The organism is Prevotella sp. P5-50, from assembly GCF_002251295.1.
Classification (GTDB): domain Bacteria; phylum Bacteroidota; class Bacteroidia; order Bacteroidales; family Bacteroidaceae; genus Prevotella.
Window position 1 is genome coordinate 1 of the sequence record NZ_NPJA01000002.1, and the last position, 57,671, is coordinate 57,671.

General features: G+C 47.7%; 52 protein-coding genes, 2 pseudogenes and 1 riboswitch (1 of these 55 running past the window's edge). Of the genes and pseudogenes, 21 read left to right on the forward strand and 33 right to left on the reverse strand.

The window, feature by feature from the left end; translation table 11 throughout:
• Nucleotides 1–277 (forward strand): annotated as a pseudogene (locus CIK88_RS00405) (histidine kinase); the annotation flags it as partial.
• A gap of 1,484 nt (nucleotides 278–1,761) precedes the next feature.
• Here the strand turns inward: CIK88_RS00405 and CIK88_RS00415 are convergent.
• The 6 genes from CIK88_RS00415 to CIK88_RS00440 are packed head-to-tail and all read right to left on the reverse strand — an operon-like array spanning nucleotide 1,762 to nucleotide 5,657.
• Nucleotides 1,762–2,856 (reverse strand): glycosyltransferase, encoded by a 1,095-nt coding sequence (locus CIK88_RS00415; RefSeq protein WP_094433951.1) that lies wholly within the window; start codon nucleotides 2,854–2,856, stop codon nucleotides 1,762–1,764.
• 30 nt (nucleotides 2,857–2,886) lie between these two features.
• Nucleotides 2,887–3,873 (reverse strand): glycosyltransferase, encoded by a 987-nt coding sequence (locus CIK88_RS00420; RefSeq protein ID WP_094433952.1) that lies wholly within the window; start codon nucleotides 3,871–3,873, stop codon nucleotides 2,887–2,889.
• A 16-nt stretch (nucleotides 3,874–3,889) separates the two neighbouring features.
• Nucleotides 3,890–4,768 (reverse strand): UbiA prenyltransferase family protein, encoded by an 879-nt coding sequence (locus CIK88_RS00425; protein ID WP_173815635.1) that lies wholly within the window; start codon nucleotides 4,766–4,768, stop codon nucleotides 3,890–3,892.
• 16 nt (nucleotides 4,769–4,784) lie between these two features.
• Nucleotides 4,785–5,054, reverse strand: coding sequence for a hypothetical protein (locus tag CIK88_RS00430; RefSeq protein WP_094391812.1), 270 nt, complete (start codon nucleotides 5,052–5,054; stop codon nucleotides 4,785–4,787).
• 25 nt (nucleotides 5,055–5,079) lie between these two features.
• Nucleotides 5,080–5,439 carry a hypothetical protein gene (locus CIK88_RS00435; protein ID WP_094391811.1) on the reverse strand — a complete coding sequence of 120 codons (360 nt, stop codon included), beginning with the start codon at nucleotides 5,437–5,439 and terminating at the stop codon, nucleotides 5,080–5,082.
• Nucleotides 5,439–5,657, reverse strand: coding sequence for a YtxH domain-containing protein (locus CIK88_RS00440; protein WP_094391810.1), 219 nt, complete (start codon nucleotides 5,655–5,657; stop codon nucleotides 5,439–5,441). Before CIK88_RS00440 ends, CIK88_RS00435 begins: the two co-directional genes overlap by 1 nt.
• Before the next feature lie 217 nt (nucleotides 5,658–5,874).
• Here CIK88_RS00440 and CIK88_RS00445 point away from each other — a divergent pair, with 217 nt between their 5' ends.
• The 12 genes from CIK88_RS00445 (at nucleotide 5,875) to CIK88_RS00500 (ending at nucleotide 15,743) form a co-directional block, all read left to right on the forward strand.
• Nucleotides 5,875–6,372, forward strand: a complete 498-nt coding sequence (locus tag CIK88_RS00445) for an SPOR domain-containing protein (protein ID WP_094434011.1) — start codon at nucleotides 5,875–5,877, stop codon at nucleotides 6,370–6,372.
• A 33-nt stretch (nucleotides 6,373–6,405) separates the two neighbouring features.
• Nucleotides 6,406–6,819 carry a Holliday junction resolvase RuvX gene (gene ruvX, locus CIK88_RS00450; RefSeq protein WP_094391809.1) on the forward strand — a complete coding sequence of 138 codons (414 nt, stop codon included), beginning with the start codon at nucleotides 6,406–6,408 and terminating at the stop codon, nucleotides 6,817–6,819.
• 21 nt (nucleotides 6,820–6,840) lie between these two features.
• The gene (gene def, locus CIK88_RS00455; RefSeq protein WP_094391808.1) at nucleotides 6,841–7,404 is read left to right on the forward strand and encodes a peptide deformylase; all 564 of its coding nucleotides are present in this window, start codon (nucleotides 6,841–6,843) and stop codon (nucleotides 7,402–7,404) included.
• A 70-nt stretch (nucleotides 7,405–7,474) separates the two neighbouring features.
• Nucleotides 7,475–9,469, forward strand: coding sequence for a tetratricopeptide repeat protein (locus CIK88_RS00460; RefSeq protein ID WP_254046815.1), 1,995 nt, complete (start codon nucleotides 7,475–7,477; stop codon nucleotides 9,467–9,469).
• Between the two features lie 85 nt (nucleotides 9,470–9,554).
• Entirely contained in the window at nucleotides 9,555–10,409 is an 855-nt protein-coding gene (gene map, locus CIK88_RS00465; RefSeq protein WP_094391807.1) for a type I methionyl aminopeptidase, read from the forward strand.
• A gap of 3 nt (nucleotides 10,410–10,412) precedes the next feature.
• The gene (tsaD, locus tag CIK88_RS00470) at nucleotides 10,413–11,444 is read left to right on the forward strand and encodes a tRNA (adenosine(37)-N6)-threonylcarbamoyltransferase complex transferase subunit TsaD (protein WP_094433954.1); all 1,032 of its coding nucleotides are present in this window, start codon (nucleotides 10,413–10,415) and stop codon (nucleotides 11,442–11,444) included.
• 11 nt (nucleotides 11,445–11,455) lie between these two features.
• On the forward strand, nucleotides 11,456–11,956 hold the full coding sequence (locus CIK88_RS00475; RefSeq protein WP_094433955.1) for a CinA family protein: 501 nt from the start codon (nucleotides 11,456–11,458) through the stop codon (nucleotides 11,954–11,956).
• A gap of 128 nt (nucleotides 11,957–12,084) precedes the next feature.
• Nucleotides 12,085–12,348, forward strand: a complete 264-nt coding sequence (rpmB, locus tag CIK88_RS00480; protein WP_072289873.1) for a 50S ribosomal protein L28 — start codon at nucleotides 12,085–12,087, stop codon at nucleotides 12,346–12,348.
• Between the two features lie 3 nt (nucleotides 12,349–12,351).
• Entirely contained in the window at nucleotides 12,352–12,540 is a 189-nt protein-coding gene (rpmG, locus tag CIK88_RS00485; protein WP_094391804.1) for a 50S ribosomal protein L33, read from the forward strand.
• Nucleotides 12,541–12,555: 15 nt separating this feature from the next.
• Nucleotides 12,556–12,714, forward strand: coding sequence for a DUF4295 domain-containing protein (locus CIK88_RS00490; protein ID WP_094391803.1), 159 nt, complete (start codon nucleotides 12,556–12,558; stop codon nucleotides 12,712–12,714).
• Between the two features lie 147 nt (nucleotides 12,715–12,861).
• Complete coding sequence (locus CIK88_RS00495; RefSeq protein WP_094391802.1) at nucleotides 12,862–13,410, forward strand: nitroreductase; 549 nt, start codon at nucleotides 12,862–12,864, stop codon at nucleotides 13,408–13,410.
• On the forward strand, nucleotides 13,398–15,743 hold the full coding sequence (locus tag CIK88_RS00500; protein WP_094433956.1) for a glycoside hydrolase family 3 C-terminal domain-containing protein: 2,346 nt from the start codon (nucleotides 13,398–13,400) through the stop codon (nucleotides 15,741–15,743). Before CIK88_RS00495 ends, CIK88_RS00500 begins: the two co-directional genes overlap by 13 nt.
• A 231-nt stretch (nucleotides 15,744–15,974) precedes the next feature.
• Here the strand turns inward: CIK88_RS00500 and CIK88_RS00505 are convergent, their stop codons facing one another.
• The 5 genes from CIK88_RS00505 to CIK88_RS00525 form a co-directional block, all read right to left on the reverse strand.
• Nucleotides 15,975–17,399, reverse strand: a complete 1,425-nt coding sequence (locus CIK88_RS00505) for a DEAD/DEAH box helicase (protein WP_094433957.1) — start codon at nucleotides 17,397–17,399, stop codon at nucleotides 15,975–15,977.
• A 26-nt stretch (nucleotides 17,400–17,425) separates the two neighbouring features.
• Nucleotides 17,426–18,658, reverse strand: a complete 1,233-nt coding sequence (locus CIK88_RS00510) for an LptF/LptG family permease (RefSeq protein ID WP_094391799.1) — start codon at nucleotides 18,656–18,658, stop codon at nucleotides 17,426–17,428.
• Nucleotides 18,659–18,681: 23 nt separating this feature from the next.
• Nucleotides 18,682–19,809, reverse strand: a complete 1,128-nt coding sequence (tgt, locus tag CIK88_RS00515; RefSeq protein WP_094433958.1) for a tRNA guanosine(34) transglycosylase Tgt — start codon at nucleotides 19,807–19,809, stop codon at nucleotides 18,682–18,684.
• The gene (gene lon, locus CIK88_RS00520; RefSeq protein ID WP_094433959.1) at nucleotides 19,806–22,253 is read right to left on the reverse strand and encodes an endopeptidase La; all 2,448 of its coding nucleotides are present in this window, start codon (nucleotides 22,251–22,253) and stop codon (nucleotides 19,806–19,808) included. Before lon ends, tgt begins: the two co-directional genes overlap by 4 nt.
• 151 nt (nucleotides 22,254–22,404) lie before the next feature.
• The gene (locus tag CIK88_RS00525) at nucleotides 22,405–23,556 is read right to left on the reverse strand and encodes a hypothetical protein (RefSeq protein WP_094433960.1); all 1,152 of its coding nucleotides are present in this window, start codon (nucleotides 23,554–23,556) and stop codon (nucleotides 22,405–22,407) included.
• A gap of 457 nt (nucleotides 23,557–24,013) precedes the next feature.
• On the opposite strand from CIK88_RS00525, the gene CIK88_RS00530 reads away from it, so the two are divergent.
• Genes CIK88_RS00530 through crcB form a run of 3 tightly spaced genes read left to right on the forward strand, consistent with a single transcriptional unit; the run spans nucleotide 24,014 to nucleotide 28,761 of the window.
• On the forward strand, nucleotides 24,014–26,215 hold the full coding sequence (locus tag CIK88_RS00530; protein ID WP_094433961.1) for a S9 family peptidase: 2,202 nt from the start codon (nucleotides 24,014–24,016) through the stop codon (nucleotides 26,213–26,215).
• 21 nt (nucleotides 26,216–26,236) lie between these two features.
• Nucleotides 26,237–28,378 (forward strand): M3 family metallopeptidase, encoded by a 2,142-nt coding sequence (locus tag CIK88_RS00535; protein ID WP_371591463.1) that lies wholly within the window; start codon nucleotides 26,237–26,239, stop codon nucleotides 28,376–28,378.
• An 11-nt stretch (nucleotides 28,379–28,389) separates the two neighbouring features.
• Nucleotides 28,390–28,761, forward strand: a complete 372-nt coding sequence (gene crcB, locus CIK88_RS00540; protein WP_094433963.1) for a fluoride efflux transporter CrcB — start codon at nucleotides 28,390–28,392, stop codon at nucleotides 28,759–28,761.
• A gap of 152 nt (nucleotides 28,762–28,913) precedes the next feature.
• Here the strand turns inward: crcB and CIK88_RS12745 are convergent.
• Nucleotides 28,914–29,049, reverse strand: a pseudogene (locus CIK88_RS12745) (IS1380 family transposase); the annotation flags it as partial.
• Nucleotides 29,050–29,212: 163 nt separating this feature from the next.
• Between CIK88_RS12745 and CIK88_RS00545 the strand changes: the two are divergent.
• The 3 genes from CIK88_RS00545 to CIK88_RS00555 all read left to right on the forward strand — a co-directional run bounded on the left by CIK88_RS00545 (nucleotide 29,213) and on the right by CIK88_RS00555 (nucleotide 34,644).
• Nucleotides 29,213–30,652, forward strand: a complete 1,440-nt coding sequence (locus CIK88_RS00545; RefSeq protein WP_094433964.1) for a DUF1593 domain-containing protein — start codon at nucleotides 29,213–29,215, stop codon at nucleotides 30,650–30,652.
• 173 nt (nucleotides 30,653–30,825) lie between these two features.
• Complete coding sequence (locus tag CIK88_RS00550; RefSeq protein WP_256387682.1) at nucleotides 30,826–32,196, forward strand: glycoside hydrolase family 43 protein; 1,371 nt, start codon at nucleotides 30,826–30,828, stop codon at nucleotides 32,194–32,196.
• A gap of 1,269 nt (nucleotides 32,197–33,465) precedes the next feature.
• Nucleotides 33,466–34,644: an MFS transporter gene (locus CIK88_RS00555; protein ID WP_094433965.1), complete on the forward strand. Its 1,179-nt coding sequence runs from the start codon at nucleotides 33,466–33,468 to the stop codon at nucleotides 34,642–34,644.
• A gap of 311 nt (nucleotides 34,645–34,955) precedes the next feature.
• Here CIK88_RS00555 and CIK88_RS00560 read toward each other — a convergent pair whose 3' ends face one another.
• Nucleotides 34,956–35,864 (reverse strand): cation diffusion facilitator family transporter, encoded by a 909-nt coding sequence (locus tag CIK88_RS00560; protein ID WP_094391084.1) that lies wholly within the window; start codon nucleotides 35,862–35,864, stop codon nucleotides 34,956–34,958.
• Between the two features lie 216 nt (nucleotides 35,865–36,080).
• Here CIK88_RS00560 and CIK88_RS00565 point away from each other — a divergent pair, with 216 nt between their 5' ends.
• Entirely contained in the window at nucleotides 36,081–36,977 is an 897-nt protein-coding gene (locus CIK88_RS00565; protein ID WP_158214618.1) for a DMT family transporter, read from the forward strand.
• Between the two features lie 93 nt (nucleotides 36,978–37,070).
• Here CIK88_RS00565 and CIK88_RS00570 read toward each other — a convergent pair whose 3' ends face one another.
• The 20 genes from CIK88_RS00570 to CIK88_RS00665 form a co-directional block, all read right to left on the reverse strand.
• Nucleotides 37,071–37,658: a thiamine phosphate synthase gene (locus CIK88_RS00570; protein WP_094391072.1), complete on the reverse strand. Its 588-nt coding sequence runs from the start codon at nucleotides 37,656–37,658 to the stop codon at nucleotides 37,071–37,073.
• Between the two features lie 24 nt (nucleotides 37,659–37,682).
• Nucleotides 37,683–38,456, reverse strand: coding sequence for a sulfide-dependent adenosine diphosphate thiazole synthase (locus CIK88_RS00575; protein ID WP_094391071.1), 774 nt, complete (start codon nucleotides 38,454–38,456; stop codon nucleotides 37,683–37,685).
• A 32-nt stretch (nucleotides 38,457–38,488) separates the two neighbouring features.
• Entirely contained in the window at nucleotides 38,489–40,072 is a 1,584-nt protein-coding gene (thiC, locus tag CIK88_RS00580; RefSeq protein WP_094391070.1) for a phosphomethylpyrimidine synthase ThiC, read from the reverse strand.
• Between the two features lie 15 nt (nucleotides 40,073–40,087).
• Nucleotides 40,088–40,717, reverse strand: coding sequence for a thiamine phosphate synthase (locus CIK88_RS00585; protein WP_094433967.1), 630 nt, complete (start codon nucleotides 40,715–40,717; stop codon nucleotides 40,088–40,090).
• Nucleotides 40,714–41,529, reverse strand: a complete 816-nt coding sequence (thiD, locus tag CIK88_RS00590; RefSeq protein WP_094434013.1) for a bifunctional hydroxymethylpyrimidine kinase/phosphomethylpyrimidine kinase — start codon at nucleotides 41,527–41,529, stop codon at nucleotides 40,714–40,716. Before thiD ends, CIK88_RS00585 begins: the two co-directional genes overlap by 4 nt.
• 94 nt (nucleotides 41,530–41,623) lie before the next feature.
• Nucleotides 41,624–41,722, reverse strand: a riboswitch (TPP riboswitch).
• Between the two features lie 129 nt (nucleotides 41,723–41,851).
• Nucleotides 41,852–43,081 carry a M64 family metallopeptidase gene (locus CIK88_RS00595; RefSeq protein ID WP_094433968.1) on the reverse strand — a complete coding sequence of 410 codons (1,230 nt, stop codon included), beginning with the start codon at nucleotides 43,079–43,081 and terminating at the stop codon, nucleotides 41,852–41,854.
• On the reverse strand, nucleotides 43,078–43,428 hold the full coding sequence (locus CIK88_RS00600) for a 2-amino-4-hydroxy-6-hydroxymethyldihydropteridine diphosphokinase (RefSeq protein WP_094433969.1): 351 nt from the start codon (nucleotides 43,426–43,428) through the stop codon (nucleotides 43,078–43,080). The genes CIK88_RS00595 and CIK88_RS00600 overlap by 4 nt, the downstream gene beginning before the upstream one ends.
• Before the next feature lie 11 nt (nucleotides 43,429–43,439).
• The gene (locus tag CIK88_RS00605; RefSeq protein WP_094433970.1) at nucleotides 43,440–45,434 is read right to left on the reverse strand and encodes a fructose-1,6-bisphosphatase; all 1,995 of its coding nucleotides are present in this window, start codon (nucleotides 45,432–45,434) and stop codon (nucleotides 43,440–43,442) included.
• A complete protein-coding gene (locus CIK88_RS00610) occupies nucleotides 45,431–46,534 on the reverse strand; it encodes a hypothetical protein (RefSeq protein WP_094433971.1) in 1,104 nt (367 codons plus the stop codon). The genes CIK88_RS00605 and CIK88_RS00610 overlap by 4 nt, the downstream gene beginning before the upstream one ends.
• Nucleotides 46,535–46,597: 63 nt before the next feature.
• On the reverse strand, nucleotides 46,598–47,827 hold the full coding sequence (locus tag CIK88_RS00615; protein WP_094433972.1) for a glycosyltransferase: 1,230 nt from the start codon (nucleotides 47,825–47,827) through the stop codon (nucleotides 46,598–46,600).
• Nucleotides 47,828–47,857: 30 nt separating this feature from the next.
• Nucleotides 47,858–49,018 (reverse strand): diaminopimelate decarboxylase, encoded by a 1,161-nt coding sequence (gene lysA, locus CIK88_RS00620; RefSeq protein ID WP_094391063.1) that lies wholly within the window; start codon nucleotides 49,016–49,018, stop codon nucleotides 47,858–47,860.
• A gap of 74 nt (nucleotides 49,019–49,092) precedes the next feature.
• On the reverse strand, nucleotides 49,093–50,412 hold the full coding sequence (locus tag CIK88_RS00625) for an aspartate kinase (RefSeq protein ID WP_094433973.1): 1,320 nt from the start codon (nucleotides 50,410–50,412) through the stop codon (nucleotides 49,093–49,095).
• Nucleotides 50,413–50,454: 42 nt separating this feature from the next.
• Nucleotides 50,455–51,219 (reverse strand): cell division ATP-binding protein FtsE, encoded by a 765-nt coding sequence (locus CIK88_RS00630; RefSeq protein ID WP_094391061.1) that lies wholly within the window; start codon nucleotides 51,217–51,219, stop codon nucleotides 50,455–50,457.
• Between the two features lie 21 nt (nucleotides 51,220–51,240).
• Entirely contained in the window at nucleotides 51,241–51,888 is a 648-nt protein-coding gene (hisIE, locus tag CIK88_RS00635; RefSeq protein ID WP_094391060.1) for a bifunctional phosphoribosyl-AMP cyclohydrolase/phosphoribosyl-ATP diphosphatase HisIE, read from the reverse strand.
• The gene (gene hisF, locus CIK88_RS00640) at nucleotides 51,885–52,643 is read right to left on the reverse strand and encodes an imidazole glycerol phosphate synthase subunit HisF (RefSeq protein ID WP_094433974.1); all 759 of its coding nucleotides are present in this window, start codon (nucleotides 52,641–52,643) and stop codon (nucleotides 51,885–51,887) included. Before hisF ends, hisIE begins: the two co-directional genes overlap by 4 nt.
• A 33-nt stretch (nucleotides 52,644–52,676) precedes the next feature.
• Nucleotides 52,677–53,411: a 1-(5-phosphoribosyl)-5-[(5-phosphoribosylamino)methylideneamino]imidazole-4-carboxamide isomerase gene (gene hisA / locus CIK88_RS00645; protein WP_094391058.1), complete on the reverse strand. Its 735-nt coding sequence runs from the start codon at nucleotides 53,409–53,411 to the stop codon at nucleotides 52,677–52,679.
• Nucleotides 53,408–54,043 carry an imidazole glycerol phosphate synthase subunit HisH gene (gene hisH, locus CIK88_RS00650; RefSeq protein ID WP_094433975.1) on the reverse strand — a complete coding sequence of 212 codons (636 nt, stop codon included), beginning with the start codon at nucleotides 54,041–54,043 and terminating at the stop codon, nucleotides 53,408–53,410. Before hisH ends, hisA begins: the two co-directional genes overlap by 4 nt.
• A 1-nt stretch (nucleotide 54,044) precedes the next feature.
• The gene (gene purU / locus CIK88_RS00655; RefSeq protein WP_094391056.1) at nucleotides 54,045–54,911 is read right to left on the reverse strand and encodes a formyltetrahydrofolate deformylase; all 867 of its coding nucleotides are present in this window, start codon (nucleotides 54,909–54,911) and stop codon (nucleotides 54,045–54,047) included.
• Nucleotides 54,912–55,333: 422 nt separating this feature from the next.
• Nucleotides 55,334–55,879: an FHA domain-containing protein gene (locus CIK88_RS00660; RefSeq protein WP_094433976.1), complete on the reverse strand. Its 546-nt coding sequence runs from the start codon at nucleotides 55,877–55,879 to the stop codon at nucleotides 55,334–55,336.
• Nucleotides 55,876–57,045, reverse strand: a complete 1,170-nt coding sequence (locus tag CIK88_RS00665) for an SPOR domain-containing protein (RefSeq protein ID WP_094433977.1) — start codon at nucleotides 57,043–57,045, stop codon at nucleotides 55,876–55,878. Before CIK88_RS00665 ends, CIK88_RS00660 begins: the two co-directional genes overlap by 4 nt.
• A gap of 162 nt (nucleotides 57,046–57,207) precedes the next feature.
• On the opposite strand from CIK88_RS00665, the gene CIK88_RS00670 reads away from it, so the two are divergent.
• On the forward strand, nucleotides 57,208–57,671 hold the 5' end (the start) of the coding sequence (locus tag CIK88_RS00670) for a UDP-glucose/GDP-mannose dehydrogenase family protein (RefSeq protein WP_094391053.1). It continues 853 nt past the right edge of the window; the window shows 464 of its 1,317 coding nt (coding positions 1–464); it begins with the start codon at nucleotides 57,208–57,210; its stop codon lies beyond the right edge, outside the window.

Below are 57,671 nucleotides of genomic sequence, written 5' to 3' on the forward strand. Positions count from 1 at the left end.
GTTCCAGATAGTCCGGTTAATGGATGAACAACAATCTATTAACAAGAAGATAGCCAATCAAATTCCGGTTATTGTGCAGAAAAGTGTGCAGGAACAGTCCAAAAAGCCAAAACGAAAAGGTTTCTTGGGCATCTTTGGCAAAAAAGAGGGAACGAAGCCAACGACAACAACGACTACGCTCCGTTCATCCAATAGAAACATGGTCAACGAACAGAAAGCGCAGAGCCGTCGATTGTCAGAACAAGCCGATAGTCTTGCTGCCCGTAATGCAGAACTTAGATGTCACAGGGATAGGTCATTGACATCATGACTTATAATTCTTACAGTTTTACAGTTTTTGAAAAGGAAAAATAGGTTTCGGATTCTTAAAACACGAGGACAGGTTTCTGTTTCTTGGACCATAACTCTTGGGGTGTGGAGTATGTTTTTATGAACGGAATTTTTGTTGCCATATACCTATAAAAACAAAAACGACCCGCTCATTTGAGCATCGTTGAGAGGCTTGGCGGGTTCTGGTACTGCAAAGGTAAAGCATTTATTTGGATTGTGCAAGGATTTTGGAAGAAAAGTGTGGAAATGGAGGTGATTTTGAACAGTTGTTGGGTGTTGGAAATACAAAATGAGGTATCTACAAACCAAAGTTAGGCATCTACAAACCATATTGGGATGTCACAGTGACAGGTCATTGACATCCTGACTTTCAATCCTTACAGCTTACAGTATTACAGTTTTTGGAAAGGAAAAATAGGTTTCGCGAGGACTGTTCCTGTTTTCTTGGACAACGCTAATTCACACCAAGCGTTACAATATAACAATATAACAGTTTCCAAAAACGATTTTTTGCGTTACAGTTGACAGTTGACAGTTTCCAAAAACGAATTTTTTGCGTTACAAATAACAGATAACAGATAACAGTTTTGGAAAATGAATTTTTTTAGTAGCCTACGGCAAGAAATCTTTGGAGGAAATCTTTTTTAAGATGTTGCTTCGCAAGAAATAATCTGTAATTCAGGGAGGTAGTAAACAAAATCTTCAACTAAGATGAAGTCTGAGGTCTGAGGTCTGAGGTCTGAAGTCTGAGGGAGTGGTCTTTATCATCCTACGAAAATCTTTCTCCGAGATGTCACAGGGACAGGTCATTGACATCATGACTTTCAATTCTTACGGCTTGCAGTATTACAGTTTTCGGAAAGGAAAAATAGGTTTCGCGAGGACTGTTCCTGTTTTCTTGGACAACGCTAATTCACACCAAGCGTTACAATATAACAATATAACAGTTTCCAAAAACGATTTTTTGCGTTACAAATAACAGATAACAGATAACAGTTTTTGGAAACGGTATTTTTTGGGTTGCGCGAGCGCAAGAAATCTTTGGAGGAAATCTTTTATGAAATGTTGCTGACGCAAGAAATAATCTATCATTCAGCCTCCACAAACATAATCTTTAAAGAAAATCCTGACCAGAATGCGCTCGAGTACCTCGCTTTTGGGGAGAATTTTATAATGGATCGCCTTACGGCTCGAAATCTTAATGAAAATCTTGAGAATAATCTTTAATAAAAATCTTTCTCCGTGTTCTCCGTGTGTTCCGTGGATTATTATCATCGGAATTTAGACGGAATTAGACGGAAACAAAATCTTCAACTATAACCTTTAACCTTTAACCTTTAACCTTTAACCTTTAACCTTTAACCTATAACCTAAACACTGTTCCGTGGATTTTTATGGCGCAGCAATCTTAAATATAAAAAGAGAATCTGTTTAAAGGGACTGGTAGAGGGCTTCGTACTGACGGGCAACCTTCAGGTGGTCGTGGTGGCGATCTACATAGGTGATGCTTTCGCGCTTGAGACGTGGCAGACACTCAGGATGGAGCACCAACTGCTCAAGGGCATGGAAGACACTCTGCTCGGTCGGTTCAACGTTGATGATGGGACGCAACTCGTTCTCCTGGATAATCTCGTAGTTTTCGGGTTCGCCACCTCCTACAACGACAATACCTTTGGACATGGCAAGGAGGGAATTCATGGATGGCGTATAGCTGTAGAGCTGGTCGAGGATGACATCGGAATTGTTCATCATCATCTGGTATTCGGCATAAGGCACGGAGTATGCTGTGCGCAGTTCTACACGGTCGGGATAACGCTCAACGATGGCTTGTGCAGCACGCAACATGATGTCAGTTCCCTTGTAGGCACTACGCTTGCGGTCGATGCCGATGAACAGGCGCAGACGTGGATGAGACGGGATAGGGGGTGGCGTCTGGCGCACGATGGGCAGGGGGATGAAATGGGTCTTGGCAGGATAGTGCAGTTGGTAGCACGCCATATACTCGTAGAGACATGCTACGATGGCGTCGCAGTCGTTGGCAATATGCCGGGTGAGTTTTTCGTGAGGGGTATTCACCCAGACGTCAAGGAGGTCTTGAGAGGCAGCATCGGTGCGCACCATATTGCCGAAGTTATGGTCACTATAGCGCAGCGGTTTCTCTTCGATGCAGGTTCTTGCCCATATCGAGTCCTCGCCAAAGGCTCCGAGAATCATCTTGCCGTTGTGGCGTCGCAGGAAGCGGTAGATAGGAAACAGGCGTTCGGGACGCAGGTCGAAGCAGATGGGATTGATGAGCTGCACCACATCATAGCCTGTGAGTCGTGGAAGGATGCGCGTCCAGAGGTTGAGTAGGTAGCGCACTCCGTCGATGTGGGAGGGTGATTTTCTGATGACCGAGATGTCGCGAGGATAGTTGCGCCATCCGTTGCCGTTGGAAACAACGGTCACCTCATGCCCCAGACTGCGCAACCCCTGACTGAGGTTGGCATGGAGTCCACTGTAGTCGTTGACGAGAAGAATGCGCATAGGAGATGGAATATGGGGGGATGAGACGGGTCAGTGACGGGGTAGGAGCGGCAGGGATGCGAGGAGCGCTCGTCGTCCGATGGCATTACCCACGAGGCGTCGGAACCACGTGTATTTCTTGGAATAAGGACGGTCGGGCAACGGGAAAAGTCCCTGTTGCCGGAGGGCGTCGATGGTGGCATCGAGCTTTTTTGCCGAGCGTGTCAGCATGATGGTGTTGTAGAGATAGTCCATGGTGAGCTGTGCGATGCGCCGTTCCATGGCAGGACGGTCGGCAGGCGACAGCTTATCGGTCAGCCGATAGAGTTGGGTGAGTACCGTCAGCGTATCGTCGAGGCGCTTGCTGATGGTGTCTTGGTCGCTGCTCCTGGTGATGGAGTCGTGGCGTGCCCGATAGTAGTAAGCCTTGTAGGGCGTGTTGAAGACGCGCTCTGCACGCAACAGCAGTTGCGGGGTGAATGCCTCGTCTTCGTGGTAGATGTTGGGCTCGAAGCGCAGGCTGCCGAGGATGCGGCGTGCGAAGAGGTATCCACATGCAGCAGCCCTGATATTGCTCTCGCGCATGAAATGACTGCCACTGACAGGAGAGACGGAAACAGGGATGAAGGTCGTCTCTGAGGTGTCGGAACTGCAGAACATCACGAGGTCGGCTTGCTGATAGCGCACGAGGTCAAGACACTGTTCGTAGGGTGGGGCGATGATGGCATCGTCGGCATCGACAAACTGGATGAAATAGCCGTGTGCCATGTCGATGCCCCGGTTGCGCGCCTGACTCAGTCCCATATTGCGTTGTCGCACATAGATGACCTCGTCGATGCAGTCGGTCAGAAGGCTGACGGGACTCACGTCCGATCCGTCGTCGATGATGATAATCTCGCGCTCGCTGTCGCCCAGCGATAATGCCAGGATGCTCTCGATACACGCATGAAGCATGTCGGCCGGTTCGTTGTGGTAAGTGATGATAAAACTGACCAATGGAGACCCTTGGCGGTTGTCGGTGGAAAACGTAGTATTCATGAGGTGAGACGGAGAATCAGAGGTAGATGATGGAGAAGAATGAGAGCACCCAGCCAACGATGCACGTCTGGATGAAATGGTCTTTCACCAGTACTTTGGTGGGACTGCCGCTACGCTGATAGACCAGCATGTTTTGCAGATAGCGCAACAGTCCTGCCAATACCCATACGTTGGTGAGATAGACGTAGGACGAACCGAAATGGCTCACCACGCTGTCGCTCATGGTGTAGATAATATAGCACACCATGGTGATGGTGCCCACGATGGTGACGGAGAGGTCGATAAACTGGGAATTGTAGCCCGCAATACTCTTGCGCGGCATGGTGCCCGTCTGCTCGTAGATGCGGTAATCGTCTTTGCGCTTGGCAAAGGCAAGGAAGAGTGCCAGGAGGAAGGTCATCATGACCAACCATCCCGATACGATGATGTCGGTGGCAAAACCACCTATTAGTACGCGTATGACAAAGCCCACGGCAATGATTGCCACATCGAGGATGGCGTACTGTTTGAGGCGGATGCAGTATGCCACGTTCATCAGCCAGTAGCCCACCAGCATGGCGCAGACCACGGGCAGGTGGTTGCAGTCGGAGAGACAGGCTGTGATCAGACTGGCTGCCAGTGTCAGCATCATGATGACGTAGCCCATAGCCACGCTCACCTTGCCGGCGGCAATGGGGCGGTGGCACTTCTTAGGGTGGAGGCGGTCGTTCTCCACGTCATGGATGTCGTTGAAACAGTAGATGCTGCTCGATACGAAGCAGAATGCAACAAACCCCCACAGTGTCTGTAGGAAATAATGGCTGTTCAGCAGGTTGTTGCTGAAAAACAAAGGGGCGAAGACAAAGAAATTCTTCACCCACTGCAATGGCCGTAACAGAAGGACGGTATCTTTCATGGGCAATGGAAATCGTTTAACGGCGCTTGCGCTGACCGAAAAGGGTGTGGTAGCCGCGCAACAGTTTGCGCACAAGGAGGAAAGCGTCGAATGCCGTAACGGCATTGGAAATCAGCGCAGCAACAAGTTCGCCGCGCGTATTGGTCTTTTGGGGAGTGACAAGTTGGTGCCAATGACCGCTAATCTCGCTGCGCGCCTGAGCAAGTTCTTCAGCGAGTTGTTCGCGTCGTGCGCGAATGTCCTCCAAGGTCTGTGGAATACCCACCTGTTGTTGTTTGGTCTGCATAAGAATAAGTCCTCTCACATGGTTACTATTGTGGATCGTTGCTCATCAGGATGTTGGCAAGAAGCTTCACCAGTGGGCGCTCTATCCATGCCTTTCGGAAGATGAAAACGACCACGAGCAAGAGCAGATGAGCCAAACTGATCAGCATGAATGCCATGGTCATGCCTAACGATGCCGACAGCCAGAATGCCACGGCGAAAGAGAAATAGAGGAGGATGGCAATGACCAGCAGAAAGCCAACGGCAGCCAAAGCGGCTACCGTCAGCAACTGTACCAGTTTGCCGACCACATCAAATTTGATGCTCTCCTTCTGGAGGTTCAAATAGCGGATAACGGCTTGCACCAGTTGTCCGATGGTCTCTACATTCTTGTCGCTCGACAGCATTACTCGTTTACTTCAGGTGCTGCGTCAACAATATCGGCGGCAAGGTCAGACATCTCCTTGCGGCTGAGCTTAATATTATGCTTCTTCATGAAGTCATCTACCGCATCGGTAATCTTATCACGAGTGTCGGCTCCCTTTTCAGGGGCTAACAGCAGTCCAACTACGGCTCCGGCGAGAGCACCACCGAGGAATGCACCGAGAAATCCTAAATTCTTCATAGTCGTTTCGTTTTAAAGGGTTGATAATGTTTGTTGCTGCAAATATAGGCAATCTTTTTGAAAACATCGTGCTGTTTAGCCATATTTTTTCATAAAATAATGCGATTTGATACCATTTAACAAACTTTATGCACCTTTTCTCTTCAAGTTTGGACGATATTTTGTAATTTCGCAGATGATATTCAAAAAGCATTATAAAATTAAAACAAATAAAACAATGAAGAAACAAATTATCCTATGTGCAGGACTGTGTGCCGCAATGGCTTTCACAAGTTGTAAATCAGGCGACAGCGCCTACAAGCAGGCTTACATGAAAGCCAAGCAGCAAGAAGAACAGCAGCAACAGCAACAGCAGCAGCCCGCACAGGAAGAACCCGTTGTAGTGGCACCCGTAGAGACCAAACCTGCCAACGACACACAGGTGGTTGACAATACTGACAACGTGAACGTGCGTCAGGAGAATGTAACCCTCATCAGCGGAAACGAACTCAAGGCTTTCAGCGTAGTAGTAGGTTCGTTCTCACTTCAGGCCAACGCCGAAGGACTGCAGCAGCAGCTCCGCAATGCCGGCTATGATGCACGGATCGTGCGCAACACCCAGGGTGGCACCTTCCGCGTAGTGGCTACCACGTTTGATACGAAGGGTGAGGCAGTTGCAAGCCGCAACGAACTCCAGGGTAAGTATCAAGGCGCTTGGTTGCTCTACAACAAATAAAAAGAATCACGGATAAAAAAGGAAAGTCTTAGCGTGAGAATACTCTCGATAGACTACGGAAAGAAAAGAACCGGACTCGCTGTTACCGATCCTCTGCAAATTATTGCAGGAGGATTGGCAACAGTAGCCACGGCAGAACTCTTCCAATACCTCAACGACTATATTGCACGCGAACCCGTGGAGCGCATTGTCATAGGAGAACCCAGACAGCCCAACGGACAGCCCAGCGAAAACCTGCAGCGCGTACAGCAGTTTGTGAACCGATGGAAAAAGGCACGGCCCGATGTGCCCATCGAATTCTTCGACGAGCGCTTTACCTCCGTACTTGCCCATCAGGCCATGCTTGACGGAGGACTGAAGAAAAAGGCACGGCAAAACAAGGCGCTGGTGGATGAAATCAGTGCCACGATCATACTGCAGGACTATATGCGCGCACGGAAATCGTGACGACGAATAAAGCAACAAGAAATGATACTACCTATTTATATATATGGACAGCCGGTGTTGAGAAAGGTGGCACAGGATATTACTGCCGACTACCCAGAGCTCGATAAACTCATTGCCGACATGTGGGACACACTCGCAGAGAGCGAGGGCATCGGACTGGCTGCACCACAGATTGGAAAAGACATACGACTGGTGGTCATCGACCTTGATGTGATCAGCGATGACCTCCCTGAATACAAAGGATTCAGAAACGTGTTTATCAATGCACATATCGTGGAATACGATGAAAGCAAGACCGACACCTCGGAAGAAGGATGTCTATCGTTGCCCGGCATCCACGAGCGCGTGACCAGACCGACACGCATTCACGTGCAATGGCTCGACGAGAAAATGCAACCACACGACGAATGGGTGGAAGGATACCTTGCACGCGTGATGCAGCACGAATTTGACCACCTCGAAGGCAAGGTTTTCGTGGATCGCATCTCTCCACTCCGCAAACAACTCATCAAGAGTAAGATGAGAGCATTACTCCAAGGACGTGTGCGCTGCGGATACAAAACTAAAATGGCGGTGAGAAAATAATCACCGACCACAAAAGACATACAGGCGAAACAGGCTCCCGTAATAAGGTAAAGCAAAACGGATTGTTAACATGATGACAAGGGTAATTAAGACAACGACAACGGGCAGAGGTTTGAAGAAACTTCTGCTTGTTGCACTTATGATCCTGTCGTCAATGACCGGCAAGGCACAGTTTAATACCGACAGACTGCTCATGGTAGGACAGTCGGCACTCTACTATGAAGACTATGTGCTCTCCATACAGTATTTCAATCAGGTGATCTCGGCAAAACCGTATCTCTACGAACCATGGTTCTACAGAGGTCTGGCGAAATTCTATCTCGACGACTACCAAGGAGCTGAAAACGACTGTACCGAGGCACTTGGCAGAAACCCGTTTGTGGTCAGCGTCTATGAACTCAGAGGACTCTGCCGCATCAGACAAGACAACTTTGCCGGAGCCGTGAAAGACTACGATAAAGCACTGAAATACGACCCGGAGAACCGAAATCTGTGGCACAACAGAGTGCTTTGTCATATTCAGCAGAAAGAGTATGATGTGGCACTGGCACAGATAGACACCATGCTCACCCGATGGAGCAAGAACGCGAAAGTCTATGCCATGCAGGCAGAGGTCTATATGCTCCAGAAAGACACCACAAAAGCTGTTGTCGCACTCGATAAAAGTATTGCTATCGACCCATACGACGGTTCGCTGTGGAGCCAGAAAGCCATCATCAGCATGGCACGGCATCAATGGAAAGAGAGCGACGAGTATCTCAGCAAAGCCATCCACCTCATGCCCAAACGAGTGGATTGCTATGTGAACCGAGCCATTGCCAGATTCAACCTCAATAACCTCAGGGGAACCATGGCAGACTATGATACTGCGCTCGACCTCGATCCCAACAACTTCCTCGCACACTACAACAGAGGACTCTTGAGGGCACAGGTGGGAGATGACAACCAAGCCATCCTCGACTTTGACTTCGTGCTCAACCTGGAGCCCAATAACCTCATGGCACTCTTCAACCGCGCACTCCTGCTGGAGAATACCGGAAATATCAGAGGTGCCATAAGGGACTATACGAAAATCATTGCGGAATTTCCTAACTTCTGGTTTGGACTGCAACACCGTGCCGACTGTTACAGAAAACTCGGTATGAGCAAACAGGCAGAGCTCGACGAATTCAGAATCTTCAAAGCACAGATGAACAAACGCTTGGGCATTCAGCCGAGACTCTCGAAAAAACAGATGAGAAAACGTAGCGACCTCGACATCGAGAAATACAACCAACTGGCTGTGGAAGATGTACAGGAGGTGGAACACGAATATCAAAGCGATTACCGGGGAAGGGTGCAAAACAGAAAGGCTTCGCTCGACTATCTTCCTATGTTTGTGCTCGCCATGCAGAAAGACGTAGAACGGATGAACGCAACAACTGCCTTCGACCAACGGGTGGATGACTTCAACAGAAACGAAGGCGGCACACGACAGCTTTATGTGACACGACAGTTGCGCACACTCGACGAGGCTGCCACAAACCGCTACTTCGCACTGATAGACTCGGTGGCTGACACGATCGACAAATGTCACGACGCAAAACAAAAAGCAGCACTCCTGCTGATAAGAGCCGTAGCCTATTCAGATACCCAGAATAATGAAGCAGCAATAGACGACCTTACGGCTGTTGTACAACTCGACTCCACACAGACACTCGCCTATTGGCAAAGAGCAGTCTGCCAGGCAAGACTCAACGCGTTTAATGCTTCGCAGGGTACAGATATCAGTATGAAGACTGCCAATGTGCTCTCCGACCTGAGTGAGGCTATTGAGAACAATCCCAGTGCAATCCTCTATTACAACCGAGGTAATGTCTATGTGCAGCGGAAAGATTATCTCCATGCCATAGAAGACTATTCGAAAGCCATAGAGATGGATTCACATCTGGCTGAAGCATACTACAACAGAGGAATAGCAAGGCTCGCGCTCAAACAGCAGGCACAGGCTGTGGCAGACCTCAGCAAGGCAGGAGAACTCGGACTCTATGCCGCCTACAGCATCATCAAACAGAATCGGAAGTAACAGATAATACCGTTTTTTTCAACGAATTGTTTGGTTATTCTGACACTTATTAGTAATTTTGCCACGTAAAAACGTTTTTTTTATTATGGTAAAAAGAAGGTGGCATTGTAAGCCAGGCGTACAGCCGACAGAATTTGACAAGAAAATTATGCACTTGGAGAATCAAGGCGTATTGGTACCCACTCGCCAGCTTGTGAAGACTCCAGAACAAATAGAGGGAATCAGACGGTCGGGTGTGGTCAACACAGGAGTGCTCGACCTGATAGAAAAGGAAATACACGAAGGAATGTCAACGCTCGAAATAGATAAACTCTGTAGAGAATACTGCGAAGCACACGGAGCCATTCCTGCCTGTCTCAACTATGAAGGATTTCCCATGAGCGTTTGTACAAGCATCAACGAAGTGGTGTGTCACGGTATTCCGAAGGCAACAGATATCCTTGAAGAGGGAGACATCATCAACGTAGATTTTACCACCATCCTCGACGGATACTATGCCGACGCTTCGAGAATGTTTATCATTGGCGAAACAACTCCTGAAAAGAAACAACTCGTGGAGGTGACCAAAGAGTGTCTCGAAATAGGCATGGAGGCCGCTAAACCATGGGGATTCGTTGGAGAAATAGGAAAAGCCATTGAGAAACATGCCAAAAAATACCACTATGGAGTGGTGAGAGACCTCTGCGGACACGGAGTGGGACTCAAATTCCACGAAGAACCGGAAGTGTGCCATTTCGCACAGAAACATCCCGGAATGCTTCTCGTACCGGGAATGGTGTTCACCATCGAACCTATGATCAATATGGGAACATGGGAGGTCTTTATCGATGCTGACGACCCATACGGATGGGAAGTTATTACAGAAGATGAGAAACCGTCTGCACAGTGGGAACACACTCTGCTGATGACAGAACATGGAGTAGAAATACTGTCACACTAAACAATGGAAAATAAAGATATCTACATATTGGGAATTGAGTCAAGCTGCGACGATACATCTGCAGCTGTACTCAAAAACGGTGTGCTGCTCTCAAATGTAACAGCATCACAAGCCGTACACGAAGCATACGGCGGCGTAGTGCCGGAACTCGCATCAAGAGCACATCAGCAAAACGTGGTGCCTGTAGTGGATCAAGCCATAAAAAAGGCAGGAATCTCCAAGGAACAGCTTACTGCCGTGGCATTTACAAGAGGACCGGGACTCATGGGATCGCTGCTCGTCGGAGTGAGCTTTGCTAAAGGATTTGCAAGATCGCTCGGAATACCCCTTATCGACGTCAACCATCTGCAAGGTCACGTGATGGCTCACTTCATCAAAGAAAGTGATGATGACAATCAGCAACCGCCATTGCCCTTCCTCTGCCTGCTCGTCAGCGGAGGTAATTCGCAAATTGTCAAGGTTAACGCCTATAACGACATGGAGGTGCTCGGACAAACCATCGACGATGCCGCAGGAGAAGCCATCGATAAATGTTCAAAGGTCATGGGACTCGGATACCCCGGAGGACCTATCATAGACCGACTCGCACGACAGGGAAATCCTAAAGCGTACAAGTTTGCCGAACCGCAAATCCCAGGTCTTAACTACAGCTTCTCTGGACTCAAGACTTCATTCCTCTATAATATGAGAAAATGGGTGGAAGAGGATCCCGATTTCATCGAACACCATCAAGAAGATATTGCCGCTTCACTCGAATTTACTATCGTCGATATCCTGATGAAGAAACTGAAGATGGCGGTCAAGCAGACAGGAATCAAACATGTGGCTGTGGCAGGAGGAGTCAGCGCAAACAATGGATTGCGAAACGCATTCCACGATCATGCCAAACGATACGGATGGACTATCTATATACCTAAATTCAGCTATACAACAGACAATGCTGCAATGATTGGTATTGTAGGATACTATAAATATCTGGACGGAGAGACGTGTCCCATCGATGCGCCTGCCTTCAGTAAAGTTACCTTTAAATAAAAAGAAAGAATATGGATTTTGAAAGTAAGATTATCAGTCGTGAAATCAGTCAGATACTCTGGGAATTGGAAAAAACCGTAGGAACTGCAGAAAGCTGTACCGGAGGAAGAATAGCAGAAGCCATGATCGCTACACCGGGAGCATCGAAATACTTCAAAGGTGGAGTGGTGTCGTATGTCGATGAAATCAAAGAAAGACTGCTGCATGTTGACGCACAAGTGCTCGAAGAACAAACTGCTGTCTGTGAAGAAGTTGCCAAACAAATGGTAAAGGGAGCATGTCAGACACTCAATACCAATTATGCCATTGCTGCAACAGGATTCGCTGGACCTACCGGAGGAACTAAAGAGATTCCCGTCGGCACGATCTGGCTCGCTTGTGGAGATATCGACAGACAGGTGACTTTCATGGTGCAGGAAGACCACGGAAGAGATATCAATCTGGCCATTGCAACCAACAAAGCCATGCAAATGTTTCTCGATTTTCTGAAAGATGAACAGACAAGGATATAATAGCGTTAAAAAACGTTAATATTATACCGAAATATAAAGTAGGGTTCTTTGTTGTTTAGAAAATTTTGTAATTTTGCAACCTGTTTGGAGTAAGTTACAATTTAGGAACAAGTTAAAAGTAGATAGAAATGTCGAAGATTTGTCAGATTACAGGAAAGAAGGCACAGATTGGTAATAATGTGTCTCACTCAAAGCACCGCACAAAGCGTAGCTTTGACGTTAACCTGTTCAGCAAGAAATTCTACTATGTAGAGGAGGCTTGCTGGATTCAGTTGAAGATCAGTGCTGCTGGTCTGCGTATGATTAATAAAGTAGGTCTGGATGCTGCCTTGAAGCAAGCTGTTGCCAAAGGTTTCGTGGACTGGAAGGATATTAAAGTGATAGGAGACTAAACTATGGCAAGCAAGAAAAAAGGCGATCGTGTACAGGTAATCCTGGAGTGCACAGAAATGAAAGAGAGTGGACTGCCCGGAACAAGCCGTTACGTAACGACCAAGAACCGTAAGAACACTCCCGAGAGAATGGAACTCAAGAAGTATAACCCCATCCTGAAACGTATGACCGTTCATAAGGAGATTAAATAATTAAGCAATTAGACTATGGCAAAGAAAACCGTCGCTACCCTCCATGAAGGTTCAAAGGATGGTCGCGCTTATTCAAAGGTTATCAAGATGGTGAAGAGCCCTAAGACTGGTGCTTACATCTTCGATGAGCAGATGGTTCCCAACGAGGAAGTAAAAGATTTCTTCAAGAACTAATAGATAAGAAATACATATTGAAAGAAGACTGGTATCATAAAGATATCAGTCTTTTTTTATCTTTTATACCATTCTATCTTGATTCTCTTGCTTTTTTTGTAATTTTGCAAGATAAGAAACAAACCATCTAACAATAAACTACCGATTATGAACAAAACTATTCAAGACATCATCGAAAGGAGAAGCGTAAAGAAGTATATGGCTAAAAGTGTTCCTGATGAACTCATAGAACAAATTGTCAAAGCTGGAACCTATGCTCCTTCGGGAATGAACAAACAAGCGGCTATCATACTGGCTGTGACTAACAAAGAAATGAGAGATAGGTTGAGCAGGATAAACCTCGATATCGTCATGGCAAGAAACATGAATACAACCAGCGGACATGCTGACCCGTTCTATGGAGCTCCTGTCGTTCTGGTGGTGCTTGCTAAAAAGGATGTGGCAACACGAGTATATGACGGTACTCTCGTCATGGAAAATATGATGATTGCAGCACAAAGTCTGGGATTGGGCTCCTGCTGGATTCATCGGGCTAAGGAGACCTTTGAGACGGAAGAGGGAAAACAAATCCTTCAGGAACTCGGAATAAAGGATGAATATGAGGGTATTGGAAATTGTATTGTGGGATATGCTGCGCCTGATGCTTTGAAACCACAGGTTGAACGTAAAAGCGATTATGTGGTATGGGTAAAATGAAAATTATGGCCACTATGGCGTGCACTACGATGTTGGTGGCTTGCAACCAGCAGAAGGGAATAGAACAACAGGTTGATGAACTCTACGGACGAATGTCGCAAGAGGAACGCCTCGCACAGTTGAGAAGTATCTATATGGATGACTTGTTTGATCAGAATGGTCAGCTGGATACGGCACAATGCCGGAAAATCATTCCTAACGGAATCGGACACTTCTCACAATATGCAAGTCAGAATCTTGAATCTGCTGATAACATCAGAAAAAAAGTTGTTGCCTTGCAGCAATGGATTATAAAGAACACACCGAACGGCATTCCTGCTTTGTTTCATGAAGAAGTGCTATCGGGAGTTAATACGCAAGATGCAACAATCTATCCGCAGCAAATCGGACAGGCTTGTTCCTTTAATACTGAATTGGCTGAACTGAAAACCAAACAGACTGCAAACGACTTGCGAAGGATGGGAGGCATTCTGTCACTGTCGCCTATGGTGGATGTGTGTAGAATACCGTCTTTCAACCGGCTTGAAGAATCCTATGGTGAAGATGCGTATCTCTCGGCCATGATGGGTACGGCATTTGCTAAAGGGTTGCAGATGGGTGACCTGAAGAAAGGAGTGGGAGTGTGCTCGAAGCATTATCTTGGATATGGTGGCGGAGGAGATGCTGACGAAAAGGTGATGATGGAAGAAATTCTCTTGCCTCACGAGACGATGATCCGACTGGCGGGAAGTCAAGTCATCATGCCTGGATATCATGCAGTACACGGAACAAAATGTGTGGCTAACAGCGAAATCTTGAATGATATTCTAAGAGGATACCTTGGATTCAAAGGGATGGTGGTGAGCGACTATACCGCCATTGACCAGATTCCCAACCTTGACACTCCACTGGAAAAAGCGGTTGCTGCGATTAATGGGGGAAACGATGTTGATTTTCCAAAAGGCGACAACTATAAATATTTGCAAGAGGCAATTGAGAAAAAACTGGTGAAACCAGAAGTCGTGGAACGGGCTGTCAAGAATGTCATACGTTTCAAAATACAGGCAGGAATGATGGACGAGAATCGTTATCTCTATAGCGATGATGAAGTGGTGCTTGATTCGGAGGAAGAAAGAAAAACGGCATACGATATTGCCACACAGTCTGTTGTGTTGCTTGAAAACAATGGGGTGTTGCCTTTGAAAAATGTCAAAAGGGTTCTGCTGACAGGGCCTAATGCCAATTCTATGTGGGCGATGTGTGGAGACTATTCTTTCCCAAGCATGTTCTACTTCTGGAAAGGATGGCAGAAACAGTGGAGCGACAAGAATCTGCCGAAGATCGTGAAACTGAAGGAGGCTATGGAAACTCGTAAACCAGAAGGGGTTGACGTGGCTTATGCTCGGGGATGCGACTGGACGGAAGAGATAGAGACGAAATATGCAGAGACAGGTGACAAGCGTGCATGGGAATACCAGTTGTTGCACCGTAAGGTGGATTCTGGGGAGAAAGCTGATCAAAAAGTGGCGTTGGACATGGCTTGCGAAAGTGATGTGATTATCGCTGCGGTGGGTGAAAATGTAATGCTTTGCGGAGAAAACAGAGACAGACAAGGTTTACGCTTACCTGGTAAGCAAGAGGAATTTGTGGAAAAACTGCTGGCAACAGGAAAACCTGTTGTGCTCGTTGTCTTTGGAGGACGTGCACAGATTATCTCGAAAATCTCTAAGAGATGCGCTGCTGTCATACAAGCATGGTACCCTGGTGAAGAGGGTGGTCATGCGGTAGCAGACATCCTTTATGGTAGAATTTCGCCGTCTGCAAAATTGTCGGTGAGCTATCCCAACACGGAAATAGACGAACCAATCTGTTATAATGAGAAAATCGAACAGGATGAACGCATAGAATGGCCGTTTGGATACGGACTGTCTTATACGCAGTTCTCGTATGGAAATCTGAACATGGTAAAGGAGTGTCCTACTGATAACGATGCGGTGGAATTGACATTTACCTTGACTAATGCAGGAAAGATGAGAGCCGATGAGGTGGCGCAGATTTATCTCTCTCCAACAGACAAAAAGCAACAAATCCGACCGATACAATTGCAAGGATTTGCACGTGTGACGCTTGAGCCTGGAGAAACAAAAACTGTTGGGATTAAACTTTATACCGAGCAGTTTGGCTATTATTCGAACAATGGAAAGCGTCAATGGAATGTTGATCCTGGTAAATATGAAGTTAAGGTGGCTTCTTCTTCGCAGGACATCAGACTGAAGCAAACGATAGTTCTTAAAGGTAAGAAAATAACCAAACCTTTACGAGAACACTATTTCTCTGTTGCGACGGTGAAGTAACGGCTATGGATTGATATGATTCCCGACTGTCATAACGCGTTTTGGCTCAGCGCATAAGAGAATGTTATAAGTAAAATGGTTGAGCGAAATGCATAGAGGTTGTGGAAACCACATGAAGACAATCATCCCGTTGGAGTGTCTGGAGAGGACAAGTCCAACGGGATGATTTTTATAGTTTATCGTAAGTTCTTATTGTTTGCTGCAAAGCAATTTTTTACCGTAAAGAGGCAATCAAGCTTCAGACTTTGGTGTGGCAGGAGTGGTCTTGCTTTGAGGCGTATTGGATTTCTTATGGTGATTGCCATTGGGTCTCCTACGTTTGCGCTTCTGTTGTCCGTCTTTCGACTGTGTGCTTGTCACAGAGTCTTGGGAAGATTTTACGGAAGGTTGCTCACCTGACGATGGCTTGGTGCTGCGTCGCTTGTTGCGAGTTTTGTTGCCGTTAGGCTTACGGTTGTTGCTGCGACCACCACGACCGCGCGTGTTCTTACGTGGTGCATTGGGCTCGTATTTAGGACCTTCGCCCAATCCTTCAGGGATAGGAATCTTGACAATTTCCTTTTCAAGGAAACGCTCTATGTCGGCAAAGGCACGCATGTCCAATTCAGAGACAAAAGTGATGGCAACACCATCGCGTTGCGCACGTGCTGTGCGTCCGATGCGATGGACGTAGTCTTCTGCATCATGAGGTACATCGTAGTTGATGACCATCAAAATGTCGTCAATATCAATGCCTCGCGACACAATGTCTGTTGCAACGAGCACATCTACCTGACCCGTCTTGAACCGATACATGACATCGTCGCGCTCCTGCTGGCTGAGGTCGCTGTGCATGGGTGCGCAGTTGATGTTCATGCGTTTGAGTTCGCGAGTAATGTCCTTTACCTTGTCTTTCTTGCCGGAGAAGATGATGACTCGTTGAAGTTCTCCTGCCTTGAAGAGGTGGCGGATGATGTTGATCTTCTGCGGTTCGTAGCATACGTATGCTGACTGCTGAATCTTTTCTGCCGGTTTTGATACGGCAATCTTCACCTCGACAGGGTTGGTCAAAAGTGTACGTGCCAATTGCTGAATTTTGTCGGGCATGGTGGCAGAGAACATGATGGTCTGGTGATTGTCGGGCAGCAGTTTTGCAATCTGCAGGATATCGTCAGAGAATCCCATGTCCAACATGCGGTCGGCTTCGTCGAGGATGAAGAATGAAAGACGGGAGAGATCTACATGTCCCATGCGAATATGGGACAGGAGACGTCCTGGGGTGGCAATAATCACATCGGCGCCCATTTTAAGTCCCTTGGTCTCTTGGTCAAAGCGTGAACCATCGTTTCCGCCATAGATGGCAACACTCGACACATCGTCGAGATAATAGCCGAAGCCTTGCATGGCTTGGTCTATCTGTTGGGCAAGTTCGCGAGTCGGAGACATGACGATGCAATTGACAGCATCGTGTGGGAAACCACCATCATCAAGCATGCTGAGTACCGGCAGGAGATAGGCTGCCGTCTTTCCTGTTCCTGTCTGGGCGACACCAATAAGGTCGCGCCCGTCGAGAATTTGCGGAATGCATTGTTCCTGGATGGGAGTCATTTCCTCGAAGCGCATGTCATAGAGCGCGTCGAGGATATTATCGTTGAGGTATGTTTCTTCGAATGTCACTTTTCCTATTTTAAATTAATAATGTATTAGTTAGGGGCGTGTCGGTAGCAATAGTATGCTATAAACACATAGAGAATGTTTGGAATCCATGCGGCTAATGCCGGTGGTGTGTCAGCATTGATAGCGAAGGTGGCACATACCGTTTGTAGAAGAATATAGGCGAACGACAATGCGAGGCCAATGCCTAAGTATAGTCCCATGCCGCCTTTTCGTTTTCTTGAAGATAGTGAAACACCTATAATGGTGAGGATAAAGGAGGCGAATGATGAGGCGATACGCTTGTGGTATTCTACCTCATATTGTACAACATTGCTTGAACCGCGAGACTGTTGTTTCGAGATGTATTGCCTGAGTTCAGGAGAGGTGAACGTTTCCTGCTGACCTTTGGAGAAGATGAGGTCCATCGGTTCCATTTGGATCAGGGTGTCGAGTTCCATGCCACTTTGAATTTCCTCTCTCAAACCTTTCAGTTTACGAATCTTGTAACTGCGAGCTTTCCAATGGTAGCGTGAATCAGAAATCGTGTCGTATTGAATAACGCTGGCAGTCATGTGGCTTACCATCTTCTTGTTTTCAAATTTGTAGAGTGAAAAGCCGAATCCGGTCTTGTGGACATCATCGTATTGTGAAATATAAGCGACGACACCTTTATCCACCATCAACTGAATATTGCTTGCCGATGTATTCTTCTTATTATTCTTATAGAGAGATTCAAAGTCATGGCGGACTACCGTTCCTTTAGGGATGACGTAAGCGCCAAGATAGAAGTTGAGCAAGGCGATGAGTGCTGCAGAGATAATATAGGGGCGGAGCAAGCGCTTGAAACTCATTCCGCACGCCAACATGGCAATAATCTCTGAGTTGCCTGCCAGTTTAGAGGTGAAGAAGATGACCGCTATGAAAACGAATAGTGGCGAGAAAAGATTGGCAAAATAGGGGATGAAGTTGGCATAGTAGTCGAACACAATAGCACGCAATGGTGCGTGATAGTTGGTGAACTTGGTGAGGTTGTCATTGACGTCAAACACGATAGATATCGAGATGATGAGTGCAATGGAGTAGATGTATGTGCCAATGAACTTCTTGATGATGTACCAGTCGATGCGCTTGATGTAATGCAGCGGATTGCATTTCTTCATCCATCGCAATTTGTGCCAGGGGAGTTTCCTGAGCCATTTGATGATGGGATGAAGCAGGATGAGCAGGCGCAACCAGATGCGTCTGATACGTGCAGCTATTTCTTTGAGTTTTCTCTTCATCGGTAAGTGTGTCTGTAGGGTTCTTATCTTCGACGACCAAGGTTGTCAATCACCGAGCGTTTCCATTGCACGAAATCACCCTGTTCGATGTGTTGGCGTGCGTCGGTCACAAGGCGCAGGTAGAATGCCAGATTGTGTATGCTGGCAATCTGCATGGCAAGTAACTCTTGAGCCTTGAACAGGTGGTGGAGGTATGCTTTGGTGTGTATGCGGTCGATGTCGCAGCCGTCGGGATCAATGGGCGAGAAGTCTGCCTCCCATTTCTTGTTGCGCATGTTCATTGTGCCCTCATAGGTGAACAGCATGGCATTACGGCCGTTACGAGTGGGCATGACGCAGTCAAACATGTCAACACCACGTTCGATGGCTTCGAGAATATTCTGTGGCGTTCCTACACCCATCAAGTAGCGAGGCTTGTCTTTAGGCAGTATCTCATTGACCACTTCAATCATCTCGTACATCACTTCTGTGGGTTCGCCGACAGCTAATCCTCCGATAGCATTTCCGTCGGCACCCTTGTCTGCCACAAATTTGGCAGCCTCTCGGCGGAGGTCTTTATAGGTGCAGCCTTGTACGATAGGGAAGAGACTTTGACGATAGCCGTAAAGTGGTTCGGTTTCGTCGAGTCGCTTGATGCATCGGTCGAGCCAGCGTTGGGTCATCATGAGCGATTTCTTGGCATAGTTATAGTCGCTTTGTCCTGGTGGACATTCGTCGAAGGCCATCATGATGTCTGCTCCTATCACGCGTTCGGTATCCATCACATTTTCAGGAGTAAAGAAGTGTTTGGAACCGTCGATGTGTGAACGGAATTCGCAGCCTTCCTCGCGGAGTTTTCGTATGCCAGTCAATGAGAATACCTGGAAACCGCCGGAGTCGGTTAGGATAGGGCGGTCCCATGTGTTGAATTGATGGAGTCCGCCTGCTTGACGGAGCACTTCCAGTCCTGGTCGAAGGTAGAGATGATAAGTGTTTCCAAGTATAATCTGTGCCTTGACTTGTTCGCGGAGTTCTGAGAAATGTACGCCTTTGACGCTTCCAACGGTTCCTACGGGCATGAAGATTGGCGTCTTGATCTGTCCGTGGTCTGTGGTGATAAGGCCTGTTCGTGCATCGCTGGCAGAATCTGTATGTTGCAGTTCAAATGTCATTTGCTGTCTTTGTTGTCGTCTTGGATGGTGAAGTCCAATGGGTTATCTACTATCTCATCTGTTAATGCGAAGTTCCATACGTCTTGTACGTTTTCGACATAATGGAATTCTACGCCTTTGAGATAAACTTCAGGAATCTCTTCAATGTCCTTGCGGTTTTCCTGACACATCAGAATGTCTGTGATTCCGGCACGTTTGGCAGCGAGGATCTTCTCCTTGATGCCGCCAACGGGAAGAACTTTTCCTCGAAGCGTTATTTCACCGGTCATGGCTGTGTTGCGACGCACTTTACGTTGGGTCAGGGCAGAGGCGATGCTGGTTGCAATGGTGATTCCTGCTGATGGTCCGTCCTTGGGCGTCGCACCTTCTGGAACGTGGATGTGTATGTTCCAGTTGTCGAAAATGCGATAATCGATATGAAGTGTATCTGCGTGTGCTTTTATATATTCAAGAGCGAGAATGGCACTTTCTTTCATGACATCACCGAGGTTTCCTGTCAGCGTGAGTTTTGCGCCCTTTCCTTTCGAGAGTGAGGTTTCGATGAAGAGGATTTCGCCGCCAACGCTTGTCCATGCGAGTCCTGTGACCACTCCTGCATAGCTGTTGCCTTGATAGATGTCGCGATAGTAAGGTGGTTTGCCCAACAGTCCTTCGAGTTCAACGGGAGTGATTTTAGAGAAAGGCAGGGTTCCGCTTTCCGCCACTTTAAAGGCTATTTTGCGCAAGGCCTTGTTGATTTGTTTCTCCAGTTGGCGCACACCGCTTTCCCGCGTATATTGCTCGATGATTTTCTCTGTGGCAGCCTTGGTGAAGGTGAGTCGGCTGTCTGCCAGTCCCGTATTCTCTTTTTCGCGTGGGATGAGGTGTCGCTTAGCAATCTCTTGTTTCTCTTCGGTAATATAGCCACTTACTTCGATGATTTCCATGCGGTCGAGTAGGGGTTTGGGAATGGTGCCGAGATTGTTGGCCGTTGCAATAAACATGACTTTCGACAGGTCGTAGTCCAGATCGAGATAGTTGTCGTGGAAGGCATTGTTTTGCTCAGGATCGAGTACTTCGAGAAGTGCTGAGGCAGGATCGCCGTTATGGGTATTCTGCGTCACCTTGTCTATTTCGTCGAGTATGAATACGGGATTACCAGTCCCTGCCTTCTGCATGTTTTTGATGATGCGTCCGGGCATGGCTCCAATGTAGGTTCTACGGTGTCCGCGTATTTCAGCTTCGTCGTGTAGTCCTCCAAGTGAGACGCGCACGTATTTTCTGTTTAGTGCGTCGGCGATGGATTTGCCCAGACTGGTTTTTCCGACTCCTGGAGGGCCGTAGAGGCAAAGGATAGGCGACTTGAGATTGCCTCTGAGCGAGAGCACAGCGATGTATTCGAGTATTCTCTCCTTGACTTTCTCCATGCCGTAGTGGTCGCGGTCAAGGATTCGTTGTGCACGCTTCAGATTGAGGTCATCCTTGGTGTATTCGTTCCATGGCAGCGAAACAAGAGTCTGGAGGTACGTCAGTTGGATGTTGTAGTCCGGACTTTGTGGGTTGAGCTGATCGAGTTTCTCCATCTCGCGCTTGAATACTTTGGCGGTTTCGTTGCTCCATTTCTTTTTGGCAGCTTTTTCCAGCAGGTCTTTCTTTTCAGGCGAAGCCTCATTGCCCATTTCAGCCTGAATGTTCTTGATCTGTTGCTGGAGGAAGTAGTTGCGCTGTTGCTCGTCGAGGTCTTCGTGGGTCTTCTTGCGAATTTCAAGTTTCAAGGTCTGCAATTCTTGCTGCTTGTTCATGTGTTTGATCATCATGAAGAGGCGATCCTTGAGGTTTGAGGTGTTCAGAAGGTCTATGCGTTCGCTTACGTTTTCCACAAAGTTGCTACAGATGTAGTTGAGCGCGATGAGGTTGTTGCCGATGTTTCTCACGGAGAATGATGCTTCATCGGGCATTTCATCGTTCATGTCGATAAACTCTGTTGTAACGTCGCGCAGGGTGCCTATGGCTGTGTTGAACTCAGTATCGTCCTGTTCTGGGATTTTCTCATCGTATGGGAGTACGTGTGAAAGCATGAAGTTGTCGTTGGGTATTTCATCACCCAATACGATGCGTCGTAGTCCCTGCACGATGGCGGTGACCTTGTTGTTAGGCAAACTGATAATCCTTACGAGTTTGGCCATTACTCCAATCTTGTAGATGTCGTTGTGGGATGGAAATTCCGTATTGGCTGAATACTGGCAGCATACGGCAAAGAGCGAGTCTTCTTTCTCTGCTTTCTTGAGTAGTTTAAGACTCTGGTCCCGTCCCACGAGGATGGGGTTGACAACTCCCGGAAACATTACAACGTTGCGTACTGTCAATACTGGCAAGACTTCCGGTACTTCGATGCTTGTTAAATCTTTGTAATCTCCCTCTATATCAGCAATTAGAGGGAATGTTTTATTTTGGTATTTACTCATTCTCTGTTTAAAATAGTGCTTTTAGCTTGCAAAGGTACTGCAATCCTACGGAATATCAAAAGAAAAACGTTGTTTTCCTTATATAAAAGGTGTATAGTACTTGCAGAAAACGGTTTTAAAGCATGAAAATGGGCGTAAAAAGGCATATTGACTAATAAATCTCAGCCACGTGGTTGCTTTTCTGACCGTTTATTCCGCGCTTGAGGAATAGAATCAGTTGGATGTTTTTCCCTACGGTCATTTCTTTTTCCATATCCGGTTTCATTGTTGATGTACTGGCGAAGCCTTCTTTGGAGATGGTGCCTTCGGGAGTGGTTGGAATGTCTGACAGGATGGTGTATCTGATGTAATGCTGTGCGGGATTTGCGTATGTGATCTTGGCAGAATAGGATCCAAAGGATTCGTGTCCTTTGTAGCGGTCTAAAATATTGACGATTGCTGCCGATTTGAATGGGTCTCCGTCGCTGATAATAGGACAGAATTGGATGAACATTCCTTTTTGAACGGTTGTTCGTGCAGGTAGTGTTGCGGTAATTGTTTTTCTGTCGGCAACGAAATGGTGTGACATATTGTCAAAGATGTGGATGTGTCCGTATGTCTCGTCAATTCCGTCGATATATCCGGTTTTTATAGGAAAGACGTGGTTTGGCGCTTTTGTTGAGGCTGCAATCTCGACAATCCTTTTGTTGTCTTCTTTGCTGGACGCGACGGAAACATCGTAAACCTTTCCGATGATTTCGTAAGGCCGGCAAGGGAATTGGTGGCTGTCTGCAATCAGCGACAAACCATTTGCTGCAACCATTTTGACAAACCGGCAGGTGCGTCCTGCTTTGATTTTCTCAAACAACGATACTGCGTACATGCTTATAATATCGTTGGAGTTTTCATTGCGTGCCTCAGGATGATGCAGTCTGTAGGATTGCAAGGCCCGATCTATTCGTTCTTGTAGGGATAGGTACAGTTTTCCGTCTTTGCCTTTTTGTTTTTGGCGGTCCTCATCTCTCAGACATGAAGTGTGGTTGCACATGTCGAGAAAGCGAGGCAGTTGAAAGTCTGTATAGGTTGTGCTAATCTTAACCGCCATATCCATCATACAGGAATTGATGAGTGACGGTTTGTCGGTGCGCAGTTTGATATAAGCAAATAATAAAGTGCGTGAAGTTTCTGAGCCAATGGTTTTGTAGTTTTGGCGCAGGTATCTGTATATTTCCCAACAAGTTGCTTCGGGATGTGAACTTCCTGTTGATATAGAGTTGACGAGTTCTTCCCATGAGGGTACTTTGGCGTCTTGGTTATTAGTCATTGTTGCTTTGGTATTTGGGTTTCTTAGGTGCAAATTTACAGGTTATAATTCTTATTGCCAAACGAAAGGCTCTTTTTTTTTGTGCAGACTTTCTGCTTTTTATATTTGACTGACGGGCGCAACTTTTGACGAGAGTCTTAGCGCTCGGCTTCGGGATGCCGTCGGGATGAGTTCGGGATGTTATCATCCTTCTTCCTACGTAGTGAGTCCTCAGTAAGTCCCAAAAACTTATTGGGTATTGGGACACTCATAGGAGAGACTTCCTGACAGCATAAGAAGTAAGTTGGATGAAATCTCACGATAAAAACCATCTTTTTGTCTGTTGAATTGTACTTGTTGCCCTTATCTTCTATTCATTTCCACAAAATACATGAAGATATTTGGTGATGACAATGAATTTTTGTAATTTCGCAACATCAAAACAAGAAAGATACATAACATAAAACAATGAAAAGATATGAAGAGATTTTTTTGGACTGCAGTGCTATTATTTCCATTAGTCAGCGCTATGTTTGCAGGTAATCTGAATCTTGCGGAAATCAGTAAATGGCAATACCGCGGCGATGGCATCAGAGCGGTGAAAACTGCCCAAGATGGTGAGACTTATACGCAACTGTCGTCAGACGGACGTAAGGTAGAGAGTCATTCCTTTAAAACAGGAAAGACCGTTTCGGTGCTTTTCGACCTTGATGTGGTGAAAACCGCCGGCGTCGATTATATCGATGGTTATATGGTCAGCCCCAACGGTCGGCAGATGCTGATACAGACGCATACGGAAAGTATTTATCGCCACTCGTTCAAAGCAGAGTACTATTTGTATAATATGGGAAGCAACAGAATGGTTCCCCTGTCGAAAAACGGACCTCAGCAGACGCCGCTTTTCTCACCTGATGGATCATTGGTGGCTTTTGTGCGTGACGGCAACATATTTCTGGTCAAATTGCTCTATGATAATGCTGAGGTGCAAGTGACGAAGGACGGAAAGCGCAATGCCATCATCAACGGAATCCCTGACTGGGTCAATGAGGAGGAGTTTGCCAACGACCGCTCTATGATATTTACAGCCGACAGCCGTGTGCTGGTCTGGGTGAAATATGATGAGAGTAAGGTAAAACAGTACAGCATGCCGCTCTTCAAAGGGCTGAATCCCGAATACAAGCAGTATGATGAGTATCCTGGCGCTTATACTTACAAGTATCCTGTGGCTGGTGCCGACAATGCCACAACCTCGGTGTGGAGCTTTGATATTGCAAGTCGTCAGACACGCCAGTTGCAAGTACCCATTGATGCTGATGGCTATGTGCCTCGCATCAAGCAGATGGGGGATGCCTCCAAGGTGATGGTGACAACACTCAACCGCCATCAGGATTGTCTGCGCATCTATGCGGTCAACCCCTTGTCAACCCTTTGCCAACTGCTCATAGAAGAGCGTGACGCTAAATATGTCAAGGAAGAGTGTGTTTCAAGTCTCGTTGTGACAAACCGTTACATCCTTCTGCCCAGTCAGCGTGACGGATGGTTGCATTTGTATCTCTATAATACCAACGGACAATTGCTGCGTCAGGTAGAAACAGGAAATTATGACGTGGCAGATGTGTATGGCGTGGATGATGCAACAGGAGATGTCTATTACGCAAGTCACGAACAGGGTGCCGTAGAACAACAGGTCTATGTGGCTCACTCGAATGGAAAGCGCAATTGCCTGACACCCAAAAAAGGATGGAACAGCGCCATCTTTGCCAAGGGCTTCAAGTACTTCATCAACCAGTGGAGCGATATCAATACACCTGCCGTATTCTCACTTTGCGACCAACGGGGGAAAACTCTCTCGACACTTGTAGATAACCGAGAACTCAACGGTTGGTTGAAGAGCATGAATTTGGGTAAACGCGAACTCTTCACGCTGACCACAGCAGATGGAGTCAACCTCAATGGATGGATGGTAAAACCTGCAGATTTCAATCCGTCGAAGAAATATCCGGTCATCATGTTCCAATATAGCGGTCCCGGTAGTCAGAGTGTCAAGAATGCATGGGGAGTGGGAATGGCAGGTCAAGGTGCCATGCTTGAACAATATCTGGCGCAACGTGGCTATCTGTGTGTCTGTGTTGATGGACGCGGAACAGGTGCAAGGGGTGCAGAATTTGAAAAGTGTACATATCTGCAGATGGGTGAACTCGAATCACATGACCAGGTGGAAGCGGCTTTGTGGCTGGCAAAACAGGAATACGTTGATGAGCAGCGAATGGCCATTTGGGGATGGAGCTTTGGAGGCTTCAACACGTTGATGTCTATGTCTGAAGGACGTGGCGTGTTCCGTGCAGGTATTGCTATTGCCCCGCCAACATCTTGGAAGTATTACGACACCATTTATACCGAACGATTCATGCGTACGCCGAAAGAGAATCCCAATGGTTACGATATCAACCCCATCAAGCGTGCTGCGCAGTTGCAAGGCAGTCTGTTGCTCTGTCATGGAATGGCTGACGACAATGTCCACTTCAGAAATACAGCAGAATACACAGAAGCTCTGGTGCAGGCTGATAAAGATTTCAGTCAATTGGTTTATACCAATCGCAACCATAGTATCGCAGGAGGAAACACACGCAATCATCTCTTCCGCCAGTGTGTGAAATTCTTCGATAAGGAACTCAAATAAACTTCTTATATATCGGCAATGATGAAACTAAACAAAACATTTATGACAATTGGACTGGCTTCGGGCATCATACTGATGTCAGAAGCTTCTGCAATGACCACCATGTCAGGAGCGGAAAGAGTCAACCCCTTGCTCATTGAAAGCAAACTGCCTTTTGGCGCTCCCGATTTCAATGTGATCAACGAGGCAGACTATTTGCCTGCTATTGAAGCAGCTGTGAAAATTCAACGCGACAATATCAAGAAGATTGTCAATAGTAAGGAAACACCGACCTTTGCAAACACAATCCTGCCCTATGAAGAGAGTGGGGTGTTGCTTGACCGTATCAGTAATGTATTCTTCGGACTGACCAGCGCACACAAAACAAAGGTTATTGCCGATACAGAAGAGAAGGTGACGCCGATTCTTGCTGATTTGGAAAATGAGATTACATTCAATCCTGAACTCTTCAAACGCATAAAATATGTCTATGAGCATGAGAAAAATCAGCTCAAGGGCGAAGATGCAAGACTGTTGGAAGTCATTTATAAAGGCTTCGTCAGGGCTGGCGCACTGCTCTCTGCCAGCGACATGGAGCGGATGAAGCAAATCAATATGCGACTCTCAAAACTCAGTCAGCAATGGGGAAAACTCTTGTCTGATGCTACCAATCATGCTGTCGTATGGATCAATACCAAAGACGAATTGGCTGGACTCTCAGAGGCTGATATTGCACAGTGTGAGAAAGATGCACAGAGTAGGGGAGGCAAGGCTCCTTATTGTATTGTGATCATCAATACCACACAGCAGCCCATCCTGGCAAACCTCGCCAATCGCGATGTGCGACGTCGGGTATATGAGGCTTCTATACACCGGGCAGATGGTACTAATCCTCAGTTCAATACTTTCTCTATTGTTGTTGAAACAGCCAAACTGCGTGCTGAAAAGGCGAAGTTGATGGGCTACGACAATTATGCTGACTATTCCCTGGAAAAAGCCATGGCAAAAAATTCGGGCAATGTATATAATTTCCTCCATCAGCTGATTGCTGATTATTCACCAAAGGCAGACCAGGAAACGAAGGCGATAGAAGACTATGCTAAAAAGACTATGGGCAGCGACTTTAAGTTGCAACCCTATGACAGGTTCTATTTTTCATCGAAAATGAAAAAAGAACAACTCAACATTTCCGACGACGAGATCAAACCTTATTTTAATATCGACAGCGTACAGGTCAATGGCGTTTTCTATGCAGCCCATCGTGCCTATGGATTGACTTTCAAGCAGCGCAAAGATTTTCCGACCTACCATCCCGACATGAAGGTCTTTGAGGTAATCGACAAAGATGGAAAACCCATTGCACTCTTCTATAGCGACTATTTCCGTCGCCCCACAAAGCGTGGCGGTGCGTGGATGAGTGCCTTTGCCAAACAATGCGGACTGCGTCATCAATTGCCTGTCATTTATAATGTGTGCAACTTTGCCAAAGCACCGGACGGTCAGCCTACCCTCATCACTTGGGATGAGGTCTGCACACTCTTCCATGAGTTTGGACATGCTCTCCATGGCATACTCTCTGATTGCAAATACAACACATTATCCGGAACTGCCGTACCTCGCGATTTCGTAGAAATGCCTTCACAGTTTAATGAGTCATTTGCCACAGTACCCGAAGTGTTCGACCATTTCGCGCGCCATACACAGACAGGAGAACCCATGCCTGAGGCACTTAAAGAGCGTATGTTGAAATCCATCAGTTTCCATGCAGCCTATGCCTTGGGAGAGAATCTCGCTGCCACTTGTCTTGATATGGCTTGGCACCACATCGGCCAGCAAGAGATTCCTACTGCCGATAAAGCCCAGGAGTTTGAAAGACAGGCGTTGCAGCAAGTGGGATTGCTCAACAACCAAATACCGCCTCGTTACATCACCTCGTATTTCAACCACGTATGGGGTGGAGGATATGCAGCAGGTTATTACAGTTATCTGTGGACAGAGGTGCTGGCAGTAAATGTAGCTGACTATTTTGCCAAGCATGGTGCTTTGAATCCTGCCGTAGGTCAGGCTTTCCGTGACAAGATTCTCAGCAGAGGCAATACCAAAGACCAGATGTTGATGTTTACAGACTTTACCGGTATGCAACAGCCAGATGCTTCTGGCTTGCTGAAGGCAAGAGGACTTTGATAGATTCTGCTATGAAACAATTATTATTGGTATGTGTAGGAAGCTTTTTGGGCGGTGGACTTCGATATCTTGTATCGAAGTTCACAAGCCAATGGCTTGCCTTCACTTTCCCAATGGGAACTTTCATCGTCAATGTATTGGGATGTTTCCTTATCGGCATTCTTTCAGGATGTGCAATAGGGGGACATCTCTCGCCAAATGCTAAGCTATTGTTGGTTACTGGCTTTTGTGGCGGTTTTACCACATTCAGTACCTTTATGAACGAGAATTTGCTTTTAGCACGAGATGGCCAACAATCCTTAACGCTACTTTATATGGTATTAAGTCTTTTCTGTGGACTTATAGCGGTTATCGTAGGTTATTGGCTGGCAAGTAAATTATAGACTATTCATTAAGCCAGATGAGCAGAGTTCAGTTCACTTAAACTCTGCCATGGCGAGAAGAGGTGCCATGAAATGTAACGTTTTCGTTAAGCCAGATGAACAGAATAAAGCTCGCTTTAATTCTGCCATGGCGAGAAAAGGTGCCGTGAAACGGAACGATCTATACCTAAAACCGAGGGTTGAGTCGATTAAAGAAGACAATGTGGAGTCAAATTGCTCCATGACCCGAAAATTTACCTCCAAAAGGAGTGAGTTTCCAAATTTAATTTGTAACTTTGCTAAGTCTATCGTCGGATTCTCTTGTTTATTTTTGCAACACTAAAACAAGTGAATTCTTCGACATGGCAAAATTCTGGGCCGCTCGGCTCTGCCGCTTGACTTGTTCAAGAATTTTTGGTTGCCCAGGAGCTTAAAAAGTTTAATTAATAATAGTGTTGCGAAATTATGGACAATGGGACATGCTACTAAACTACAATGGGGAATCGCTGGAGTGCTGGGCACCTTGCTTCTAGGCTCAATGCAAACTGCAGCGAAAACAATTGCGGATTCCTCCCTGAAACCACGGATTGTCGTTCTGACGGATATTGCACCGACAGACATTGAACCCGATGACATGGAATCAATGGTCCGCCTGCTGGTCCATGCTGACCTTTATGAAATAGAGGGACTGATTGCGACAGGAGGATGGAACAACTGCGGGAGAAGTTATCCGGACGAATGGATGGAAAACATGCAGAAAGTAATTAATGCCTACGAGAAGGATCTACCGAATCTAATGAAACGATCCGGACAAAAGGGTTTTCTGCCAGTAGAAAAGGAAGCTGGCAAACAAACGTTGGGCTATTGGCCAAGTGTTGCCTATTTGCGTAGCAGGACTGCATTTGGCAGCAGAGATTTAGGTGTAGCCAAACTTGGAGAGAAGAATCGCTCACAAGGTAGCAAAATGATTATCGACTTAGTTGACGAAAAGGACGACCGTCCCTTATGGGTCTTGGTTTGGGGCGGTGCAAATACACTGGCTCAAGCGATATGGACTGTCAAGCAGGAACGAAGCGAAACGGAAGTTAGAAAGTTTGTGAATAAGTTGTGTGTTTATACAATTACAGACCAAGATGTATGCGGAGGCCCCCCTGTGGATTATGCCTTCAGTTCTCATCAATGGATCCGCAAGACTTGCGGCAAGGATATCCGCTTTTTCTGGGACGACAGCGCCTGGATCGTGCAGAACGCCATAGGAAGCCAGAATTGGAACGAATACGCAACTCATATACAAAATCACGGGAATCTAGGGAAAATATATCCGAAAAACAAATACGGAGTGGAAGGCGACACTCCTTCTTTCCTACATGTAACCCCAAATGGATTAAACGATCCGACCGTATGTAGCCAGACAGGTTGGGGTGGCTATTTCCGATGGGGACTGTCACCAGACAGTCTGACAACATGCTACACAAATGCAGATCCGGCAGTCAAATGCATATCGGAGAAATATGAAAAATACTTCTATCCCGCAATATTCGCCAACTTCGTAGCACGTATGGATTGGGCTGCATACGGCAAAGGAAACCGTAACCCGATAGTCATCGTAAACGGTAAAAAGGGATTGAGTCCGATTATAATTGAACCAAAAACAGAAGAGGAACTCCAGTTAAACGCTTCAGAATCTGCGGACCCGGATAAAGATAAACTGACTTTTCATTGGTGGATAATGCCGGAAGCGGGTACTTACACCTCAACGGTAAGTATCAGAGAGGCAGACAAAGCTAAAGCCTTTCTACCTATCCCCCAAGATGCGGCAGGAAGAGAACTGCATATAATCTGTGAAGTGACAGACAATGGAACTCCTGCACTGACGAGTTACAGAAGGGTCATCATCCGCCCAAAACGATGACACGCCAGTAAACGAACATATTACTATTTTAAACCAATTATACAATGAAAAAGAAAAACATCCAGACCTCCGTTTTATCAATGGTCATTGCTGCATGTTTGATATCTCACCAGCAAAATGCGCAGGCCGGAGAAAATCCGTCCTTGCAAAATGATTCCGTGCCTTATGTAACCATGCCGGACGTTTCCCCTAAACTCACCACAGGAGATGGAAATCCCCTGCTGGATTTTATGTTTACAGCGGATCCAACTGCAGTAGAATATAATGGCAGAATTTATGTGTACGCAACAAACGATCAGCAACAATATGATTCAATAGGCGGTTACGGAAAAAACTCCTACGAATACATCAAATCTCTGGTGATGATGTCTTCCGATGACATGACAAACTGGACCTATCATGGAATTATTAAAACAGACAGCATTGCCCCATGGATAAAAACATCATGGGCACCGTCGATCGCAAAACGTGAGGAAGCGGACGGCAAGACTCACTTCTACCTCTATTTCTCCAATAGCGGTGATGGAACTGCAGTGCTGACATCCACATCCCCCATAGGACCGTGGTCAAGCCCGCTGAATCATAGTTTGGTAGACACAAATACTCCCGGCATAGCAGGAGAATGCAAAGCCGCTTTCGATCCGGGTGTAGTCATCGATGACAAAGGAAGAGGTTGGCTGACAGTAGGCGGAGGATGTGCTCGCATTATGCGTTTGGGAAAAGACATGATTAGTGTGGATGGCCCGATAAAGCCCATCAGGGCTCCCCATCATTTCGAAGCTAACGAATTAAACTACATCAACGGCACATACGTTTATACTTATAACATAGATTGGCAAGATTTTAGCGACTGGCCTCTCCAGACAGAGAAACCAACCACCTGTTGCATGAGTTACATGACTAGCAAAACTCCGCTGGTAACCAAAAGTTGGAAATACCAGCACAACTATATGAAAAACCCTGGAGATTATGGATATGACTACAGCAACAATCATACACATCTAAACAAATTCCGCGGGAAATGGTATGTATTCTATCATACAATGAGTTTGCAACATAGTTTCAATACAACAGCTGGTTATCGTAATGTTTGTGTCGATGAAATACAAGTTGACGAGAATACCGTGAATATCCACATGGGTAATCAGACTCTGAAAGGCGCAAAACAGATACAGCCGATGAATCCGTTCATCATCCAGCAGGCTGAAACCACAGCAGCCACACAAGGTGTCAAGTTCACAAATGGAAAAAGCATCGGGGACATGTATGCCGTTACCGTTCCCAACAAGACTGGCATCATTGCTGTCAGAGGTGTGGCATTCAACAAAGTACCTTCCAGTCTGGAAATTAAGGCATCCGGAAACGGAATCATAGAAGTCCGCCGGGATAGGCCGGACGGAGAAGTCATAGCTTCAATCAAAGTCGGTACCCCGCAAATGAAACTCATAGAATCCCAACTTCAAAAGAATATGACAGGTACAATGGACCTCTGTTTTGTCCTAAAAGGAAACAATATCACATTCGACGAATGGAAGTTCAAATGATACCTTCCAGCAGATGACAAGGAGGGTGCATTGCCCATTATGATGCACCCTCCTTTTTGTTGCCAGGTATTTGTGGGAAATACTAAATTATAGTCTTGTGGAATTAATGGTAATGTCGCTCTCTGTTGGAGAGAACGTCAATCGCTGGGGGAGAGAACGCCAATCGCCTGTCACGATAACGCCAATCGCCAGTCACGAGAACGTCAATCGCCAGTCGTGAGAACGCCATGCGCTAAAACACAGCATTTAGTACCAATTTCACATCTCATGTCTTGTTCTGACCAGTTACTCGGATTTTTTATGATCCACGGAATACACGGCACCTTGATAAACTGTTGTTTCTCATCTAAATAGTGTGGTTTTTGATGGGATTTTGCCTCTGTAATATTAAAAAACCTAAAACAGTAGTTAAATAAAATTAAAATCCGGCCAAAGGGGTTGACAACGGGGGGCGTGATATTGTATCTTTGCACGCGAACCCAAGGTTGATTTCCAAAACAAGGATGAGGCCTTTGCAATAAACCACAAGTCTTATCAATTAAAAATTCCTAATTATGTTTACAAATGCAACTCTAAACATCTCAAACTGGTTACAACAGAAGGACCATGGTTCTTCGATTTACACCCGACCAGTTCTCGATAACTTTTCGTTCGGTTCTCGTTGGGTTCTCGTTAGGTCCTCGTTCGTCTCTCGTTCGTCTCTCGTTGCTTATTCGTTAGTCTATCGAAGACCGAACGAGGACCGAACGAGGAACAAGCGAAAAACGAACGAAAGAGCAACGAATGTCGGTCGAGAAAATAGCGAGAAACTATCGAAAATTCGACGAGAAACTGCTCAACTTGATGGGAAAGGCAGCTTTCTGGCTCCTAACGTTAAGCCAAATGAGCAGAACTGAATTACTTTTGTACTTACAGGACTTAGGCCAAATAATCCACACACCCAGGGTATTACCCTAGGCTATGAAAATTTTGCCCCATTCGGGGCGTTAGTAACCTATCAAGCAATGGCGGGGGTTAGAATGTCATGGAAACAGGTCAATGATATCCATTTCAAGCGTTACAATATAACAGTTTCCTAAAACGCAAACGGATGACAGCGGATGAACCAAAAGGGGCATCCAATGCACCGCAATAGAAAATATTCCTGCAAAAGGAGTGGGGGGTGTGAGATTTTATTTGTACTTTTGTCATGTCAGAGCTTGATTTGCTTGTTTCGCGACAGTAAGAAAAGTGAATTTTCTGACATGGCAAAATATAAGCAAAATAGAAATGAAACAACTGAAAGAGAATGAAGGTATAGCGCGCAGCCTGTTGATCACAATGGCTGTTGTTGCGGGACTGACTGTGGCTAATTGCTACTACAACCAGCCTCTGCTGGAGATGATACGTCACGATATTGGGGTGAGCCAACATGAGGCAAACCTCATAACTGTTGTCACGCAGATAGGCTATGCGCTTGGCTTGTGTTTCCTAATTCCTATGGGCGACCTCTACTCGCGCCGACGAATCATTGTTGTGAATATGACGGTGGCTGCCGTGATGGCGGTCGTCATTGCTGTTGCCCATCGGGTATGGATGATATGGGGGGCGTCTCTGCTATTGGGCGCCTGCTCTGTCATTCCGCAGTTTTTCATACCTATAGCAGGACAATATTCTAAGAAGGAGAACAAAAGTAGGAATATGGGGGTCGTTCTGTCGGGACTGCTGACGGGTATTCTTGCTTCGAGAGTGGTTAGCGGTTACGTCGGCGAATGGCTTGGCTGGCGCGAGATGTTTGTCATCGCAGCTCTGGTGATGGTGCTGTGTATGGTGCTTACGCTCAAGATTATGCCGCAGATAAAAAGCAACTATGTGGGCTCATACAGGGGATTGATGGTTAGCGTGTTTGATATGGTTAAGAGCAACGGGCGCATACGGCTTTATGCCGTACGTGCCGCTTTCAGTTTCGGCAGTATGATGGCTATTTGGTCGTGTCTTGCCTTCCGGTTGGCTGAAGCGCCGTTCTTCTCTGGTAGCGAGATGGTTGGAACATTGGGATTGTGTGGTATCGCTGGTGCCATAGCGGCAAGCGGTGTGGGCAAGCTCGTGAACCAATGGGGCATAAGAAAGATGAGTGTTTATGGGGCTTGTCTGCAACTGGTGGCGTGGGCTACGGCCTATCTGTTTGGTGATACTTTTATGGGACTTGTGGTGGCTATCATCTTGGTGGATATTGGTTTGCAATGTCTGCAGCTAAGCAATCAAAGTGGTTGCATTCAGGAGGTGCCTCATGCTTCAAACAGGGCCAATACCATCTTCATGACTACCTATTTTATCGGTGGTTCTCTTGGCACCTATTGTGCCGGATTGGCTTGGATGCGTGAGGGATGGATGGGTGTGTGTGCGGTTGGAGTCGTCTTGGCTGTAATTTCGCTCTGCATAACATGTTTTAATGGAAGGAGAATTTAAATCCTGGAGGAAATCTTTAATAAAAATATGGCCTGTGGCCAGAAATCAATCATCGGAATTTAGACGGATTTTTTAGTTGCCTACGGCAAGAAATCTTTGGAGGAAATCTTTTTTAAGATGTTGCTTCGCAAGAAATAATCTGTAATTCAGGGAGGCAGCAAACAAAATCTTTAACAAAAATCTCAACTAAAAATGCGCAACAGTACGTTGCTCTATAGGAGCGTTTTATTATGGATCGCCTTACAGGCTCGAAATCTTAACGAAAATCTAAAAAAAAATCTTTAACGAAAACCATAAATCATAGATCAGAACTAATCTTTTGTTGGTTCAATATGCAGCATAATGTGGGTGTCGGCACCAAACTCAGCTCGGATGGCCCGTTCGATGGAGGAGGCATGCTGATGGGCATCGGAGAGCTTGAGGTCGCTTGGTAAACGAAGATGCATTTCGATGGCGATATTATTGCCTATACGACGCGTGTAGAGTTGGTGGATGTCGCTTGCCAACGGATCACGATAGACGATGTCGCAAATCTTTTGTTCTACGGATTCAGGAAGACTTTCTTCTAAGAGTTCTCCTGATGCCTGACGCAAAATGCGAAAGGCGGCATAGAAGATCATGAAGCTCACTACAACAGCGGCAATGGGGTCGAGGACTGCCCATTGCTGACCAAGCATGATGGCTCCTCCAATACCTATGGCTGTGCCGATTGACGAAAGGGCATCGCTACGATGGTGCCAGGCATTGGCTTCAAGGGCTTGTGACTTGACTGCACGTGCAGTTTGGCGCGTCAGGCGGAATACGATTTCTTTGGCAACAATACTGACGATGGCAGCAAAGAATGCTAACACTCCTGGGACTTCTAACTGTTTGCCGTGGATGGCGTCAATGATCTTCATGATGCCGTTCCATGCCAGTAGGATGGCTACAAGCATCAACGCCATTCCTACTATCGACGAGGCAATGGTTTCGTACTTTCCATGTCCATAGTCGTGGTCTTTGTCGGCAGGTTTGCTACTTAGCCTGACCATGACTATCACTACGATATCGGTAAGGAAATCGCTTAACGAGTGTACGGCATCGGCTATCATGGCTGCGGAATGGCAGAAAATGCCTGCTGCGAATTTTGCCAATAGCAACACCATATTGACCACGCTGCCCATGAGGGTTACTTGATAGATTCGGCGTTCGCGAGAATCTTTTTTTGTTTTGCTTGCCATTTTTCTTTTATCGTTTGGTTGACCGTCAATCACGGGCTGCAAAAATACTATTTTTTTCTTAGACAGCCAAGCCTTCTGCCTATTACTTTTTGATGTATTTTACAATGGTTAGGGTATGGCCTGAATCAGTCATGAAGGTTTAATGGAAATTTGATGCAGAATATTTTGTGTTTCAAAAAAAATCATGTACTTTTGCAGCTCTTTTGTACAAAGCATATGAATAGTCAGTTACGCGGTGTGGTTAATGGTATCATTTCTGGTGTATCGTTTGGAATGATACCTTTGTTTTCAATTCCTGTTATTGCTGCAGGAATGGATAATGTTAGCATCCTGGTATATCGTTTTCTGTTTGGTTCGGCAGCCATGCTTGCCATTCTCCTGTTGCGTAAGACGAATATGCGTGTGAGTCTGTCAGAACTGCTGCGTATCGTGTTGCTTGCCATCTTCTATATTACCACAGCCCTCGCAACACTTGAATGTTACAAGTATCTGTCGTCGGGTATTGCAACGGCTTTGGTTTATACCGACCCCATCTGGTGTGCACTCATCGGACTGGCATTTCTCGGTGATAAGTTCTCCATCAAACTCACCTCTAGTATTTTGTTAGCCTCTCTGGGTGTGATGATGATGACTGGTGTGTTTTCTGGAGATGGCACCTTCTCGATGATTGGTCTCCTATTGGGATTGGCGTCTGGACTGGCGTATGGTATCTATCTCATCCTTGTGCCTCGATTGAAAGTGAAGCACATCGCGAGTCTAAAACTCACCTTTTATGTGTTTTTCACGGGTATGTGGCTACTGATTGCCTATAGTCTGATGACCAACGGTGGGGTGGAAGAAGTTCCTGACAGCAGTTGCTGGCTTGACCTGGCGCTCTTAGGTTTGATTCCTACGGCAATAAGTAATATCTGCGTGACTGTTTCGCTGAAACTCATCGACAGTACGATCGTGGCTATTCTTGGTGCTTTTGAACCGCTGACTGCCATGGTGGTTGGTGTTGTGATACTGGGTGAACCCTTGGGATTTATTGGTGTTGTCGGTGGGATGCTGATTCTCGTTGCCGTTGCTATTCTGACTATCAACCCACAGAGACTCAAGTTTATACGAAAGTAATGTGTTACACGGATTTTTAATATCTTACACGGATTACGGATTTTTTTTCTTAACAAAAACCTCGGAAGTACCAACATGAAAATCTGTGAGACATTAGATCTCTTGCGAGATCTGTTGCAGATAGGCGGTGAAGGAGGGGAGAGTGGTGCGCTGCCAGATGTCGCCTAAGAATGCGGCACCACCGAAATGGTGGGACTTGAGGTATGGGAGATGGCGGGCGGTGACTCCACCTAAGGCTACTACCTGATGGTCGATGATGCCAGAATGGGCGGCTTGCCGCAGGACGGACTCCTGGAATGCGGCGTGGTAACCGGTCTTGGAAATGCTGTTGAAGATGGGACTGAGAAATACGTAGTCGCACTGGGTCTTGCGCTCTGCTACCTCTGCAAGACTGTGGCACGAAGCGGAAAGGCTGCCGTGGAAGGCGGCGGGGGGCTGGGGATTGCGACGGTTGAGGTGAATGCCGTGGAGGGGAAACTCTTCGACAAGGTGGAAATGGTCGTGGAGCACGATGCGACCAAGCCACTGAGTAGGAACGGTGGCAAGAAACTGTCTGACGGCGTCTGCCGAGGCGGTGGGCTTGCGCACATGGAGCAGGTCGATACCGCTGCGGAAGAGGGTGTCGATGGTAGAAACCTCTCCCGGCAGAAAGTCGGGAGAGGTGATGACAATCCATTTCATAGGTTGCAGGATGAAGATGGATGGTTATTTCTTGAGTTTCTCGATGATCTGGTCGGCAACGCGCTTTCCTGACATCAGCATGCCACCGAAAATGGGCCCCATGCGAGGAGTGCCTGCCACTGCAGACGATGCCATGCCGCAGACGTAGAGGCCGGGGTAGATCTCACGGGTGCCTTCTACGACCATGCGCTCGCCTTCTATTACGTCGAGGGAACGCTCGCCGATAACACCGCCGGTGGCTGTGTCGAGGCTGATGCCGTTTTTGCGGGCAACGACCTTACACATCTCGCTGTCGTGACCTGTGCCGTCGATAACGCATTTCGCCATGATATTTAGCGGGTCAACATGGAGGCCCTCACGGAGTACTGGAGTCCAGTTGACCACAACACCACTGACAACATTGTTTTTGAAGATGACGTCTTCTACCGAATAGCAGTTGAAGATGGTGGCACCGGCATGAACGGCGTGGTAGAGCAGGGCAGATGTGCTCTCTACGGAGTCGATGGTGTAGAGTCCGTCTTCAAAGGCCTGATAGTTGATGTCGAAGTCCTTGACGATGTGCATGGCTTCTTCCTGAATGACAATCTGGTTGAACATCATTGCGCCTCCCCACATACCGCCACCAGGAGACAACTTGCGGTCGAACTGGGCTACACGGAGACCTGCCTTGGCGAGGTAATAGGCGGCGACGATGCCTGAGGGGCCTCCGCCCACAATGGCTACGTCGAGATTCAGATTACGTTGGAGTTTGTCGAAATAGGTACTGATGATACCTTTTGATACTTGTGTTTCAATCATTGTTTGTTGTTGTTTATTGGGTTATAGATTTGTTACTTTTCTTCTTCGCAGCTCTTTAGGGAATGGCTGATGCGTGCTGCGCAGAAATTAGGGCCACACATGGTGCAGTAGTTGGCATCGACGGAATTGCTTGCCTTGTAGTATTCCAGGGCGCGTTCGGGATCTAACGAGAGGTTGAACTGGTCTTTCCAACGGAAGTCGTAGCGTGCCTTGCTCAGCGCATTGTCGCGGACGGTGGCACCGGGATGACCCTTGGCAAGGTCGGCAGCATGGGCGGCAATCTTATAGGTTACAACACCAGTGCGCACATCGTCTTTGTCGGGGAGGGCAAGGTGCTCCTTAGGGGTGACGTAGCAGAGCATGGCGGTGCCGTACCATCCGATCATCGAGGCGCCGATGGCAGAGGTGATGTGGTCGTAGGCGGGGGCAATATCGGTGACGAGCGGACCGAGGGTGTAGAAGGGTGCTCCGTGGCATTTCTCGATTTGGCGCTCCATATTCTCCTTGATCTTATGCATGGGAACATGACCGGGACCTTCGATGAATGCCTGTACGTGTTTGGCCCAAGCACGCTCTACGAGTTCACCCATGGTGTCGAGTTCGGCAAACTGCGCCGCGTCGTTGGCATCGTAGGTAGAACCGGGACGGAGGCCGTCACCAAGGGAGATGGCTACATCGTACTGGGCACAGATGTCGCAGATGTCATCGAAGTGCTCGTAGAGGAAACTCTCTTTCTGGTGTACCTTACACCATTTGGAGATGATACTGCCTCCGCGACTGACAATACCCGTCAGACGGGTGTCGGCAAGATGGATGTTCTTCAGACGGATGCCGCAATGGATGGTGAAATAGTCCACACCCTGTTCGCACTGCTCGATGAGCGTATCGCGGAAAATCTCCCACGTCAGGTCTTCTGCCTTGCCGTTGACCTTCTCAAAAGCCTGATACATCGGTACGGTACCTACGGGAACAGGGCAGTTGCGCAGAATCCATTCGCGCGTTTCGTGGATGTCTTTTCCCGTGGAAAGGTCCATCAGCGTGTCGCCGCCCCATTTGCAACTCCATACGGCCTTTTCCACCTCTTCCTCGATGCCCGATGTGGTGGCGGAATTACCGATATTGGTATTGATCTTCACCAGGAAATTTGTACCGATAATCATCGGCTCGCTTTCGGGATGCTTGCGGTTGGCTGGGATTACGGCACGTCCCTCAGCAATCTCCTTGCAGACAAATTCCGGGGTGATGTGGGTGGTAATGCCCAATTCCTCGCAGTTCATGTTCTCGCGTATTGCCACATACTCCATCTCTTGCGTGATGATGCCCTGTTTGGCGAAGTACATCTGTGTCTCTCCCGCCTTGCGACCGTCAATCCACGGTTGACGCAATTTAGGGAGTCCCTGTTTCAGGTCGATAGCCATATCGGGGTCGCTGTACGGTCCGCTGGTGTCATAGACATAGACGGGGGCATTGGCTTCTTCATGGCGCACATCGCCCTTGAAAGTGACGGTGGGGGTGAGGTTTACCTTTCTCATACCCACGCGCAGTTCCGGATAGCGTTTTCCTTGCAGATAGACTTTCTCGGAAGATGGATAATTGATCTTGATTTTTGTTTCCATTTCTTTTATATTGAGTTATTTGGCTATTTCTTTCTCTGTAAGACGGATGAAACGTTGCATCTCTTCCACAGGACTGTCGGCATTGAGGATGGCGCCGCTTACGGCAATACCGCTGACTCCAGTTGCCATGACGTCAGGGATGTCGGAGGACAAAATGCCGCCAATGGCTACGATAGGGATGGTGATGTGGTGGAGCTTCATCTGACTGACAATACGGCGGTAACCGTCTGCACCGAGGATGGGGGACAGTTTTTGTTTGGTGGTGGTGAAGCGGAACGGACCGCAGCCGATGTAGTCGGCTCCATCGCGGTAGAGTCGTTCGACATCGTCGAAGGTGTTGGCGGTGCCGCCGATGACATATCGGCTGCCCAGGAGTTTGCGTGCCTCACTCACGGGCATATCGTTCTTGCCGAGATGTACGCCGTCGGCACCTGCCTCCTGTACCCATTCTGCATGGTCGTCGAGGATGAATGTGGCATGACATGTCTTACAGAGTTGGCCGATGGCTGTGGCTGCCGCCATGAACGTATCTTTCGGCGCGTCTTTCATGCGGAGCTGGATCCAGCGACATCCGCCTGCCAAGGCGAGGCGTGCTCCTTCTACGTAGTCGTAACGGTCGTTGGTGTGTGTAATAAACTGTATCATTGTATGATTAGCTTTTCTGGGTTAAACAAATGGTTTACTGGGCCGTTGCCCCTTCCTATGCTGACATCCTTGCCGGCTTCTATGGCAGAGGACAGGTAGCACTTGGCCTGTTGTATCGCCTCGGGAAGGGATGAGCCACGGGCGATAAATGAGGCAATGGCGGAGGATAGGGTGCAACCCGTGCCGTGGGTGTTGCGCGTAGTAACGGTGGGATGGGAGAATGACAACGGAGGGGTGTCGGCTTGGTAGAGTACGTCGGTCTTGGCCTGTCCTTCCAGATGTCCGCCCTTGATGAGTACCGCCCTGCAACCGAGTTGCAGAATGTGGCGGGCGGCACGTTCTGTGTCGTCTATGCTGCGGATGGAGGTGTGGGAGAGGACTTCGGCTTCGGGGATGTTGGGAGTCAGCAGGGTGCATAGGGGGAGGAGGCGTTGGCAGAACGCCTCAACCGCATGGGGTTGCATGAGTAGCGCCCCGCTCGTAGAAACCATAACGGGGTCGATCACCAATGTGGCATGGGGATAAGGGGAGAGGGTGTCGGCAATGGCACGGATGATCTCTGCATTATTGACCATTCCCACCTTGATTACCTTTGGGGCGATGTCGTCCATGACCGCCTTGATCTGTCCGGCTACGATGTCTGGACGGATAGCTTGCACCGCCTGCACGCCAGTGGTGTTCTGAACGGTGACGGATGTGATGGCGGTAGCGGCATAAATGCCCAAGGCCGACATGGTCTTGAGGTCTGCCTGGATGCCGGCTCCACCGCAACTGTCGGATCCTGCTATGGTCAGTACGCTAATATACCTCATTTTGTTTTCATTTTTCTGAGGTACATCTGCTGACGTACTTTCAAAGACGATACGGAATAGAAACAGCTTCTGGATTTCTGCCTGAACCATCAAGGCGAGAAAAAAGAAGCAATCCCTTCGGCAGCATTACCTGCATCAGGTTCTATGGGTATAATCTCAGCAACACAATCGTGACGCACCCCTTATTTCTTCTTGTAAGTATGATACAAAGGTAGTGAAAAATTACAGATAATGATGATGATGGTCTGTTATTTAAGATTTATTCACACCGACAGCGACCCAATGGGTGTTGGATCGCTGTCGGACGGAAACCAGTGTCAGTTTATTTTTCGGTATAGAACTTGATGAGGCGGGTGAGGGCTTCTTGGCAGACGGGACAGAAGTCGGGGTGCTCGTTGGTGCGCATACGACAATCTTCCTGTCCGCGCCATACGCCATGGGTGAGATAGCCGCCACCCTCTACCAGCGAGGCGCGTCCTTCGTCGATGAGTTTCTGCCATTTGGCAGGATGCGTGGTGTGGGTGGTGAGGTTGGGTTCCCAGGGTTCGGTATCGGCAAAATACATGGGGTCGTCGTCACCGTAGGGATATTCGTCGCCAAGGCCGCCAAAGGAGTGACCGAATTCATGAACCACCACAGGAAGGAACTGTTGGCCACGCGTGTAACAGAGGTTGTAGGAATTGTAGATGCCTCCGCCGCCATAGTGGGCTGTATTCGCCAGGATAATGATATGTTCGTATGGTGTTCCTGCCAACAGGTCGTGAAGGCGCTTGAGGTGCAGGGTGGTCAGGTAGCGTGTGGAATAGAAGGTGTCGAAATGGCTTCCCAGGGCGGTGTCGAGCCAGATGTTCTTACCGGGTTGGCTGACGTCTGTATCATGGGAAGGCGATTGGATGGCGATGATATTGAAACGATCTTGCAGTTGCTTGAATGGTTCGTGGCGAAACAGCGCCTCGGTGGCTGCACGGCAGTCGGCAAGATACTGATCCATCTGTCCGACGGTGTAGCCCTCGGCAACAAAAGCCACATGGATGCATCGGGCGGTGTCGGCAGCAGCATGAATCGTGGTGTAATGGCTCTGTTGGTGCTGGCGACGGATGAGGATGTCGGTGGGATTGACACGATGGGTCATCGATGCCATGGTGCGGGCATGATAGTCGCGCAGGGTGACAGTGATCTCTACAGCTTGGCGGGGGTAGGGAACGAGGAATACGTTTTCAAATGACCGACTGGTCTGCCGTGCTTCGGCAGTAGAGAGCCATTCCTGAAAGAGGGTGGAGAAGGAGTGGCGGTAGATGACGGTTCCTGTGGCTGCATCTTTCATGGTGATGTCGCCGTTGCCTTCTAAAGGCAGTTGGTCGAGATGATGACGCCGACCGTACCATCCGGCACTCTTGTGGAGTTGGTCGAGGTAGATATGCTGGCTCTTCTTGTCACCGGCAAAGATGTAGTCGAGGCGCAGGGTGCTGTCGTTGAAGAACTGTTGGAAATCTTGTGCCTGCAGACAGATGGCGGTCATGAGCAGAACAAGGAATGAGACGTAACGTTTCATAAGATGTCATTGATTAGTTGTTGGATATAAGGACGAGGCCAGTCGCGAAGGTGCAGCCGCTGTTGGTCGTACTGCATGAGGTCGAGATCGACAGACACCCGACTTCCCTGTCGGCCGCAACGCTGTTCTGCAGCCTTAAGCAACGCGTTGAGGGAGTCGGCAGACAAGTCGGTCGTGCCTTTGATCAAGCGGTTCATATACATGATGCCGCTGCCTTTGATGTCGGCAGTCCATAAGAGGCGACTGCATGTGGTGTCGGTCAGCATAGTCTGCAGCCATTGTGACGCCCACTGGATGTGGGCGGCCTGCCGATGGTTGGAACCGAGCGAGATGATTACTGTTGCCATAGGGTAGGGCACTATTTCTTTTCTTTCACAAAACCATGACGGTAGGCATAGAGCAGCTGTCGGAGGTCGTCAATCTGAGCACGCAGTTCGTCACCCTTGTCGGTATCTGCCACATGCATGCGATGGGTGGAGAGTTCGACCAACTGGGTTGTTGACTTGATGTCGGAACCTTTTCTGATAGCATCGGAAGCACTTGTGAAGGGTTCGTGTTGAACCAACTGGAATCCACGTGAGTGATAGACCAAGGTGTAGCCCGCAATACCTGTCTCGCTATGATACGCCTCGGAGAATCCTCCATCGATGACCATCAGTTTGCCATTGGCTTTGATGGGGTTCTCACCTTTGGAGGCATGGACGGGAACGTGGCCGTTGATGATGTGGCGGTTGGGGCCTGCCACACCGAATGCATCAAGGATGCGGTCGCATACTTCTTCGGAGTCGCGCAACTGGAAATAGTAGCCTTTCTCCTCTTTATAGGTCTCGCAGTCAGTAAGGAAATAACGCTCAAACGTAGCCATCTTTGATTTGTCAAACAAGGGTGAGTCTTTACCACACCAAAGATAGAGAAAATAGTCGATGGCGTACTGGCGAAGTTCCGGCTCTGTATCGCTATTGAATGCAGAACGGATGAGCATGCCCAAGCGTGTCATCAGTTCCATACCGCTGTAATGCTCTCCATGATAGAGTGCAACGCTCTTCAGCGAACCGTCAGCATTGAGCGGACAGGAGGCGTGAAACAGCAGGTTGTGGTTGCTGATATTGTACATGCAACCATGTGACAGGAGCATCTTGACGTGCTTGTGGAGCTTCTCGCTGACTTGAAACGAGTGGTGGAGCTTCTCCATCAACTGTGTCTCTTCGGGAGTCAGTTCGAATGTCGGTTGACAGTCGGGACCTGATACGATAGTGGGGAAGAGGCAGGAAGTCATGGGGTAAGCGGTGTTGCCGATGGTGCAGGTGGCGTGAGCATAGTCAATCGCTTCGAGCAGGCAACGGTCCTGCATTGCCCATTCAGTGCGGCGCTTGAAGATGGTAGCTTCTGTTTTGAACTGTATGACGGTGATGGCCTTGTGCATCAATGCCGTGAGGCGCATGGTCTTTTCATCGAGGTGGGAACCTTTCAGAAGTTTGGGTTTGAACTCTTTGCAGGGATCGTCGCCGTAGGTCTCCATGGCAAAGGTTGCCAATGGTACGAGGTTGATGCCGTAGCCCTCTTCGAGAGTGGCTAAGTTGGCGTAGCGCAACGAAAGGCGCAGCACATTGCAGATACAGGCATCGTTGCCGGCAGCAGCGCCCATCCATAGAATATCGTGGTTGCCCCACTGGATGTCCCAGGAATGGTAATGGCGCATGGTGTCGAGGATGATGTGGGCACCGGGGCCTCGGTCGAAGATGTCGCCCAGGATGTGTAATTGGTCGATGGCGAGTCGCTGGATGACGTGGCAGAGGGCGATGATGAAGTCGTCGGCACGTCCTGTAGAAATAATCGTATCTACAATCACGGTGACGTAGGCAGCCTTGTCAGTATCGTCGGTACGCTCATGAAGCAGTTCTTCGATGATGTAAGAGAAATCGGGAGGCAGCGATTTTCTAACCTTAGAACGTGTGTATTTGCTGCTGACGTCGCGGCAAACAGCCACCAACCGATGGATGGTGATATGGTACCAGTCCTCCAGATCGGATTCAGCGGCTTTGATGAGTTCGATTTTCTGTTCGGGATAATAGATGAGCGTGCACAGTTCTCGCTGTTCTTTGTCGCGGATGTCGCCGGCAAAGAGTTCGCCCACCTTACGCTTGATATTTCCAGATGCGTTTTTCAAAACATGCTGGAAAGCCTCGCTCTCACCGTGTAAGTCGGCAAGGAAGTGTTCTGTGCCCTTGGGGAGATTGAGTATTGCTTCAAGGTTAATGATTTCCGTCGATGCTGCCGCAACAGTAGGGAAACTGTTGGACAGGAGTTGCAAATAGTGCATGTCGCGACGGAGGGTAACGGATTCTTTCGTCATATCTTCAGATGGTTTTTGATTTGTCGTTCTATGTTTCGGGTGACGCGGTCGTTGAGTGGGGGGAATGGCATGAATCCTTCGTCGAAGCCGGTTTCCTCAACCATGACCTGCATCAGGCGTCTGGCGCTTTTCAGCAGCCGGAGTTCTTCTAAACTCTCTGTGAGTTTCTCTTCGTTGCAGTCGTGTTCGCGTAATTCTTTGTCGAGTTCGCATAGGTGACAGACAGTTAGTTTGTTACGGGATATGAGACGATGCAACAGTCGGAAGGTTTCTATCAGTCGTTTGTTTTCGCTGGTGAAACTCATTCCGATGGTTTCTTCTATTCCCTTTGACGGTTGGTAGTGGTCGGGAAAGAAGGGGTGCGACTTCATTTCGTCGAAGTGAGGGCAATCGCATTGCAGGATACGAAGTCCTCTGTCTATCAGCTGTTCAATTTGCTCCTGCTGTGCATAACAGCGGATCTGGCGCCACCCTTCTTCGTCAAGGTGTGGCGGCGTGTGTGATGCCGGCAGATTAAGCCAGCGGATATCTTGGGTGATTCCAGCCTTGATGGCCAGTCGGAGTGTTGACAAGGTTTCCGGTTGCATCAGTTCGATGGTATTGCTGTCCATGATGCGTCGGTAGATCTGTGTCAGTTGTCGGAGTGTTTCTTCGGCTGTGATGGAACAGGTGATAATGGGGTTGCGCACAATGATGATGCGTTTGTTCCAGTTTAGTTTGCGCAGACACTCTTCTTCCATGGCTCCCTCCACAACGATGGCATATGCCTGACTGATGATGCGGTGTTGGAACAGTAAGGCTTTAGGGAGCTTCTCTTTCCAATACCGCTGGTTGAAAAACCAAGGTTCCAACTGTCCGTGGGGAGAGACGACCAAGCGAATGGCCTTGGTGCGAGCTTTGGTAAAAAGTCTGGCAGTCGATGTACGCCAGCATCCGTGTATGTGGAGGATGTTGATGTCTGCCATCTGGAGTATTTTCAGCGCCTCCTGGCAGTCTGTGGCGAAGAACATCGCAGTCTCATGTGAAGACACTCTTGACAGCATGGCGATATATTGGGCGGTCATGCTGTCTGTCTTGTCGAAGTAGTGTAGGATATTCATGAGACGTAAACTTGATTTGAAGTTTGAAAATTGTGATAATAGGCTGTGTGTGCTTCTCTGAAATTATTTTCGGATAAAATCAAAGCGGTCGGCTCGCCGATGCCGCCACATCAACCATGCGTTTTGCCAGACGGTTCGCACTTCAAGCCATGGTGCCTTCCACCAGGAGATGTGTTCGTCAAACTGTCTGCAGGTGCTGAGGAAGATGGTCAGTCGCGTTACCAATGTCAGCAGAAGGGCTATGGTGGCAGCAACGGTCACGACGAGGTTTGATGCGGATATGGCATAGGCAAGCGCTGCCATGGGAAGCAGCCATCCCAGATGGAGCATCCATTGGTCGGTGTTGCAGAGCAATCGATGTCGTAATCCGCGCTTCATCAGCGTGCGACTCTCTAAATAGTAGAGATGGTCGTAAAGCCACGTCTTGTCAGCAGGGCAACGCTGACAGAGCTGCGCTTGAAAGTCATAGACAAAAGCGGTGCGGTCTGGTGTTGCCATCTCGTTGACAATGAAGTCGTATTCTCCCCGAAGATGAACCAGGTTGTGGAGAAATCCCTTTTGTTGGATAAAGTCTGATTTACGGAACATCAGATTGCAGCCGATGTTACGATAGGCAATTCCGTTTTTGATGCGATGCAGTTGGTAACACAGCGTGTTGAGGCGGTCATAGCGCCAATAGGCAGGAGTGTCGGCATCATAACTGGTGTAGCCCATGACCAGGTCTTTGTCGTCGGTTGCGTGTTCCGCCATGGTTGCCAACCAGCGGTTGCCTGTGGGTTTGCAGTCTATGTCGGTTATCAATATCCAATCGCCCTTTGAGGCCTTGACGGCCATGGTAAGCGAGAGTTTCCTGCGACTGATGTAATGGCTTGATTCGGGAATGAAAGTGGTGTAGAGCCGTGGATATTTAGCTTTTGCACGCGTAAGCACGTCTTGTGTATCATCCGTTGATGATTCATCGACAATGATGACCTCCCATTTTCCCCGGTACTGTTGTTCCAAGAGTTGGGGCAGTCTTTCTTCCAATTCACAGGCATTGTCGTGTACGGCCAGGACAATGGAAACAAACGGTAGTGCGGAGGTTGCCCCTGTTGGGGTATGAACCTCCGTCGTCTCTGTAGAATCACTATTGCAGGTGCTTTCATCGACATCGTTCTCCGAGGCATTCTGTATGTCGTCAGCCATTTTGATACGGGGACGTCTTGCCATGCTGCTGAACCAAGGAGAGATGAGGGCCAACAGCAATAGGAAAACAGATATTGCAATAGAGAAATAGTCGAATGTGATAGTCATAGTCCTTTGATGATGAGAGTGTTATGGTGTTTATAGATCTTCGCTCATGTAGCTTTTCGGCAGTTGGCGGCAATTGTATTGTGAAGCCATGATTTCTCCATAAGCTCCAGCAGACCGGATGGCAATCAAGTCACCACGATGGCATTTGTTGAGGTCTATCTGTTTGGCAAATACGTCGCTTGACTCACAGATTGGTCCTACCACATCGTAGGTGTCGGCAGGTTCGTCGCTCGAAATGTTCTCTATCTTATGATAGGCTTGATAGAGGGCAGGGCGGATGAGGTCTGTCATTCCAGCGTCGATGATGGCAAACTGCTTGACGGCGCCTTGTTTTATATATAAGGTACGCGCGATGAGCGTTCCACATTGTGCGACTACGGCACGACCTAACTCAAAATGTAGGGTTTGTCCTGGACGCAAGCGCAACTTTTTGGCATATACGTTGAAATAATCCTGGAAATTGGGAATGGGGACTCGGTTGGGGTGTTGGTAGTCGATGCCGAGACCTCCGCCCACGTTGACGTTTTCTATCTGGATGTGGTGTTTTTCCAGTAGGTCCTGCAGTTCGTTGATTCTGTTGCAGAGCGCTTCAAAATCGCCCATGTCGAGGATCTGGCTTCCGATGTGGAAATGGAGGCCTACAAATTTCACGTTGTTGAGTTTGGCAGCTTCTTCGATGCTTGCCAGCATGTCGTCCATGGCAATACCGAATTTATTTTCAGCCAGTCCGGTGGTGATATTGGCATGGGTGTGTGCTCCTACGTTAGGATTGATGCGAAGGGCAATGCGAGCCACCTTTCCCTTGGCGGCAGCCAGTTCGTTGATAACCTCTAATTCGGCAATACTCTCCACGTTGAAAGCGAAAATATCTTTGTCGAGTCCGAGGTTGATCTCCCAGTCGCTCTTTCCTACGCCCGCATAGACAATTTTAGAGGCAGGGAATCCTGCTTTGAGAGCTGCTTCTATTTCGCCGCCACTCACGCAGTCGGCTCCCAGTCCAGCCTCTCTGATGATGCGGAGCAGGTATGGGTTTGCATTAGCTTTTACGGCATAGTGTACGCAGAAACCTTCATGTCGCATAGTCTCTTGACAGATGGTCTGAAGAGTCTTGCGCAACAGTTCTGTGTCATAGTAGTAGAAAGGGGTGCGGAGTTGTTGAAATTTATGGGTGGGAAATTGTCCTTTTGTCATTGTGTTGTCTATTTTGCATTTCAGGCAATCGGGAGGAGCCTTAGTAGAGAGGTCTCCTCCCTTTGTCGTTGGTTTTACTTATTGAATAAGGTATCACTTAAACTTTGAAGTGCACGTTTCTTATCTTCCTCGCGAATAAGGAATGAGATATTATAATTAGAACCACCATAGCTGACCATGCGAACAGGGATATTCTTCATGGCGTCGAGCGTCATGGTTTCGAATCCGATGTTTGACCAGTCGAGGTCACCTACCACACAGATGATGCACATGCCGGTATCTACGGTTACTGTGCCGTATTTCTTGAGTTCGTCAACGATTTCTCCAAGGTGTGCGGAGTTGTCTATTGACATGGAAACTCCCACTTCTGACGTACAAACCATGTCGATAGGAGTTTGGTAGCTCTCAAAGATTTCGAATACCTTGCGCAGGAAACCTGTTGCGAGGAGCATGCGGCTAGACTTGATCTTGATGGCGATGATATTGTCTTTTGCAGCAACAGCCTTGATTTTGCCATATTCAGTCTGGTTGGAAATGGTAGTACCTTCAGCCTCAGGATCCATCGTATTGAGCAGACGTACGGGGATTCCGGCATATTTTGCAGGTTGGATGCAGGTGGGGTGCAGGATTTTAGCACCGAAATATGCCAATTCAGCAGCCTCTTCGAAATGGAGGTGGTGTACGGGTTCGGTCTTTTCAACGACACGTGGGTCGTTGTTGTGCATACCGTCAATATCTGTCCAGATCTGGATTTCCTCGGCGTTGATAGCTGCTCCGATGAGCGATGCAGTATAGTCAGAACCGCCACGTTGGAGGTTGTCTATCTCGCCATAGGCATTACGGCAGATGAATCCTTGGGTGATATATACCTGATTGTCAGGGTTCTTCTCCATGATGGCAGAGAGTTTCTCGCGGATGTAGGTGGGGTCAGGCTCCGAGTTTTTGTCGGTGCGCATGAAATCGAGTGCGTTGAGCAGTACAGCCTTGATACCTTGTTCTTTCATGTAGTTGACCACCATGTTGGTTGACATCATTTCACCTTGAGCCACAATGCTTTTCTCTTCAAACGAAGTGAAGAGCTCTTTGGTGAAGGAGCGCAGGTAGTTCATCTCCGATGCGATGAATTCACGGGTGTTTTGTTTCATCTCGTCGGTGGTGTAGAGTTCTTCAACATGCTTCATGTATTTCTTTTCAAGCATATTGATAACTTCGTTCGCTCCCTCCGGATTCTTCTTGTAGAGATAATCAGAGATTTCTATCAGAGAGTTTGTTGTTCCTGACATGGCAGAGAGAACGATGAAAACGGGTTCGCCTGATTTCGTAACCAGGTTGACAACTTCCTTCATGCGGCTTGGTGAACCTACCGAAGTACCGCCAAATTTCATTACTTTCATAGTGTATGTTTATTTTAATTTTGTTCTACTTTGTATTTTGCTTCAAACAGACAGGTCTTCTCGCACTTCATATCCGCTGTTGTATGTTTCCTGCGAACTGTCAGTATCGTCGGAGAGCATCATGATCTTGTTGTAATCGTCGGTAACCAGTTCGAGATGTTTTCCGCAGCAACGATAGACGATGCCAGGATAATCCTTCAGCAAAGGAATATTGTGGGTAGTCATTACCACGGACGTTCCTGTCTGTGTAACATTTCTCAGCAGCTGTATGATGTTGTTGGCTGTTTCTGGGTCAAGATTGCCTGTTGGTTCATCGGCTATGATAACCTTAGGTTTGTTGAGAATGGCGCGTGCAATAGCGATGCGTTGCTGTTCTCCGCCGGAGAGTTCGTGAGGCATTCGCTCTGTTTTTTCTGTCATTTCAACGTCTTCAAGGACTTCGCTGATGCGCTGTTCGATTTCTTCCTTATCTTTCCATCCTGTAGCTTTGAGCACAAACTGCAGATTGTCGTGAACGTTTCTGTCGCTCAGGAGTTGGAAATCCTGGAAGATAATTCCCATCTGTCGGCGCAAGGCAGGTACGTATCTGCGTTTCAATTTGCGGATATCGTGGTTGAAAACCATGGCATTGTCTGCCTCGTCCAAGTCGAGTTCGAAGTAGAGTGTTTTGAGTAGTGTACTCTTTCCTGAACCTACACGACCGATGATGTAGATGAATTCGCCCTCGTTGACATGGAAATCCACATGTTCGAGTACGAGAGACCCGTCATCTTGGCGGATGGTGGCGTTTTTATAGTCTATCAGCATATATGGAAGCTTTAAAAAGTTTTATTTCATAGTTCCTTTAGCCTTTTCTTGGCGGCGTTTTTTGTCCCAGTTGGGGTCATGGCGTTTTTGCAGTTCTGCTGCGACATCCTCGATGCGGAGTCCTTTGGCGGTAAGCATGACGAGGAGATGGTAGAGCAGGTCTGATGCCTCATAGACCAGGTGCTCGTCAGTACCGTTTGTGGCTTCTATTACTGTTTCAAGTGCTTCTTCTCCAACTTTTTGTGATATTTTGTTGATGCCTTTGTTGAAAAGGCTTGTAGTGTAAGATCCCTCAGGCATTTCCTTTTTGCGCTTGTCGATAAAATCCTGCAGTTCAGTGAGGAAAAGTATGGGACTTGTTTCGTTGTCTTCTCCCCAGCAGGTGTCGGTACCTGTGTGGCAGGTAGGTCCAACGGGATTGACTCTGACGAGGAGCGTGTCGTTGTCGCAATCGTTTTTGATGCTGACGAGATTGAGGAAATGTCCAGACGTCTCACCTTTTGTCCAAAGGGTCTGACGGCTTCTGCTCCAGAATGTGACATGACCTGTTTCGATGGTTTTCTTATAGGCCTCTTCATTCATGAAGCCGAGCATGAGCACGTTTTTTGTTGTTGCGTCCTGGATGATGGCAGGCACGAGGCCGTCCATTTTTTCAAAATCTATTTTCATAATCTTACTTTGATGCCTTGTTGGTGTAAATACTGTTTGAGTGTCGGTATGGCGATTTCGCCGAAGTGGAAAACGCTTGCTGCGAGTGCTGCGTCTGAATGTCCTTCTATGAAAGTGTCGCGGAAGTGTTCCATCGCTCCAGCTCCTCCGCTTGCGATGACGGGTATGGAGAGGTTGTCTGTGAGTTGGCGCAGGGCTTCGTTGGCAAATCCTGTTTTTACTCCGTCGTGGTCCATACTTGTGAACAGGATTTCTCCTGCTCCGCGCTCTTGTGCTTCGTGTGCCCATTCAAAGAGGTTGTGTTCGGTGCGTTCTCTTCCGCCTTTGAGGTAGCAATGCCATCCGTCCTCATCGTTGCGAGCGTCGATGGCGCATACACAGACTTGAGAACCGAATCGGTTGGCAATATCTTCTATGAGTTTCGGATTTCGCAAGGCCGCACTATTGACGCTCACCTTGTCTGCGCCGGCATAGAGCAGGCGCTCCACATCGGCAAGTTCGTTGATGCCTCCGCCGACGGTGAAGGGGATATTGATTTCCTGTGCCACCCGTGTGACCATTTCTATAAAGGTCTTGCGCTCTTCGTAGGAGGCGGTAATGTCGAGGAAAACCAGTTCGTCGGCTCCTTGCTGGCTATATACTTTAGCCAGTTCCACAGGATCTCCTGCAGCTCTGAGGTTGACGAAATTGGTGCCTTTGACGGTTTGTCCGTCTTTTACGTCGAGGCAAGGTATGATTCGTTTGGCAAGTCCCATATTATTGAATATTCTCTTGTTGTTCTTATGTTGTCATTGTGCCGAGGCGTTATGGTAAGCCATGAGTTCTTTCATGTCGATACGTCCTTCGTAGATGGCTTTTCCAAAGACCACGGCAGGGATTCCTGCAGCGTCGAGTGCTTTGATGTCGTCGAGTGAGGATACTCCTCCGCTTGCGATGAGATGCAGTTGGGGGTAAGTCTCCATGATCTGACGATAAAGGTCAATGGCAGGCCCTTGTAGTGTTCCGTCTTTTGAGATCTCTGTACATAGTACGTATTTGACGCCTGCGTCGATGTAGCGTTTGAGGAAGGGAAGCAGCGGTTCTGCAGAGTCCTCTTTCCATCCGTTGATGCTAATCATTCCGTTGCGTACATCCGCTCCGAGAATCATGCGTTCAGCTCCGTATTTCTCCAGCCATGAGATGAAGAGTTCTGGATTTGTCACGGCAATGGATCCTACGGTAACCATGCTTGCTCCATGACGGAATGCTTTCTCGATATCGTCGTCGGTTTTGATGCCTCCTCCAAAATCTACGGTGAGCTGTGTCTCTGTTGTGATATCCTGTAGTGCCTCCTTGTTGACGATATGTTTGGATTTTGCCCCATCGAGATCAACGACATGGAGGCGCTTGAAACCGAGTTTTTCAAATTCGGCAGCAACGTCGGCAGGCCGGTTGTGATAGACGGTCTTCTGGTTGTAGTCACCTTTGGTCAGTCGGACGCATTGTCCGTCGATGATGTCAATGGCAGGGATGAGTTCTATCATAGGGCCAAGAAGTTTTTGAGGATTGTTTCGCCTGTCTTTCCACTCTTTTCCGGGTGGAACTGGCAGGCATAGAAATTGTCTTTTTGAAGTGCTGCCGAGTAGGGGAGGATATAGTCTGCCACGGCAGCCGTTTGCTGACAGAGGGGAACATAGTAGCTATGAACGAAGTAGGCGTAAGCCTCTCCTTCGCTTGGTCCGAAGGTTGGTAGTCCTTTGAAGAGGGCGCAAGGCGTATCGTGTCCGGTCGTGTCGGCAGATGGCTTGATAATCTTGTTCCATCCCATGCAGGGAACTTTGTCTTCGTGATGCTGTGGGCAGAATCGCTTCACTTCTGCATCAAAGATTCCTATGCAATCGACGTTGCCTTCTTCTGAGTGGCGGCAGAGTAGTTGTTGGCCGACGCAGATGCCGAGCACGGGCTGGCGCAACGAGCGGATTACTTCGTCGAGGCGTCGAGCCTTGAGGTATTCCATGGCACCGCGTGCTTCACCTTGTCCAGGGAAGAGCACCCTGTCTGCCTGTTGCAGCGCTTCGGCAGAGTCGGTCAGCAGGGGTTCTATATCCAGTCTGCGTAGTGCGTTGACTACCGAGAAGATGTTGCCTGCATTGTATTTTACGATGGCTACCTGCATATTATGAGAATATGATTGTCTTGTTTTTGAATGTCAGAATTTTACGCTGAATATGTTTGGACACAGCATGTGAGAGCACGATTTTCTCCAAGTCTTTACCTTTCAGCACGAGGCTTTCTGGTGTGTCTTTGTGGGAGATTCGTGTCACGTCCTGTTCGATGATGGGGCCTGCGTCGAGTTCTGCTGTTACATAATGACTGGTGGCTCCGATGATCTTCACACCACGTTCCCATGCTTGGTGGTAGGGCTTTGCGCCTACGAAAGCCGGGAGGAATGAGTGGTGGATGTTGATGATATGGTTGGGGTAGGACTTAATCATATCATCGCTGATGATCTGCATGTATCGTGCGAGAACGATGAAAGTGATTTTTTCTTTCTTGAGCAGTTCCATTTCAGCAGCCTCTACCTCGGCTTTGTTGGAGTGGTCTTTCTTGATGCTCCAGACATAATATGGAATATTGAATTGCTCTGCCACATAGCGCAGGTCTTCGTGGTTGGATACGATGCATGGAATGTCAACCTCCCATTCTCCGGCTTTCCAACGTGCCAACAGGTCGTAGAGGCAATGGCTCATTTTTGATACGAAGATGGCCATTCTTGGGCGTTTGTCAGAAAAATATAGGTTGCAGGTCATCTGGTAGCGTTGTGCGTAGAGTGTGTTGATATACTCTAAAATTTTTTCGCGTGGAATCGTGAAGCCTTCTAATTCCCATTCAATTCGCATGAAGAACATCCCGTCTTGTTTGTCAACATACTGATCGAGGTATACGATGTTGCCTTGGTTGTCTGTGATAAAACGGGTCACTTCAGAGATAATGCCCTGTTGGTCGGGGCAATGTAGGAGCAGAATGGCTGTTGGTTTTTTCATTTTCTTTAAGGGTGTTTGTATCTTTGATTTAATTCCTTGCAAAGATACTGTTTTTTTGTTACATTACCAAAGGTAATGAATGAAAAATGGCTATTCTGCAATTTCTTCTGCATAATAATGCTGTTTGCATTCTTTATGTGGGTAAATGCTGGCGGTCTTTGACCTGGTCTTCTTTGCCTCGGCAAAGCTCAAAAGTGAACTTTCAGCTCTTCTCTCGGCTTCGGGAAGCCGTCGGGATGGGGTCGGGATGTGGCGTTCGGATGTGGAAGGTAAATCGTAAGTATGTTTTGACGTAAATTTTGAATACGAAGATGCACATCAGGCAACCCTGTTGTATTACCTGATATGTATTATGTTTTTGTCAATAAGTGAGTTATACTTATTTGCTTGTAAAGTTCTGCGAGGTGGAAATATGACTGGGATTATTCTTCTTCCTTTTGTGGGGTGCGCAGTATAATGCTTGTTGCACCAAGGGTGAAGAGAGTTCCGTCTTCAATACGTCTGCGCTCACGAGGTGAAAGCTCCACTTTGTCAACAAATGTTCCAGTATTGCTGTTGTTGTCGCTGAGTGTATATTGCAGTTCGCCACGCTTGTTGCGACTTACCGTGATGGTACAATGATTGAGGTCCACGCTTGGGTCAACAGTTTCGAAAGCTGTGTTGATAGGATTTCCTTTTTGATAGCGTCCTATGACATTATCACCCATGCGTAGTGGTAATTCTTGCTTGTAGTGGAATACGTTTTCGATCACAACAATACTTCCGCAGTCTGTTTCCAGATTGGAGAATTGTGCATTGGCAATTTCGTTCTCCTTACGTTGAGTTTCTCGGAGTTTTGAAACGCCGATTCTTATGCCAAACTGCTTTCCGCATTCGGCACATTGAAATACCAGGGATTGTCCTGCTTCGTATTTTGTTTCGTCGAACGTGATATACGCATCACATTTTGGGCAACGGATACGCTTCATACATTAGTCTTTTTATAAACCCACGCTTCGGTGAAATCATCTTCAAAGCGGAGGTTGTTACGTTCACTATAGGCTTCGTCTTCAGTACGAAAATGTCCATAGGTCACTCTTACCACATTGTTGTGAATATAGATCTCCGTGTCTTTAAATCCACGGTCTTTGAGCTTCTTTACAAATTCTTCGGCATTGGCCTTCTTCACGCGACTTGCCAGAACCAAACAGTAGGGGCGTGCGGTATTGCTTGGACGGGTCACAGCCGGTTTCTCTGCGCTTTTTTCGCTGATAGCCTCTTTTTCTATTTTACGTACCGGCTCGCTATTGAGCTCTTGCGTATTTGTGGCGTCAGCTGCTGGTTCTTGAATCGTTTCCACTACGGACTTTGTAATAGCCGGCTTGTCAGACGCATCTTTATTGACCAGTTGATAGACCATGTCTTGCTTTAGTCCTGTGATGGCTTGCGAACTATAGTTGCTGTTGGCTATGGGCGTACTCATCATGAGGAAGAGAATGACAGATGCAGCCACGGCAACGGTATTGCGAATCCACGAGAGTTTGATACTGATGGTTCGCTCTTCGTCTTCGTCTTCATCCAAGATCTCAGTAAGGGTGGGCTGGGGGATTGCAACGCTCTTTGTTTGAGTTGCGGGCGTTTGTACCTTTGGAGCAGGAACGTCGGCTTTCGCAGTTTCTTCTGTCTTTTGGTTTGTGTCGGCAAGAGAGAGGCTTTCTGCTATTGGAGCAAGGTTGAAGGTGTTTAAGCCGTAAAGGTCTGGTGTCAAAATTCCTGCTTCACAGGGTGTGAAGAGGTATCCGCCTTCATCGTTGCCTGACAGCGTACCTATTCCGTCGAGTATATATGATCCTTGTTGAGCGATTGTTTCGCGCAACTCGGCCACTTCATTCTCGATGCGTTGTATGGCTTCGGGATAGCTGATGTCGTAGGCTTCCACGTATGACTGCGCCAAGAGCGAGTCGTTCATCTTGAGTTGCGGATTAAAGCCAAGAGTTCTCATTGGCGGAATAAACGTATTGTCTGTTTCGTCAAAATGTGCGGATACATGATATGCTACGAAGCCTCCGAAATCGGGGACCACGACGCAATCGTTGTCAAGCAACAATATCTCTAAATGTCTCTTCAGTTCAATCACGTGTGCAAAATTACTCATTTTTTACGAGAATTACAAATAAAAATAAAGATAAAAGCGCTATAAAAGCAAAAAAAAATTTCCGTATTAAAAGAATAATTGTTACTTTTGCAAACATAAAACCACAAAAAAAGAGATAGGTGGCTTATGTCAGTCTCTTTATAATAATATTAATTAAGGAATATGAATATAGCAATTGTTGGAACTGGTTACGTGGGTCTTGTATCGGGTACTTGTTTTGCCGATACGGGAGCTAATGTGACGTGTGTGGACGTTGATGCCGGCAAAATCGAGCGACTAAAGAATGGGGAGATTCCCATTTATGAGCCCGGACTTGACGAACTTGTTAAGAAGAATGTGGCAGCCGGTCGTCTGAAGTTCACTACCGATTTAACTGCTGTACTTGATGATGTGCAGATTGTATTTTCGGCTGTTGGAACACCTCCCGATGAGGATGGTTCTGCAGACCTTAAATATGTATTGCAAGTTGCACGCACCATCGGTCAGAATCTGAATCATTATGTGGTTGTGGTTACCAAATCGACAGTTCCTGTTGGTACGGCCCGTAAGGTGCGCAAGGCTATAGAGGAAGAGCTTGCCAAGCGTGGAGTGGATGTTCCTTTCGATGTGGCGTCTAATCCTGAGTT

Bases quoted from the DNA above. Each gene is read 5' to 3' on its own strand.
- CIK88_RS00665 (WP_094433977.1), bottom strand. From the start codon at position 57,045: ATGAGTAATTTTGCACACGTGATTGAACTGAAGAGACATTTAGAGATA.
- CIK88_RS00565 (WP_158214618.1), top strand. From the start codon at position 36,081: ATGAATAGTCAGTTACGCGGTGTGGTTAATGGTATCATTTCTGGTGTA.
- CIK88_RS00495 (WP_094391802.1), top strand. From the start codon at position 12,862: ATGAACAAAACTATTCAAGACATCATCGAAAGGAGAAGCGTAAAGAAG.
- CIK88_RS00560 (WP_094391084.1), bottom strand. From the start codon at position 35,864: ATGGCAAGCAAAACAAAAAAAGATTCTCGCGAACGCCGAATCTATCAA.
- CIK88_RS00500 (WP_094433956.1), top strand. From the start codon at position 13,398: ATGGGTAAAATGAAAATTATGGCCACTATGGCGTGCACTACGATGTTG.
- lysA (WP_094391063.1), bottom strand. From the start codon at position 49,018: ATGACAAAAGGACAATTTCCCACCCATAAATTTCAACAACTCCGCACC.
- tgt (WP_094433958.1), bottom strand. From the start codon at position 19,809: ATGACATTTGAACTGCAACATACAGATTCTGCCAGCGATGCACGAACA.
- CIK88_RS00430 (WP_094391812.1), bottom strand. From the start codon at position 5,054: ATGCAGACCAAACAACAACAGGTGGGTATTCCACAGACCTTGGAGGAC.
- CIK88_RS00545 (WP_094433964.1), top strand. From the start codon at position 29,213: ATGGGACATGCTACTAAACTACAATGGGGAATCGCTGGAGTGCTGGGC.
- CIK88_RS00525 (WP_094433960.1), bottom strand. From the start codon at position 23,556: ATGACTAATAACCAAGACGCCAAAGTACCCTCATGGGAAGAACTCGTC.
- lon (WP_094433959.1), bottom strand. From the start codon at position 22,253: ATGAGTAAATACCAAAATAAAACATTCCCTCTAATTGCTGATATAGAG.
- CIK88_RS00615 (WP_094433972.1), bottom strand. From the start codon at position 47,827: ATGACTATCACATTCGACTATTTCTCTATTGCAATATCTGTTTTCCTA.
- CIK88_RS00530 (WP_094433961.1), top strand. From the start codon at position 24,014: ATGAAGAGATTTTTTTGGACTGCAGTGCTATTATTTCCATTAGTCAGC.
- hisF (WP_094433974.1), bottom strand. From the start codon at position 52,643: ATGGGACTTGCCAAACGAATCATACCTTGCCTCGACGTAAAAGACGGA.
- CIK88_RS00435 (WP_094391811.1), bottom strand. From the start codon at position 5,439: ATGCTGTCGAGCGACAAGAATGTAGAGACCATCGGACAACTGGTGCAA.
- CIK88_RS00510 (WP_094391799.1), bottom strand. From the start codon at position 18,658: ATGAAGAGAAAACTCAAAGAAATAGCTGCACGTATCAGACGCATCTGG.
- hisA (WP_094391058.1), bottom strand. From the start codon at position 53,411: ATGATAGAACTCATCCCTGCCATTGACATCATCGACGGACAATGCGTC.
- hisH (WP_094433975.1), bottom strand. From the start codon at position 54,043: ATGCAGGTAGCCATCGTAAAATACAATGCAGGCAACATCTTCTCGGTA.
- map (WP_094391807.1), top strand. From the start codon at position 9,555: ATGGTAAAAAGAAGGTGGCATTGTAAGCCAGGCGTACAGCCGACAGAA.
- CIK88_RS00555 (WP_094433965.1), top strand. From the start codon at position 33,466: ATGAAACAACTGAAAGAGAATGAAGGTATAGCGCGCAGCCTGTTGATC.
- CIK88_RS00575 (WP_094391071.1), bottom strand. From the start codon at position 38,456: ATGATTGAAACACAAGTATCAAAAGGTATCATCAGTACCTATTTCGAC.
- tsaD (WP_094433954.1), top strand. From the start codon at position 10,413: ATGGAAAATAAAGATATCTACATATTGGGAATTGAGTCAAGCTGCGAC.
- CIK88_RS00595 (WP_094433968.1), bottom strand. From the start codon at position 43,081: ATGAAACGTTACGTCTCATTCCTTGTTCTGCTCATGACCGCCATCTGT.
- CIK88_RS00585 (WP_094433967.1), bottom strand. From the start codon at position 40,717: ATGATACAGTTTATTACACACACCAACGACCGTTACGACTACGTAGAA.
- CIK88_RS00420 (WP_094433952.1), bottom strand. From the start codon at position 3,873: ATGAATACTACGTTTTCCACCGACAACCGCCAAGGGTCTCCATTGGTC.
- def (WP_094391808.1), top strand. From the start codon at position 6,841: ATGATACTACCTATTTATATATATGGACAGCCGGTGTTGAGAAAGGTG.
- CIK88_RS00475 (WP_094433955.1), top strand. From the start codon at position 11,456: ATGGATTTTGAAAGTAAGATTATCAGTCGTGAAATCAGTCAGATACTC.
- CIK88_RS00535 (WP_371591463.1), top strand. From the start codon at position 26,237: ATGAAACTAAACAAAACATTTATGACAATTGGACTGGCTTCGGGCATC.
- CIK88_RS00625 (WP_094433973.1), bottom strand. From the start codon at position 50,412: ATGAAAGTAATGAAATTTGGCGGTACTTCGGTAGGTTCACCAAGCCGC.
- purU (WP_094391056.1), bottom strand. From the start codon at position 54,911: ATGAAAAAACCAACAGCCATTCTGCTCCTACATTGCCCCGACCAACAG.
- CIK88_RS00550 (WP_256387682.1), top strand. From the start codon at position 30,826: ATGCCGGACGTTTCCCCTAAACTCACCACAGGAGATGGAAATCCCCTG.
- CIK88_RS00490 (WP_094391803.1), top strand. From the start codon at position 12,556: ATGGCAAAGAAAACCGTCGCTACCCTCCATGAAGGTTCAAAGGATGGT.
- hisIE (WP_094391060.1), bottom strand. From the start codon at position 51,888: ATGAAAATAGATTTTGAAAAAATGGACGGCCTCGTGCCTGCCATCATC.
- CIK88_RS00630 (WP_094391061.1), bottom strand. From the start codon at position 51,219: ATGCTGATAGACTATAAAAACGCCACCATCCGCCAAGATGACGGGTCT.
- CIK88_RS00415 (WP_094433951.1), bottom strand. From the start codon at position 2,856: ATGCGCATTCTTCTCGTCAACGACTACAGTGGACTCCATGCCAACCTC.
- CIK88_RS00610 (WP_094433971.1), bottom strand. From the start codon at position 46,534: ATGAATATCCTACACTACTTCGACAAGACAGACAGCATGACCGCCCAA.
- CIK88_RS00570 (WP_094391072.1), bottom strand. From the start codon at position 37,658: ATGAAATGGATTGTCATCACCTCTCCCGACTTTCTGCCGGGAGAGGTT.
- CIK88_RS00600 (WP_094433969.1), bottom strand. From the start codon at position 43,428: ATGGCAACAGTAATCATCTCGCTCGGTTCCAACCATCGGCAGGCCGCC.
- CIK88_RS00460 (WP_254046815.1), top strand. From the start codon at position 7,475: ATGATGACAAGGGTAATTAAGACAACGACAACGGGCAGAGGTTTGAAG.
- CIK88_RS00660 (WP_094433976.1), bottom strand. From the start codon at position 55,879: ATGAAGCGTATCCGTTGCCCAAAATGTGATGCGTATATCACGTTCGAC.
- thiD (WP_094434013.1), bottom strand. From the start codon at position 41,529: ATGAGGTATATTAGCGTACTGACCATAGCAGGATCCGACAGTTGCGGT.
- crcB (WP_094433963.1), top strand. From the start codon at position 28,390: ATGAAACAATTATTATTGGTATGTGTAGGAAGCTTTTTGGGCGGTGGA.
- CIK88_RS00425 (WP_173815635.1), bottom strand. From the start codon at position 4,768: ATGAAAGATACCGTCCTTCTGTTACGGCCATTGCAGTGGGTGAAGAAT.
- CIK88_RS00445 (WP_094434011.1), top strand. From the start codon at position 5,875: ATGAAGAAACAAATTATCCTATGTGCAGGACTGTGTGCCGCAATGGCT.
- rpmB (WP_072289873.1), top strand. From the start codon at position 12,085: ATGTCGAAGATTTGTCAGATTACAGGAAAGAAGGCACAGATTGGTAAT.
- rpmG (WP_094391804.1), top strand. From the start codon at position 12,352: ATGGCAAGCAAGAAAAAAGGCGATCGTGTACAGGTAATCCTGGAGTGC.
- CIK88_RS00440 (WP_094391810.1), bottom strand. From the start codon at position 5,657: ATGAAGAATTTAGGATTTCTCGGTGCATTCCTCGGTGGTGCTCTCGCC.
- thiC (WP_094391070.1), bottom strand. From the start codon at position 40,072: ATGGAAACAAAAATCAAGATCAATTATCCATCTTCCGAGAAAGTCTAT.
- CIK88_RS00605 (WP_094433970.1), bottom strand. From the start codon at position 45,434: ATGACGAAAGAATCCGTTACCCTCCGTCGCGACATGCACTATTTGCAA.